Origin of the sequence: Candidatus Propionivibrio aalborgensis, assembly GCF_900089945.1 — a bacterium.
In the GTDB taxonomy this organism is placed as follows: domain Bacteria; phylum Pseudomonadota; class Gammaproteobacteria; order Burkholderiales; family Rhodocyclaceae; genus Propionivibrio; species Propionivibrio aalborgensis.
In genome coordinates, this window is the sequence record NZ_FLQY01000397.1 from 1 (window position 1) to 42,089 (window position 42,089).

At 55.3% G+C, this 42,089-nt stretch carries 30 protein-coding genes; 14 read left to right on the forward strand and 16 right to left on the reverse strand.

Annotated features, from left to right (window positions below):
- The coding region (locus tag PROAA_RS18075) for a spermidine synthase (protein ID WP_186412684.1) at positions 1–1,069 on the forward strand (1,069 nt) is incomplete at its 5' end.
- Positions 1,070–1,120: 51 nt separating this feature from the next.
- Here the strand turns inward: PROAA_RS18075 and PROAA_RS18080 are convergent.
- Positions 1,121–1,552, reverse strand: a complete 432-nt coding sequence (locus PROAA_RS18080; protein WP_186412685.1) for a carboxypeptidase-like regulatory domain-containing protein — start codon at positions 1,550–1,552, stop codon at positions 1,121–1,123.
- Positions 1,553–1,689: 137 nt separating this feature from the next.
- Here PROAA_RS18080 and PROAA_RS18085 point away from each other — a divergent pair, with 137 nt between their 5' ends.
- On the forward strand, positions 1,690–3,270 hold the full coding sequence (locus PROAA_RS18085; RefSeq protein ID WP_186412686.1) for a sensor domain-containing diguanylate cyclase: 1,581 nt from the start codon (positions 1,690–1,692) through the stop codon (positions 3,268–3,270).
- Between the two features lie 32 nt (positions 3,271–3,302).
- On the opposite strand, the gene PROAA_RS18090 is transcribed toward PROAA_RS18085, so the two are convergent.
- From PROAA_RS18090 to PROAA_RS18100, 3 genes are read right to left on the reverse strand one after another with little or no spacing between them, the layout of a single operon-like run.
- Positions 3,303–5,180: an MFS transporter gene (locus PROAA_RS18090; RefSeq protein ID WP_186412687.1), complete on the reverse strand. Its 1,878-nt coding sequence runs from the start codon at positions 5,178–5,180 to the stop codon at positions 3,303–3,305.
- Between the two features lie 56 nt (positions 5,181–5,236).
- Complete coding sequence (gene aas, locus PROAA_RS18095) at positions 5,237–7,381, reverse strand: bifunctional acyl-ACP--phospholipid O-acyltransferase/long-chain-fatty-acid--ACP ligase (protein ID WP_186412688.1); 2,145 nt, start codon at positions 7,379–7,381, stop codon at positions 5,237–5,239.
- A gap of 19 nt (positions 7,382–7,400) precedes the next feature.
- The gene (locus PROAA_RS18100) at positions 7,401–8,231 is read right to left on the reverse strand and encodes an alkaline phytoceramidase (protein WP_186412689.1); all 831 of its coding nucleotides are present in this window, start codon (positions 8,229–8,231) and stop codon (positions 7,401–7,403) included.
- Positions 8,232–8,371: 140 nt separating this feature from the next.
- On the opposite strand from PROAA_RS18100, the gene PROAA_RS18105 reads away from it, so the two are divergent.
- A complete protein-coding gene (locus tag PROAA_RS18105) occupies positions 8,372–9,106 on the forward strand; it encodes a helix-turn-helix domain-containing protein (protein ID WP_186412690.1) in 735 nt (244 codons plus the stop codon).
- A gap of 251 nt (positions 9,107–9,357) precedes the next feature.
- Here PROAA_RS18105 and PROAA_RS18110 read toward each other — a convergent pair whose 3' ends face one another.
- The 6 genes from PROAA_RS18110 to PROAA_RS18135 form a co-directional block, all read right to left on the reverse strand.
- Positions 9,358–10,317, reverse strand: a complete 960-nt coding sequence (locus PROAA_RS18110; RefSeq protein ID WP_186412691.1) for a TniQ family protein — start codon at positions 10,315–10,317, stop codon at positions 9,358–9,360.
- Position 10,318: 1 nt separating this feature from the next.
- Entirely contained in the window at positions 10,319–12,067 is a 1,749-nt protein-coding gene (locus PROAA_RS18115) for a TnsD family Tn7-like transposition protein (RefSeq protein WP_222102359.1), read from the reverse strand.
- Positions 12,068–12,075: 8 nt separating this feature from the next.
- The gene (locus tag PROAA_RS18120; protein ID WP_186412693.1) at positions 12,076–13,608 is read right to left on the reverse strand and encodes an AAA family ATPase; all 1,533 of its coding nucleotides are present in this window, start codon (positions 13,606–13,608) and stop codon (positions 12,076–12,078) included.
- Positions 13,601–16,060, reverse strand: coding sequence for a hypothetical protein (locus PROAA_RS18125; protein WP_186412694.1), 2,460 nt, complete (start codon positions 16,058–16,060; stop codon positions 13,601–13,603). Before PROAA_RS18125 ends, PROAA_RS18120 begins: the two co-directional genes overlap by 8 nt.
- Positions 16,057–16,980 (reverse strand): PDDEXK family nuclease, encoded by a 924-nt coding sequence (locus PROAA_RS18130; protein ID WP_186412695.1) that lies wholly within the window; start codon positions 16,978–16,980, stop codon positions 16,057–16,059. Before PROAA_RS18130 ends, PROAA_RS18125 begins: the two co-directional genes overlap by 4 nt.
- A 342-nt stretch (positions 16,981–17,322) precedes the next feature.
- Positions 17,323–17,622: a DNA-binding protein gene (locus tag PROAA_RS18135; RefSeq protein WP_245664348.1), complete on the reverse strand. Its 300-nt coding sequence runs from the start codon at positions 17,620–17,622 to the stop codon at positions 17,323–17,325.
- A gap of 145 nt (positions 17,623–17,767) precedes the next feature.
- Between PROAA_RS18135 and PROAA_RS18140 the strand changes: the two genes are divergently transcribed.
- From PROAA_RS18140 to PROAA_RS18175, 8 genes are all read left to right on the forward strand, one after another.
- Positions 17,768–18,166 carry a helix-turn-helix domain-containing protein gene (locus PROAA_RS18140; RefSeq protein ID WP_222102360.1) on the forward strand — a complete coding sequence of 133 codons (399 nt, stop codon included), beginning with the start codon at positions 17,768–17,770 and terminating at the stop codon, positions 18,164–18,166.
- 22 nt (positions 18,167–18,188) lie between these two features.
- On the forward strand, positions 18,189–18,818 hold the full coding sequence (locus PROAA_RS18145) for a hypothetical protein (RefSeq protein WP_186412698.1): 630 nt from the start codon (positions 18,189–18,191) through the stop codon (positions 18,816–18,818).
- 297 nt (positions 18,819–19,115) lie between these two features.
- Complete coding sequence (locus PROAA_RS18150) at positions 19,116–19,949, forward strand: hypothetical protein (protein WP_222102361.1); 834 nt, start codon at positions 19,116–19,118, stop codon at positions 19,947–19,949.
- A gap of 816 nt (positions 19,950–20,765) precedes the next feature.
- Complete coding sequence (locus tag PROAA_RS18155; protein ID WP_186412699.1) at positions 20,766–22,961, forward strand: diguanylate cyclase domain-containing protein; 2,196 nt, start codon at positions 20,766–20,768, stop codon at positions 22,959–22,961.
- 178 nt (positions 22,962–23,139) lie between these two features.
- The gene (locus PROAA_RS18160) at positions 23,140–25,773 is read left to right on the forward strand and encodes a chemotaxis protein CheB (protein WP_222102362.1); all 2,634 of its coding nucleotides are present in this window, start codon (positions 23,140–23,142) and stop codon (positions 25,771–25,773) included.
- Positions 25,774–25,795: 22 nt separating this feature from the next.
- The gene (locus PROAA_RS18165; protein WP_186412700.1) at positions 25,796–27,238 is read left to right on the forward strand and encodes a response regulator; all 1,443 of its coding nucleotides are present in this window, start codon (positions 25,796–25,798) and stop codon (positions 27,236–27,238) included.
- A gap of 264 nt (positions 27,239–27,502) precedes the next feature.
- Entirely contained in the window at positions 27,503–27,712 is a 210-nt protein-coding gene (locus PROAA_RS18170) for a hypothetical protein (RefSeq protein ID WP_186412701.1), read from the forward strand.
- 149 nt (positions 27,713–27,861) lie between these two features.
- Entirely contained in the window at positions 27,862–29,649 is a 1,788-nt protein-coding gene (locus PROAA_RS18175) for a hypothetical protein (RefSeq protein ID WP_186412702.1), read from the forward strand.
- Positions 29,650–29,686: 37 nt separating this feature from the next.
- Here PROAA_RS18175 and PROAA_RS18180 read toward each other — a convergent pair whose 3' ends face one another.
- The 4 genes from PROAA_RS18180 to PROAA_RS18195 form a co-directional block, all read right to left on the reverse strand.
- Entirely contained in the window at positions 29,687–30,241 is a 555-nt protein-coding gene (locus PROAA_RS18180) for a hypothetical protein (protein ID WP_186412703.1), read from the reverse strand.
- Positions 30,238–32,118, reverse strand: coding sequence for a DUF2235 domain-containing protein (locus PROAA_RS18185; RefSeq protein ID WP_186412704.1), 1,881 nt, complete (start codon positions 32,116–32,118; stop codon positions 30,238–30,240). The genes PROAA_RS18180 and PROAA_RS18185 overlap by 4 nt, the downstream gene beginning before the upstream one ends.
- 437 nt (positions 32,119–32,555) lie before the next feature.
- The gene (locus PROAA_RS18190) at positions 32,556–33,419 is read right to left on the reverse strand and encodes an SGNH/GDSL hydrolase family protein (protein ID WP_186412705.1); all 864 of its coding nucleotides are present in this window, start codon (positions 33,417–33,419) and stop codon (positions 32,556–32,558) included.
- Between the two features lie 121 nt (positions 33,420–33,540).
- A complete protein-coding gene (locus PROAA_RS18195) occupies positions 33,541–34,455 on the reverse strand; it encodes a DUF4231 domain-containing protein (protein WP_186412706.1) in 915 nt (304 codons plus the stop codon).
- A 325-nt stretch (positions 34,456–34,780) separates the two neighbouring features.
- Here PROAA_RS18195 and PROAA_RS18200 point away from each other — a divergent pair, with 325 nt between their 5' ends.
- Together PROAA_RS18200 and PROAA_RS18205 are read left to right on the forward strand one after the other, a co-directional pair.
- Positions 34,781–36,295 carry a MarR family transcriptional regulator gene (locus tag PROAA_RS18200; protein WP_186412707.1) on the forward strand — a complete coding sequence of 505 codons (1,515 nt, stop codon included), beginning with the start codon at positions 34,781–34,783 and terminating at the stop codon, positions 36,293–36,295.
- Between the two features lie 540 nt (positions 36,296–36,835).
- On the forward strand, positions 36,836–37,957 hold the full coding sequence (locus PROAA_RS18205) for a helix-turn-helix transcriptional regulator (protein ID WP_186412708.1): 1,122 nt from the start codon (positions 36,836–36,838) through the stop codon (positions 37,955–37,957).
- A 49-nt stretch (positions 37,958–38,006) separates the two neighbouring features.
- Here the strand turns inward: PROAA_RS18205 and PROAA_RS18210 are convergent, their stop codons facing one another.
- Complete coding sequence (locus PROAA_RS18210; RefSeq protein ID WP_222102363.1) at positions 38,007–38,570, reverse strand: hypothetical protein; 564 nt, start codon at positions 38,568–38,570, stop codon at positions 38,007–38,009.
- A 75-nt stretch (positions 38,571–38,645) separates the two neighbouring features.
- The gene (locus PROAA_RS18215) at positions 38,646–39,035 is read right to left on the reverse strand and encodes a hypothetical protein (RefSeq protein ID WP_186412709.1); all 390 of its coding nucleotides are present in this window, start codon (positions 39,033–39,035) and stop codon (positions 38,646–38,648) included.
- A 403-nt stretch (positions 39,036–39,438) separates the two neighbouring features.
- Between PROAA_RS18215 and PROAA_RS18220 the strand changes: the two genes are divergently transcribed.
- Entirely contained in the window at positions 39,439–41,994 is a 2,556-nt protein-coding gene (locus tag PROAA_RS18220) for a P-loop NTPase family protein (protein ID WP_186412710.1), read from the forward strand.
- Positions 41,995–42,089: the final 95 nt, after the last annotated feature.

Here is a 42,089-nt window from a genome sequence, read left to right on the forward strand (position 1 = left end):
CGCCCGACTGCAACCGCACCCCAGCCATTTGACCGGGTATTACCTGATGCTGGCGGTCGGCGGCGTCGTGGGCGGATTCTTTGTCGGCATCATCGCGCCTTACTGGTTCAACAGCAATTACGAACTGTCGATCGGCATCTTGCTCACCGGGGTTGTCGCCGCCATCGCGGTCATTCCGAAAGCGAACTTTCCAAGCCCGCTCTGGCGCAACGCCAGCATTGCCTCGACCGTGTTTCTGCTACTGGGGCTGGGCTGGATACAGGTCGAGGAGCATCTCGGCGAGATCAGCGGCTCGGAAGTCACGGTACGCAACTTCTACGGCACATTGCAGGTCTTTGCCAACCCCGAGGGCGACTACCGCAGCATGCTGCACGGGCAGATTATTCACGGCCGTCAGCATCTCGCGAAGGACAAACTGGATTTGCCGACGACCTACTACAGTGCCGAAGGCGGCGCCGGCAGGGCGATGCAGATCAAGGCGGCCAGCGGCCCGTTGCGCGTCGGCGTGGTCGGCCTCGGTGTCGGCACGCTGGTCAGCTACGGTCGCAAGGAGGATTACTTCCGGCTTTACGAAATCGATCCGCTGGTGATCGACATTGCGCGTGACAACTTCAGCTATCTCTCACGCACCGCCGCCAGCACGGAAATCGTCCTGGGCGACGCGCGCCTGCAATTGGAACTGGAGCCAGCGCAGCAGTTCGATATTCTGGTCGTCGACGCCTTTTCGGGCGATTCGGTCCCCGTCCATCTGCTGACCCTTGAGGCATTCGCCCAGTATTTCAGGCATCTGAAGCCGGATGGCGTGCTGGCCGTGCATATCACCAACCGCTTTCTCGATTTGCAACCGGTGGTGAAATCCGCCGCCGACCACTTCGACAAGGACATTCGTCTGGTCAGTTTCGAGGGCGATCGCGAACGCCTCATCTTCCGTTCGCGTTGGGCGCTGATCAGCGCGGATCGCGCCTTTTTCAACAAGCCTCAGCTCATCGATGCGACGCCGATTGCCGCACGGCGCAACTTTCAGCCCTGGAAAGACGATTACAGCAGCATTTTCTCGATCCTGATGTAACGAATTGCCGATGGTCTGTCCGGACGCTGCCTGATCGCTTTCCTTACCCCGCTACCAGCGGAAATGGACGGTGTTCAGTTTTTCCGGGCCGACGGTAACCTGCCGCTTGACCTCCGTGCCAGCGTAGGTCGCAACAATCTGGTACGTGCCAGCAGGCAGCTTCGCCAGGAACCAGGGGCCTTCCGACGTGGTGTCTACCAGCGTCTTGCCCTTGCTGTCGGCGATGGCGACCCTGACATCGCTCAGGTAATCGCCAGTATTCAGCGCAAGCACCAGCTTGAGGTTGAAGTCGGTGACGAGCACCTTCATCCGGTCGAGCGATTCCTCGCCAACGCCTCCCGACACATAACTCAAACCGCCGGCTTCGCGGACGACGGCGTCGCTGTCGGCGCTGGCCAAGGGAACAAGTACGGCATAGCCCAGCATCATGGCCACGAGGCAGCGTGCAGCCCATCCATTTCTCGTTCCAAAAACCTGTTTCATAGCTGGTTCCTCCAATAGGTGGTGAAACAATTGGGCAATCGAGCTCTGGGCTCGTGGCCGAACGATTGCCCCAAACTGGGAATCTTCGGAAATTGTACTATGCTGAAAAGCGGTGCCAAGACGCGCTGAGGGTTTTTATGACCGCCAGAAAGGCAGTGAAGCAAACCAGGCGCCGCTCCATTGCTGCTGCACCTGACGCCGGTGCTTTCGCGCAGCATGCCAGTGACACCCCCTTTTCGAATGGGATGACTGGGGAACTCCGCCTGCGTGCCGAAGCGCTTGCTCTCAAGAAAGCGGCAAAATCGAAAAAGCGCTTTGAAGGGTTGACGCCTGAGGCAATCCGGAAGACGTTGTTCGAATTGTCCGTGCATCAGATCGAGCTGGAAATGCAGAACGAGACGCTGCGCCAGTCGCAGGTGTTGCTGGACACCGCTCGCGCGCGCTATTTCGATTTCTATGATCTGGCGCCGGTGGGCTACTGCACTGTCTGCACGCAGCTGTTGATCACCGAGGCCAACCTTTTTGCCGCCAGCTTGCTGGGTGTGACGCGTAGCGTGCTGGTCAAGCAGCCGTTCTTGCGCTTTATTCACGGCAATGACCAGGGCGTGTTTATGCAGTTCTGCAAACAGATCGCCGAAACCGGTAAGTCGCAGACCTGCACGTTGAGATTGATGAAGCCGGACCAATCGCTATTCTGGGTACAACTGAACGCCATTACCTTACCGGATCGCGACCGGGCACCGGAAATCCATATGGTGCTGAATGACATCGGCGAGCTCAAACGCACTGAAGAAGCCTTGCGTGCACAGGAGGAGTTCTTTCATCTGATCGCGGAAAATATCGGCGATTTCATTGCCGTCCTTGATCTGGACGGGAGGCGCATCTACAACAGCCCCTCGTACAGGCAGTTTTTCGGCTCGCCAAAGAAGTTGCGCGGCACCGATTCCTTCACCGTGATCCATCCGGACGACCGCGAGCGCGTCAAACAGGTTTTCAGGGAGACCGTGCAAACCGGTATCGGCCAACAAATCGTTTATCGCCTGCAGTTGGCCGATGGCAGTAGCCACACCATGGAGTCGAGCGGCAGCGTAATTCGGGACAACGAGGGCCGGATTGCACGGGTGGTCGTCGTGTCGCGCGACATCACCGAGCGCAAGCGGATGGAAGAGCAGGTGCGCCAGCTAGCGTTTTACGATCCGCTCACGCAGTTGCCGAACCGTCGCCTGCTTTCCGACCGCCTGAACCAGGCCATGGCGGCCAGTAAACGCAGCGCCTGCTATGGCGCCGTGATGTTCCTTGATCTGGATAATTTCAAGTTGCTGAATGACACGCAGGGCCATGTCGTTGGTGATTTGCTGCTGGTCGAGGCGGCAAAACGTCTCAAGAGCTGTGTGCGCGAAATGGACACCGTGGCGCGTTTTGGCGGCGATGAATTTGTGTTGATGATCAGTGAGCTGGACGCCGACAAGACCGAGTCTACCGTTCAGGTCGGCGTCATCGCCGAGAAAATATTCTCCGCCCTTTCACAACCCTTTGTGCTGAATACGAGTTCCGAACGGGAGCCCGAAACCACCATCGAGCATCGCTGTTCGGCGAGCGTCGGCGTAGCCCTGTTTGTCAATCAGGAAGCCAGCCAGGACGACATCCTCAAGTGGGCTGACGCCGCGATGTATCGGGCCAAAGAGGCCGGACGCAATCTGGTCCGGTTTCACGAGTAAGGTTTCTGGTCGGGCTGCCAACAGGCACCGGGTCACCTGAGCTCTCCCCGCAGTGCCAGGACATCGGCCCTGAGCGAATCCGGAAGCGCCTGGCTGGCATTGACCGGCTCGCCGGCCGCAATGGCGATTCTTCTGAAGGGTCGTGCCTTCCACAGGGCGCTCATCGCCGGGCCATCGCGTCGGGAGAAAATGCTGCCCCAAAGCCCGGACAGCGCTACGGGAACAACCTGCACCGGATTGCGTTCGAGAATACGGCTGATCCCGGGGCGGAATGGGCAAAGCTCGCCATCGGAAGTGATCTGTCCTTCCGGGAATATTCCCACCAGCTCGCCTGCGGCCAATGCCGCGGAAACCTCGTCGAACGCTTTTTCCAGCAGCACCGGATCGTCCCGGGCCGAAGCAATCGGGATGGCGCGTCCGGCCTTGAAAACGAACGACAGAATGGGCCAGCGAAAGATGTGGTGGTCCATGACGAAGCGAATCGGACGGTGGCATGCGGCCGTGATGACAAGAGCGTCAACATAGCTCACGTGATTGCAGATGATCAGCGCGGGGCCGCTCTCGGGAATGCGATCAAGGTCCTTCTTTTCGAGACGGTACACCGAATGGACCAGCAGCCAGACAATGAATCGCAGGAGGAATTCTGGCACCAGTCCGTAGATGTAGAGCGCCACCGCCGCGTTGCAGATCGCCGCAACGGCAAACAGCATGGGGATGCTCAGACCGCTGGACAGTAGCACGGCAGCGGCACCGGCGCCGACGACCATGAACAACGCATTGACGATATTGTTCGCGGCAATGATTCGCGCCCGGTGGCTTGCCTCCGAGCGAATCTGCATTAGCGCATAAAGCGGGACGATGAAGAAACCGCCAAAAAGACCAATGGCGAAGAGGTCGAACAGAATGCGAATTGTTCCCTCGGCCATCAGGAACGGCATGATCGACAAGGCGCTGGCGGGTGGCGTCGCCGGGGAGGCAAAGGCCAGATCAAGGCCAAATACAGTGAGGCCGATTGAGCCGAAGGGCACCAGACCGATTTCAACCTGTTTCGACGACAGGCGTTCGCACAGCAGCGAGCCGATGCCGATACCCAGCGTGAAGATGCCGAGGAGCAGAGTGACGCACGTTACCGTGCCACCGAGTACGTTCTTGGCATAGGCGGGAAACTGTGCGAGGAGCAACGCGCCGAAGAGCCAGAACCATGAGATTCCGAGGATCGACAAGAAGACCGTGCGGTTTTCGCGGGCGAAACCGATATTGCGCCAGGTTTCGGTAATCGGATTCGGATTGATCTTGAGCGTCGGCTCCGGTGCCGGCGCTTCGGGAATGCCGCGACTGGTCAAGTAACCCAGCACTGCGGTCAGCATGCACCCTGAGGTAATCCACACGGTGCCGCCTTCAACGCCGGCGAGCAGGCCGCCGACCAGTGTGCCGATGAGGATGGCGACGAACGTTCCGGCTTCGACCAGCGCATTGCCGCCGACCAGCTCATCCTCGTGCAGGTGCTGCGGCAGGATGGCGTACTTTACCGGGCCGAACAGGGTTGATTGCAGTCCAAGCAGGAACAGGGCAAAGAGCAGAACGCTCAGGTTATGCAGCCAGAATCCGGCACCGGCGATTACCGTGATTGCGATTTCGAGTACTTTGGTCAGCCGTGCCAGTCGGGCCTTGTCGTACTTGTCTGCCAGTTGCCCGGCGGTTGCCGAAAAGAGAAAGAATGGCAGGATGAAGATGCCTGCGGCAAGGTTGGCCAGAAGCTCCGGTTTCATTGCAGTCCACTGCGTCGCCTGAAAAGTGAGCAGAACGACCAGCGCATTCTTGTACAGGTTGTCATTGAAAGCGCCGAGGAATTGTGTTCCGAAGAACGGGCCGAATCGGCGTGATTTCAGAAGTGCGAATTGCGAACTCATGTCCTGGTCTTCCTGTGCTGTTTGTCGGGCCGATGGAGGCGTTCGAGGCGTTCGCCCTAGCTTGGGCTATCGCTGGCTGTGGCTTCTGACATTTTCTTCAAGGTGACATAGTCGGTCTTGCCGGAGCCGAGCAGGGGAATCGCGTCGATCTGCCTGATGACTCGCGGCACCGCAAGCTCGGGAGAACCCGTGGCTTTCGCGGCGGCCAGCAGTTGTTCCCGCTTGAGTTCGGGGTCGGTCGTGAACAGCACAAGTGCTTCTCCCTTCGCCGCATCGGCACGCGTCGAAGCGGCATGGACGAACTTGGGAGCGGCCTGCACCGCAAGTTTCTCGACGACTTCGAGCGAAACCATTTCGCCGGCGATTTTGGCGAATCGCTTCAGGCGGCCGCGGATATGCAGGAATCCGTCGTCGTCACGTTCGACGATGTCGCCGGTCGAGTACCAGCCCGCGCCCTTCGACTGTGGCTGTTGAATGACACCGGGCTGGTCGAAGAGGAAGTAGCCTTTCATGACATTGGGCCCCTTCACATGCAATGCTCCCCCGTGCTCGATCCCCGGAACCGGTTCGAGTTCGTACTCCATTCCGGGAAGAAGTTGCCCGACACTGCCGATGCGGCAGGCCATGGGTACATTGACCGCCACCACCGGTGCACACTCGGTCACACCGTAGCCTTCCAGTATGCGAATACCGAACTTCTCGATCCACAGTTTGCGGACCTCTTCGGATAGTTTCTCGGCGCCCGCAACGACGTAGCGCAAACGTCCGAAATCGTACTGATGGGCAAATTTGCCGTAGTTGCCGAGAAAGGTCGATGTGCCGAACAGAACGGTGCAGTCTCGGTCGTAGACAATTTCCGGAATGATCCGGTAATGCAGCGGACTGGGGTAAAGGAAAACCTTGCAGCCGGACACCAGCGGCAGCAGGACGCCACAGGTCAGACCAAACGAATGGAACAGCGGCAGGGCCATCATGAATTTGTCGTGTGGCGTGAAATCGGCGACAGCGCGTATCTGTGCGACGTTCGACAGAATCGATGTGTGCGAATGGACAACGCCTTTGGGTTTGCCTTCCGAGCCGGAAGTGAAGAGAACGATCGCCGGGTCGTCCGGAACTTGCGCTAGCGCAGCACCTCCGGGGAAAGCAAGGTGCCAGAGCACCCACAGCCGGTCGTTCAAGCCAATAGTCGACTTGAGGTCCTCAAGGTGCTCGATGCGAATGCCGGACAGTTTCTCGATGACTTGCGTGAGCCGGGCTTTCTCCAGAAAGCCTCTGGAGGAAATGATGGTCTTGATGTTGGCGGCTATGCAGGCGGCTTGCAGGCCGTCCGAACCCGCCGTGTAGTTGAGAAGCGCCGGCACACGCCTGCCTGCGGACAGCGCGAGAACCAGTCCGAGCGTCGGTGCGGCATTGGGCGTCAGCACACCGACGACTTCGCCTGGGGCAGTCAGACGGGACATCAGCCGCATCATGCCGAGCGCCATCTTGAGCAGTGAGCCGTAGGATTCCTCGACCAGGCGAACGTCTTCCACCAGCTTGTAGTTCGCGCCAAAGGTCTCCTTGCCCTCCAGAAAGGCTTCGAACAGGGTCCGTTGCGGACGTGTGGCGACCAGCATGTCGAGCAGGATCTGGCGCAGAAGCTCTCCGGCGCGACGACGGCGCAGCTTGGCGGAGGGCAGGTCGGGCATGGGAATATGTCGACGTGGCTGGATCGAAATCGTTACTTTGGGAAAAAGTTTGCGCGGGTAGACACCGGCCAGCCGGCCGAAATAGCTGCGTGCGGCGCCGTCAATGCGAACCGGTACGATGGTGGCACCGGTCTTGGCGGCGACGAAGGCTGCACCGTCATACACTTTCATCAGCGAGCCGGTTTTGGTAATTCGGCCTTCCGGAAAGATCACCACCGGCTGTCCGGTTTCCACCAGCTTGACGATCTGCTTCATTGCCAGCGGGCTGGTTGAATCGACCGCCAGGTGTGGAACAAAGCGGAGAAGAAAGCGGAACAGGGGCCGATTTGCGATTTGCGTATGCACGACGAAGACGGCTTCGACCGGCATCATCAAGCCAAGGAGCAGCCCGTCGATAAAGGACTCGTGATTGGCTACGATCAGCGTCCTGGTGTTGATGAATGTGCTCGGTTGGCCGCTGAGCTGGACACGAAAGAGTGCCTTGAAGAGGATGCGCGCTAAGGTCTTGAACATGATTATTCCCCGATCATTCTTATTGAGAACTGCTTTTTGCGACTGATCCGTTTGGCGGATCGCTTGCTTCCGGCAAAGGCATCACGTGCGCGAGTGACGACACCCGAGTGCGCTCAATGAGGTTTGCGACGATGAGTGCGGCGGCTCCGGTGGCCAGCAGATGCTTCAGTGTGTGCCCCGTAAATGCTCCTGTTGCTGTCGCAATCTGGTGGTCGCCGATCTCGGCCAGCTTGGCAATGACATATAGTAGCAGCGCTCCGGCAAATACCCGGCGATCATGTCGAGGCATGTCATAGATCCACTGCCAGAGCGGAATGAGCAGGATGGGCAAGCCCTGTAGAAGCAAATACGGACGCAGGTCGCCGTTACCCGCCTGTTCTGTGAAATACCACCAGGCCACACTCAGAATGGCGGAAACCCCAAGGAATGCTGCAAGCATGGTGCTGCTCCTTTGCCGGGTGTCGCCCCAGACGCCGGCAAGCAAACCACCACAAGCCAGCGCGATGGGCAGGCGATCCCAGACCAGGCGTGCGTTATCCGGATCGAGATGGTAGTACGACGATCCGATTGCGGTCAGCAAAAGACCCATCAGAAACAGCCTGTAGCCTGCCCAGCCGTTCTCCATCCGGCTGTGTCGACCGGACGGGGTCAGCTTCACCAGGCCCCACAGGGCAACCAGTGCAAACCCGAGATTCGAGAAGACATCGGCGAAATGTGGAATGCCAAATAGCCGCGTTTGATCGGCGAAGTCGTGATAGTCGGGGAGTTGCGCAATCGGACCATGCACCAGGGCGGCTCCTGAAAGCAACACGGTAACGAGCAGAGGAAGATGCTTGCGCCAAGGTTTCATGTGGTTTCTCTTGAGTGTGCGAGGACTCAGAATGCACATAAGTTTATAAAAAATAAACCATAAATTAAAAAGCATCGCCATATAAAGCAAAAGGCATCAGTATACGATACCGAGTTATATTGCCGAGTGCCTCAAATGCCATGAACGAAATCGATCAGTTGGTGAATACCCTCAAGCGCCGTCTCAAGATTCAGGGCATGACCTACCGCGATCTGGCGTTGGCGTTGGGTGTTTCAGAGCCTAGTGTAAAACGCATGTTCGCTCTGCGCCGATTCAGCGTTGACCGTGTCGTCGCGATCAGCCATTTGCTCGGATTTACCCTGGCGGAACTGTCGAATGAAGCCGCAGTGAGCGAAAGCCGTTTGCATACCCTGACTGAAGAACAGGAGGGGAAGTTGGTGTCCGACACGAAGCTTCTTCTGGTTGCGGTTTGCGTGCTCAATCAGTGGGAAATCCGGGACATTGTAGAAACCTATGCGCTGACGGAAGCGGAATGCATTCAGCATCTCATCAAGCTTGACCGCTTGCGGCTGATCCATCTACTGCCCGGCAACCGGATCAGGCTCAACGTGGCGCGTGATTTCGACTGGCGGCCAAAAGGGCCAATCCGCATGTTTTTTCTGGGACAGGGACTAGGGGATTTTCTGAACAGCGATTTCTCGGAAGGCGACTCGGTCATGGCTTTCTCGCATGCGATGCTGACCGAACCGGCGATGGTGAAAATGCAGAAAGAGATACGCAAGCTGCGACAGAAATTCGCAGAGATTCACGAAGAAAGCCTGGCAGCACCGCTATCGAAACGTCGCGGTACGGGAATGCTGCTGGCGATGCGCGAGTGGGAGATCGGCGCGTTTACGAAGTTACGGCGAAATTGAGCGGAACAATTGAGTGCCAAAAAAAATCTGGAGAGCATTACGCTGTCCAGACTATTTGGAACCTAATTTCTGCAAAGAAACAGTATTCGAGGATAAAAAACTCGTAAGTGGCTACGCCGGTTTTTGGGGCTCCAATCTTGCCAGAAATGCGGTGCTGGACGAGGTGAAGTCGTAAAAATTGGAGAGCTTTCCTTCTCTAGTTAAGAGGCGCAATCAAAAAACTCGTAACAGACTGACTCTCAGCCATGTGGTCAGTTGTCAGCCGTCAAAGTGCTCATTTTCACTGCATCTTGATCGCTAGGCTGAGATTGGTATCTTGATGGCGCTCCTGAGAGGAGCGATATCAGTGAAGCCGCTTCATCCGGATCGCCATACAAAACAGCAAGAGCAAGCACATAGGTAACAGCTTGGTCATCTCGTCCAAGCTCAATTGCATCAATATCGCGGAAATACTTCCCAGCCCCCTTTGTTTGGAAGTCAGGGAATAGATCATGGCACCATTGATTAGGGCATGTCGCCAAAATTGTATCGCTGACAAAGCGCTTCCCGTGGGCAGTTGTCCAGCAGGCATAGTTTTTTCTATTTAACTGTTGTTGCAGTATCCTGATGAGGTGCGGTAAAAATGCCGGGCCTTGAAACGCTAGTAGAGTGCTGACGAGTTTCTGGTAGCGCCTCGGAATCGTATTCTCAGAGGGAAATGGAGTTGAAGTGCATTCACATGAAGCGTCGATCACCTTATGTGGCTGACTCGATAGAACTTCTCCCGTAACCACATTGAGTGGTATCTCGTGCTTTGAGCACCAGGATACTCCAACAATCTGATGGCTACGGCGCCAATAGGAACGCCCCCAAAATTCGAGATCTTCGGAGGCGCATTGGGGGCATAAGTAATATCCGAATCGTCGGTGGTTCAGCATCGGGTTGTTAGGAGATCCTCTTTCGTTTGCGCCGTGGGGATGGCACCAGCGAGAGGTACATTCAAATGCTCCGTAGAAAGGCTTACAGGTGTGTGAGCAGACAAAATCCTGATCCGAGAGCCCTGCAATTTCTGCAATTAAGTGGGCTTTAGATGGGCGCTGCAAACGAGATTTCGCCTTTCGGACTCGCGAAAACAGTTCCTCTGTTGTTAAGGTGTTCCCACTCGCAACGTGTTCAAAATAGGCTGTTCCCAGTTCGTCGGGCAACATCTTCGGAATATTTAAATTGAGCATTTCACAAAACCCTTTCGGAGTGGTGACATATAGGTGCTCGATTTAGCGCAGTCAGCAAGTCAGTAATGGCGGCCTTGCTCTTGGGCAATCGATCAAGCCTTGGCGAAAAAGAAAGCTTCGGCAGCCGACGTAAGATGGCTTGCACCTTTTTCCTTTCCCAGCTTTCCAGGTGGATTCGCTGACCAAGTGAGGCGATTGCTCGGGAGCATTCCTCATCTCTAGCCAGCCAATTGACTCGCTCACGACGATGAGTGGGTTTTCGTCGCAACACGACGGGTGAACTTGATAGGTACGCAGACAACCAAATGCGGTCGTGGCGATATAGCCAGCTATATCCAGCACCTTCCAACTTCTGCGCATCCTTTCGCGTCAGTTGTGTGCGAGAGCCGAGTGCGTTGAGAAAGGCTTGGCGGTACTTCGCACGTTTCCATCGATGATTGGCTGCTTTCCAGCGCTGCAACTGTTCGGGGGCTTCTGAACAAAGCCGATCGATGGTCGATTTCGATAAGCTCAGTTCTCGCTCGATGTGAATCAGTGGCAGACCTTGATCCAACATAGCGCTGACCTTTGAGCGCAGTCCTTGTGTTAATTTTTTGGGTCTCTTGGGCAGGTTCAGCCAACCAAGTTTGCCGAGCCAGCGCGTGGCTGTGCCTATGTCAACGTTCTCGTCTTGGCACGCTTTCGTTAACGAGCAATCGCCCACTGAGACTCGGCACGAGATGCTTGCTAACTGTTTTGACAGAAGTTCCGGCGGACAAGGTTCTGATATGGCGGAGGCGGGATGTATGGTCTCCGGTGGCGGAGGCGCAGAAATTTCTATTTCCCACGAAAGCACATTTCTAAAGAGTTCCCAACTACCAAAGAGGAGGTTGATGAGTAGAAGGTGACTGATCGGATTGGAGGGCCCCCGAGGCTTGCGAACTAGCTTTAGCAATCCCTCAATGGTGTTTGGTGTTGCTATACGGTTGAAGGGGGAAAGGCCGGCGATGGGTCGATATGCTTTCTCCAGTCGATCGATCAATTCGATAGCTCTGATTTTACCCGTCAGGGTCAATAACCCATTTTGCTTCAATCCATGCAAATAGGCATAGCGCAGAGATTGGGGATCGATAGAACTGGCGTCGTCCCGAAGCGCTTGGCTTCCAAGCGTTGCAAGTTGCCGAAGTAAAGGGGGCGGGGCGACTACCAAGGGTGTCGGGCCAGAGCCGTGGTCACGCTCATCAAGTGGCAGATGGAGGCATGACCAACCGGTGCCATCTCTTCTGATCCCTGATTGAAGCAAAGGAACGTTATGGCAAGGGCACACAAGTGAACTGGGTAGCTGATGTTCTCTATGCCAGTAGGCAAAGCCGTTTTCCTTCTGATCAATCAGCGCGCATTCCGGACAATGCCTTAGTGGAAGCAATGCACCGACAGGACTTGCTGGTAACCCGAGAAAGAATTTCAAACGTTCCGCTTCGTTGCTGCTCATCAGGCCTACTGCTTCAGGATTTGATGGCGAGTCTCTAAAACGCAGAAAGTAAGGGAGGATCGTGAAGTTGTTCGCAACAAACGCGACATCTCCATAGCATTGTTCAGTTACTTGGCAAAAGTGGGCTAGGTTAGACGGAAAATCATGGCGTAATCCTGAGAACGGAGAGCCGAAAAGCAACTGACTGGTCGTTCGGGCATTTTCATGGCCGTTGAGCCGAGCGATCAAGCCAACAATCGAATAGAGAGTGATGTCATTACAATGAGGGGGTAGTAACAAGGAGCAACTCATGCCGCCCCCCTTGCTGCAGCCAAGGTGTCCTGAAATCCTTTCAGGTGATGGGCTACCAATCCCGAACTACGTATGTCTCCATCGGGAAGGTTTTTCAAAAGCTCACTGCGTTTTGCATCTTGGTTCTTTTGCCTAGTCTGTTCGGCCTTGAATTTGGCACGTCCAGACTTCGGAGCCTTGGCTGGCGCTTTTTTCTTGCTTTCATCTTCCTTCGACTCCCCCTTTTGCGCTGTTGTTACCTGAGCGGAGGGCAGGGGGGCGATAGTTGGTTCGCGCGTGACAGAACCCCAGTAAGTGTCATAGAGCTTGATATCGACATCCTCGATGTCTTGCAATAAATCACTCTTCCTGAAGTGAAAACCATCGGCCAGATTGCGGTGTTCCTTATAGGTGCCGGATTCGTATACCAAAGTTATATCTTTGGAGCCAAAGCATTCTTGTTCCTGATGCAGCGCATTGCGCTGAGCCATGCACCATAGAAACAATGCTAGACGAGGTATGCCTCCACTGCAGCGGCGGAGTAATTGATTGCATTCTATTGGGTCGTTGATCGGGATAGTGAGGCAGTAATAGCTCATTATTCCTTTGGCAATAGCATCCCACTCCATGTCCGCCACTTCTTGGTCTTCTGCAGTCATGGCGATCGCGCCTGCGGGCATGAAGTGTTCGCTTGGGGTCGTATATAGACGATTGCTGTCCTGACTATAAGTGATCCAATCAAATGCTGTTTCGTTGCCCAGAAATATGATGGGAATACCGGAATTCATCAGCATGAGCAGGAAATCTTGCATGAGATTGGCTTGGCCACTGAGAACAAGATTGCGAAGCTGTCCTTCCTCCAAAAACAGGATCCCCGTGTAATGGGCAACTAGGCGGCAAACTGTAGCCACAGCCAAGCGTTCCACTGTTTTGTGCTTCCGCGGGAGGTCGATCGCATATGAAGTGCCAAGTGCGTTGTCGATCTGTAAAAGGATATTGGTTAGAAACCCGCCTCGCGTGCCGTCATGGCTGATCGACACCTCAAGATAGACGAGTTGAGTGAGTGCTTCCCACCCGGCAACGCTGTTTGCTCCGTGGCGAATCACTTGTGGAAGCAGTTCACAGAACCGTTGTCTGGTCACGCTTTTTCCTGTGCCGGTCGTGCCTTTCACGACTTGGACCGATATGCCTCGTGTCGGGCTCATAAACGGGTGGGTTTTACCATTGGGCTTGTGTAATACGGCTTCCCAGTAAAGCTGGCGTGCCTTTGCTATATTTGGATTCCGCCTGCGCAAACCGGCGTGAAGCATTCCATGCCATGTGAGTGCGGTTCGTATCATCTGCATGGTTGGCTCCAGCGGGGTCTTTTCACCAATGAGCAATTCGTCAATCTCGGTGAATCTGAGACTGGCGAGGTCGAGGCCTTCCAGTGGGTTGAATGCTAAATCGGTAGCTAGCTGTTCCGAATCCGAATAGTAAAGAATTTGTTGAGCTAGTGGATTGGGTGTGGAAAACCAGTGGGTTTCTGTAGGAGAGGGACGTTCATGCATGGGGCACCTCTGTCTGGCGGCTTTGAACAATCCGGGCAAATACAGATTTCTTCGCCGGCAAGGGCGCCGTTGTCGAAGCAATATCCTCTGTTGCCGGTTCCGGGGGCGGTGTAACTTTGACCAAAGGGAGTTTCACGACTCCTGGCTTGTGAACTGGCGCGCTATCAATGGGTGACTGTTCAGGTTCGACTGTCTCGGTCGCGGCGGTTTCAGGTGCGATGATCGGCATGCCATGATCCATCAAGGTTTTTTCAGTCTCTCGGTTTGATTTTTTTCCTTTGCGGATTGAAGATTTCGAGGGGGATTTACCCACTTTCTCTACGGTCGCCTGATACTCCGCCTCGGCGGCATCGTTTGCTTCTTCTTGTTCGGCCTCAAGGTCGCTGATTTGTCGTTCTCGCCCTGATTCCGCGAAAAAAAGTCTGAGTTTGTTGGCGTCATCCAGTTCGTAGATGTCTGGCAGCGAACACTCTTCCAGTAACTGGCTGTCGTGAGTTTTTGCGGCTAAGGGGATTAGCTCCCCGGAATACAGGTCGCGATAGTAGATTTCGCTTGGGCGGTAAGGGTCATACAGAAAATCGTCATCAAAAGCAGTGGGCATGACGCGGGATCGCATCACCTTTGCTTCCAAGCACTTCTTGACGATCTGTTTGTGATGGCTGGCGTATCGGACATGAGATACAAATTCTCGCTTTTGCCCCTTGTCCGTACGTAGTAGTCGGATCCCGTTTTGTGTGAACGTTCCACGGGTGGGAATCAATAATGCTATTCGCGCCTCCGCCTCGCTGATTAGGCTGGTGGCTTGATTTCCGCGCTCGATTTCCCAGCGTGTCAGGTTGGCACGGGTTAGCTTTATTCCTTTGTCAACGAGTTCCCTCTGCATTTCCAGCGTTGGCACTATGTCGAGTTCCATCGTGTTCCAAGCGTAGATTGCGCGCGCTGTCTCACGAATTGCTTCAATGATGGTCATACGGGCCAAGACATCTGCCTTTTCCACGCCTCGTTCGGTTCGTTGACCATAAGTGGTCCCGACCAGATTGTGATCGACCAAACGATGGAGTCCATGATGTGTTGTTTCCACGTCGCTATTCATATCTGAACGTGAAACTGGAACGAACTTGAGACCTGTGTTGACATTCTCAAATGCGTTCATGGCTGCTGCGGCACGGGCATCCGTGTTGTCTGCGAGGAGGGTGGCGAACCTGATGGTTATCCAGTTTTCCAACTCCTGTTCTTCTAGGCCCAGCCACTTCAGCCACTCGCGCTTCTCCGTGAGAGCGTGAAGATAGGCCAGTTGAACGGGAAGACTCCCCGGGGCGTCCAAACCCATATAGAACCCGGGTATGTATTTGTACTTGCTGTCGACGATCAAAACGCGGTGAGCCTGGCCGATCCGGTTTAGTCGATTGATGACTGAAACGAATTCCTGATCGGTTGTAGTTGAGTCTATAGCGCCACGCTGCCCAATCTTTATAACGGTCTCGTTGGCGTAACCAAATAGCACCCGGTCGATCCGCGCCAGTGCGCGAGGCGTAAGTTGCTTCTTCCAGGAGTCATGACCCGGGGAACGGATTTTTCCCCAATACTCGAACTGAGTTTCTGTTGGGCATTGAATATCGGGGTGAACTATTCGTTTAGGATGCCCATCTTCACCAATCACAATGTCTGAGTAGAACTCACGTTTGAGTTTTCGGAATGCTTTTCGGCGTGTCTTTCCTCGCTTGTTGTAATGCCGCCAGGCAAATCCGCATTGATCCTTTTCTTCATCAGACAAGATGTGGCCTTCGAGGCCGATTTCGCCTGATTGTGTTGCCCTGTTGGGCGGCCCCATTTTCTTCTTTCCCTGTTTCTTTTCTTTACCCCTTCCACCGCATCTAGAGGTATAGGGGGTGACAGAGCCTGATACGGAGCCTTCTGCCCAGTATTGGTTGAGGGTGTCGGTGATGCGACGGCGAAGGCGTTTTACATCTGTCGGCGACGTTGCCAGTTCGCGGGCTCGCTGGTTTATTTTTTCGGCTCGAATCTGCGGATCAAGAAGGAGATCTACATCTTCTGGATCTAGCAGTTTGACCAGAGGTTTGATCAATTCGAAACGTTCAGCTCGTTCCTTACGTGGGGTTGATTGTTCTTGCCCGCGACGCAGGTATTTATTGTCCAACTCCTCTGGTGTGGCTTGAACATCCGGGCGCGGCGGAAGGCCTCCAGAGAGAAATACAAATTGCTTGCTAATGTCTTCCGAAAGCAGCCATGACAATTTTTCAACACGAGGGCTTAGGAAATAGAGGCGTCCAGCAGATTGTTTGGGGGTGGCACGTACGAAAGCGATCCTGTCGAGTTGCTTGTTAACCGCCAGAACCCGGAAGAACTCTGCATCGGGAGCATCCTCGTGGTTACTGTGATACGAAGTGATGACTTCGCCTGGAATTGGTGAGCGAGTAATGAACTGGTTCATTGTCCCTCTCCGGCAAATGCATTGCGGAGCGCAGCCTTGAGCGCACGACCGCCAGGTACAGGGGGGAGGCTTCTACGAACTGGGCGACTGAGATCACAGTCGATCATCTGATGCCACAACATGTGATCGAGCAAGAAGGTCGCATGGCTAAGGGGCAGAGCCCAGTCTCGTTGAAGCCGATGGAGCGTCTCTTTCAGCGATTCCTGACAAATGCGGTCACATCGCGCTGCGAGAAAATCATGCAATACTGCTTGCAAAGGATGCGTTGGAGACAAGAAAGCAGCATCGACCATGCTCTCAAGTTGAGCGAATAGTACTGAGGGGTAGAGTGATGCGTCACCGACGGTGTAGTGGACACCAAGTTGCAGCGCATAGCGGCGTTCTCCCTCCAGCTTTTCCGGCCCTCGGTCCAATGGATCGATATGTCGATATCGGTCTGCCTGGAGTGGTTTGATCGAAAGCAGGACAGAGCGGCGTTGGGGCGTCGCGATCCAAGGTAAGGTAAGGCAGAGATCGATCGTCCAAATATATGGGATGCCTGTTCCCACGAAAACGCCGTGCCGAATTCCCGCTTCTAAACAAATCGCCAGCATGCCGACAGAACGGGGAAGCGAGGCATCGTCAGCGAAATTTCTGCCGAATTCAGGGTGGTGGTGGCTCCAAGGCCAGAGCGGGTATTGCTCACGTACCCATGCTCCTGTCCAGGCAGACAATAGCGCAACAAACCATTCGCTTTGACTAAAGAAATGACAACTCCGCTGAAATGGAGGCAATGCTTTACGAACTTGCACGGAGACGGGTGATGGATTCCAGCGCTTAATTTCAAGCATGGACTGGTAATTCTCATCGAACCCGCTGCCATGGCCGCTAGCGATGAAATGGCTTAGATAATCATCTGTGATTTTTGGGGAGCGTCCCATAGGTTACATCCCCCTGAAATCCGGTGGGAATGCTTGATCATTAGGGAGCTCCGGGTATTGCCGCAAGGCGGCAATCTTGTGGCGAGAAAACAGCATACTGAACCTCCATGTCTTGCCTGTATGGTGATGCGTACGAAAAAAATGGACGCACGTATCCCTTGGCTGTCGGTCAATGGGTGAGTGAGCACTGGGTGCCCTTGACTCTTCGCGTGATAGGAGGCAGTATTTGATCAGCGTGTATCCAAATACCCCTGCTTCAACAGGGGCCTCATGCGCGAAAAGCCGACGGTAAAACGTTGGCTTTTTGTCTTTCTAGGGGTACCTCCTTCCTGTGATGCGGGATTACAAATGGAAGTGACTTGGGCGATATCTATCACCAGTTAAGCGACTTGCTCCTCCCCTCTGCTTAGCGCCTTTTTGCCAATGACCAAACGAGATCAGTCTCTCGCGTTGGTCATTGTTCGCCGCTGGCTTTAATTTCAGGGCAACCGCAATTTCATGTGAGGTGCCACGTAGGCACTTGGCTTCTCCTCTGAGAACCCGATAGACCAGGCCAACAGGAAATCCATACTCCCGAGCCCAGGCTGCAACGGACTTTCCGTTAGCCTCGAACAGTGCTTTTGTTTGATTTGCTTCGTTCAATTCGTTCTCCGTAAGTATGTGGAACGAGATAAAAATCTCAACATCAAGATACAATATTACGCATGTTTGTATAAACATCAAGTGATTTATGAGAAGATTTTGGCAACCTATCGTTTGATATTGATATTTTCGAGGTTGCCTTCAGATGTCCGCTGTAGTGTCGTTGCCCAGTTTTCCCGACCGACTTCGTATGGAGAGGCGCCGCCTAGGGCTTACCCAGGAACAGTTCGCAGTGCTGGGCGGGGCGTCAAAAACCGCGCAATACATGTATGAGGCGGGAAAAAATTGGCCGACATGCGAATACCTTGAGGCTCTTCGAAGCAGCGGTGTTGATGTGGCATTCATCGCAACTGGAGCTCGAACGGCCGCCAACGCGATTGATTGGGAACTGCTACGCCAAGCCTTCCTGCTCGTGCAGCACAACTTGGCGTCGAAGCCGGATCGGGCATTCTCACCGGATCAGCTTTTTGACGCTTTTAAGACAGCTGTTCAGATGGCGCAGGGAGTGACGAGGCCAGACCTCGTGACTCAGGCTGAAAACTAAAGAGCCAACCAGGCGACGGCTAATGAGTAAAGAAGAAGAGGATTTGCGCGAGTTTGAGAGAGTTCTGGAAGAACTGGCGCGAGAGGCAAGAAGTCCGTCTGATTTGAGGTCCAAGTTGCTTTGTGATGCCTCCGCTCGATTGGATGATATTTCGGCTCAAAGGACGTTAGTGGACAGGGAAGCTCATTGCCAAGATAGCGGCGGACTCCCGCATAAAGTAGTTCGATACTTGGCAACGAAGTGGGAATCTCTTCGGCGCGGCCCTGCGCTCTCTGATCCATTGGCTAGAGGTGTGGTCGATGGTCTGGTGGAGAGTGGTCGGATTACCGTCAAGCAACGACGTCTGATAAATCTTTACCAGATGATCCGGTTTCAAGAGTCTGGAAGCATGGTCCTCGTCGTGCCGACCCCAAAATCTTATATCCTGGCTGCGTCAGTATTGTCACTGCTGGCTATCTTAATGTTGCTATTAGCAATGACCATTTGGGCGGTCATATCTCAGATAGACGGAGCCTTGCCAATCGCTTATTCCCTTGGTGCATTGATCGGTTTTCTGCTTCGTAGCGCATACGATTCTGCTTGGGGCAGAGACGAGATTGCCTCTTGCATACACGCTCTCGTGCCGTGGCTAAGAGTTTGCAAACAAGAGTGATGAGCATTGCTGCCAAATCGACAATTGCTGTTTTTGCAGCAATGAGCAGCAACGTTAGGTTGGTAGGGGCGTGCAAGCCCCTTTCCAAATCAAGTCGGAAGATTCTTTTGACTTTATATCGGCCTTTGCAGGCCTCGAGCTCGCGTCCCAGGCTGTCAGTCTGCTGATGGCCGCTTTGCACAAAACTCAGACCCGCTCAAACTGCTTGCTTGAGCCCAAGCTCTTGCGTAGGATTTCGCTCAGGCTGTCTGAGCCCAACCTGCCACCGGGTTAAAACAGACGCGCAGCAAGCAATGCATGACCTTTGATCAACAGGTTGATGCGCAATCGGTGGACGTCGACCAGCTATTGATTGAAGGCCACACCATGACTGCAATTGCTCTTGCAGAGCTGTCCCTTGCCGCGCTAAAGAAGTCTCTTCGCAAGGATCTTCCGAATATTCGCTCTTCCCACCTGACTGAAGCCATGGCAGCTGCGTTGGATTTTCGAACGCATGCATCCTTAATTGCCGCGCTTTCTGGTCAAGCCAGCGACCCAAGCATCCTCTTGCTCGACAATGAGCGGTTTGAGGCTAGGCTCGGCGAGTTTGGCTACCAACTGGCGAATGATGATTTCCGCTTCGAATGGTTGGATGATTGCCCAGATCTGATATCGACAATGCCGGATTCTGGGTACGACGTAGAGTATCGCTCGAAACGCGATAAGGCGTGGCGAAACCTCATGGTGCTCACGGTCAACGAGGGTATTCGCCAGAAGCTTTTCTCGCTTCGCGTTGACGACAATCGCTGGCTAGGTGCTGAACCAGGAAGCCAAGGTCATCGTGGCACTGGATACATCTTTGAATTCAAGCTGCCAGACGGCAAACCGGCCAAGGGGTATGTCAGCGATGCTGGGTTTGGTGAGCTGAACATCCATGCAGCAGTTTTTCCCAATGAGGATTGGGTTCGGGCGGTGAACAGCGGATTCCATGCAGGTGATGCGTTTGCCCGTGGCTGGCTTGAGCGCGAGCGCGGCGCTTGGCTTCAGTCTTCGCAAGGGTTCTTTAATTGCCGGAAATGGCTAATTGAAGACCTGGTCAACATGGAAGCGAAACCTATTGGCTTCGGAGACAGAGGCCGGGTAATCGTCTAAATCCCAGTCTTCAGAAGTAATAGTTCAAGCACAAATACGAAGTCCCCGAAGGACGAAAATTGTCGTCCGGAGACTTCGTTGTGAATTGCCCCTGTTCTTTTCTCTGCTGCACCAACAACTTTGTACACTTCGACAGCCGTTCAAGCGGGAGGAGCTGTAGGGCTGCATTTCGGCCTCAGCGGTCATTGGGGTTGTGCTCTACCAACGGCAGCAATGGGCGGGTCAACGGTCGTCTGGTCGAGAACCGGTACGAATGACCGGTTGGCACGCCAGGCTAGCCTCAACTTAACCGCAGACTATATGTCGGCTTCAGACTAAATTCGGGAGCAGGTCAGAGTGGCAGCTAGATGATCAAATTCTGTTGAAAAATCCCAGTTTCTATTTCTGTTGGAGTGGCTAGCGGGTCAGGAATTAATTTATTGGGCGACTTGGTCTTCGAATTATTGCAGAGCAGCGCATTCAACCCGCCATTGTGCGTGTTCCAGATTCACTGCCGGCGCTATTGGCATGAGCCATTTCGCCATTTTTCGCAAATAAGGCATCGCCTGCCTGCAAAGAATGGGATGCCGTTGCATCCCTCCTCATTTGCCTTCGCTATCGATTCATTCCGGGTCTCCGGCCCTGGATGTCACCGCATTGATTTGATAAGGAATATCCATCAACCTCGGATGCCCTATACTTGCGACATGATTTCATATGCTCGTTCTCGAACATATGAAATAACTGTTCGGGCGTAGACTCAAACAAAGGTGGGTGGTGGTGACAACCAACCCTGTCTGGAGAGTTGGCTTTCGACTTCTGTAAGGAGTCACACAAGTGAACACAGTGCTCATTACCCCGAAGCAGAATCGCCTCCTTGCAAAATTGCCCGTGGCCGAGTATCAGCGCCTTGAGCCGGAACTGGAAGCGGTGCTGCTGACTCCGGATCAGCGCCTCTATAAAGCCGGCGATGCGCTCGACTTCCTCTATTTCCCGACCGCGGGCATCTGTTCTCTGATCTACGCCGCCAATGATGGGGCTACGTTGGAACTCGCCGTCACGGGTAATGATGGCGTGGTGGGAACGCCGGCCATTCTCGGCAGCGGCAACATGACACACGATGTCCTTGTCCGAGGTGCGGGCAACGCCTATCGGATACGATCCGATGTCGCGCATTGGTTTCTCGGTCATGGGGGCGAGTTGCAGCGTCTGGTAATCCTCTATACCCAGATTCTGATGACCCAGATTGGCCAGACCGCAGTGTGCAATCGTCACCACAGCGTCGAGCAGCAACTGTGTCGCCGACTTCTCCTCTGTTTGGACCAACTGCCGGGAGCGCAGCTCGATGCGACCCAAGCCAGGATTGCCGATCTGCTCGGTGTGCGCCGGGGCGTGGTCGCCGAGGCCGCAGGAAAACTCCAGTCCGCCGGACTGATCACTTACAGTCGCGGGAAAATCACCATTCTGGACCGTGCCGGTCTGCTCGCGCGAGCCTGCGGCTGTTATGCCGCGATAAAAGGAGAGTCGGACCGCCTTCTGCATTCGACGCCGAAAGTCTTGAGCCCGCCTTGGGTTCGTCCGCAACCGACCAGCCTCCGTGCGCGCGCCGAGAAACAACACAATCGCATTCAAGGAAATCATGCACACTCCCCCGTGAACCGGGAGCGCCTGGTGCATGAACTGGAAGTGCATCAGATCGAACTGGAGATGCAGAACGAGGCGCTTGCCAACGCCTGCGCCGAGGCCGAGGCCGCACACCAGCGCGCTGCCGATATTTATGATTTCGCACCGGTCGCTTACGTGACCATAGATGCGCTGAGCGCCATCTTGCAGATCAATCTCGCCGGGGCAATCCTGCTGGGCATCACCCGATCGGAGATCAATACACATCGATTTGGCGGCTTTGTGTCGCCGGCCTCTTTACCCGTGTTCAAGCAGTTTCTCGCGGACGTCCTTGCCGGGCAGGCCCACAAAAGCTGCGAGCTTGAAATCCATCCAGCACGGCAGAAGGGAGACTCCATCGTCCATGTCGAGGGGATTTCCGACGAAAACGGACAGGAATGCCGAATGGTCATCAGTGACATTACCGTGCAACGGCACGCCGAGTACGCGCTGCGGGAGCAGGAGCAGTACCAGCGCACCTTACTCGACAACTTCCCTTTCCTGGTGTGGCTGAAGGATGACGAGAGCCGCTTTCTCGCCGTCAATCGGCCGTTTGCAGCCCAGTTTGGCTGGCCGTTGACGGAGTCATTGGTCGGAAAAACGGATTTTGATATTACGTCCCCGGATTTGGCCGAGGCCTATCGGGCCGATGACCGCGCGATTCTCGATAGCGGCAGGAGCAAGGTTGTCGAGGAGTGGATTGAAGACCACGGCAGGCGGCGCTGGAGTGAAACCTTCAAGTCGCCGGTGATCCTCAATGGACGCGTCATCGGCACGGTAGGGTTCGCACGCGACATCACCAAGCGCAAGGAGGCGGAACAAGAAATGCGGCACTTGGCGTTTTATGACTCGTTAACAGGCTTGCCCAATCGTCGCCTTCTGATCGATCGGCTGGAGCAGAGCATGATGTTGAGCGCACGCAACGGAAGCTATGGGGCGACGATGTTCCTTGATCTGGACAACTTCAAGCGGCTCAATGATGCGCACGGGCACTCGACCGGGGATGCCTTGCTGGTTTTGGCGGCAGATCGTATCAAGGCGTGCGTACGTGAGATGGATACGGCTTCTCGTTTAGGTGGCGATGAGTTTGTCGTGGTGATCAGTGAATTGGATACGGATCAAGAGGCAGCGACATCACGGGCCATGCTCGTCGCCGAGAAGATACGTGCCAGCTTGTCCAAAACGTACCGTTTGACTGCCAGGCACGAAGGCAAGGCGGATAAAGTCATCAAGTACCACTGCGCGGCGAGCATCGGCGTGGTTCTTTTTTTCAAACACGATACCAGTCCGCACGACATCCTCAAGCGTGCCGATCAGGCAATGTATCAAGCCAAAGAAGCGGGGCGCAATCAAATTCATTTCGGCACTTGATCGGATGCTGCCGGGGGCGATTGGAAGCTCTATTGGTCGGAGCCGGATAAAAGTAACGAATTGGATGACGGCAATGTGAGGGTGGATTCAAGGCAACTACGTGCAAAAAATACCCGGGACCTTGAACCGGCGTACCATGCAAGACATCAAGGTATCCATTTCGCGACGAGGGATTCAAGTGGCAACTAAAAGCCCCCCAAGCAATGCCAACAGCAAGGGTGTGGCACGCCCAGAATCGGGGCGCCCCTCGCTGGCCAGCCCCTCCGCAGAAATGGATAACGAGCAAGAAGCGACGGTTGCTGCATTTCCCATCGTCGGCATCGGTTGCTCGGCCGGTGGCCTGAGTGCCCTGGAAAAGTTCTTCGCCAATTCGCCTGCCGACAGTGGCATGGCCTTCGTCATCGTTCAGCACCTTGCCCCGGCCCATGTCAGTGCCTTGCCAGAACTGTTGCAGCGCACCACCCGGATGCCTGTGCTTGAAGCTGAAGACGGCATGCGCGTCGAACCTGACAACGTCTACGTCATACCGCCCAACCACGACCTTTCGCTGCTGCACGACACGCTGCACCTGCTCGGTCCTTTGGAACAACGAGGCTTGCGCCTACCGATCGACTTCTTCCTCAAAACCCTGGCCGCAGACCGCAAGGACAAAGCGATCGGCGTCATTCTGTCGGGCATGGGGTCGGACGGGATGTTTGGCCTGCGGGCAATCAAGGAACAGGCCGGACTAACCCTGGCGCAAGAACCGGCCAGTGCCAGTGCGGACAGCATGCCGAACGGCGTCATTAACGCTGGACTGGTCGACATCATCGCCATTCCGGAAGAACTTCCCGCGCGCATCATCGGCTTTCTCGGGCATCCGGTGCTGGCACGGCAACCAAAGTCCGCTGCAGAAGCGGCGACCCAGAGCGACATCGAAAAGATCGTCGTTCTGCTGCGCGAGCGCAGCGGCAACGACTTTTCACTTTACAAGACCAACACGCTCCTGCGCCGTATCGAACGGCGCATTGCCCTGCACCAGTTGAGCAACATCGCCAGCTACGTGCACTACCTGCGTGAAAATCCTCAGGAAGTCGACCTGCTCTTCAAGGAACTGCTGATCGGCGTGACCACTTTCTTCCGCGATCCGGTGGTGTGGGAAACCCTGCGCAGCACCGTGCTTCCGGCGTTGCTGGCGCAGCAGCCGACCGGCAAGACCCTGCGCGCCTGGGTGCCGGCCTGTTCCAGCGGCGAGGAAGCCTATACCCTGGCGATGACCTTTAAGGAAACACTGGAACAAGGCGAACAGGACAAACACTTCGAGTTGTTGATCTACGCTACCGATCTCGATCCGGATGCGGTCGAGAAAGCACGCAGCGGTCGCTACCCCACGAATATCGCCGCGGATGTTTCTCCGGAACGGCTGGCCCGTTACTTCGTCGAAGAAGCCAATGGCTACCGTATCAGGAAAGAAATCCGCGAGATGGTGGTGTTTGCCCCGCAGAACATTATCTCAGACCCGCCCTTCACCAAGCTGGACGTCCTGTCGTGTCGCAATCTGCTGATTTACTTTCGGGCACAACTGCAACAGAAACTTCTGCCTTTGTTCCATTACGCACTGAACCCTGACGGGCTGCTGATACTCGGCAGCGCGGAAACGGTCGGCAACCTTAGTCACCGGTTTGAACCCGTCGACAACAAGCTGCGCATCTTCCGGCGGCTCAATCAACCGCTACCGCAGTCGGAGGTGGAGTTCCCTGCCGGGAAGGCCAGAGGCACGCATCAACCGGCCGAGACACCGCTGTCCGTGCATGTCGAGAATATCGGGCAACTGACTGACCAACTGATTCAGCAGAACTATGCGCCGGCCGCCGTGTTGGTCAATGGCGATGGCGACATTCTCTACATCAGCGGGCGCACCGGGCGCTACCTCGAACCGGCGGCCGGCAAGTTCAACATGAACATTCACGCCATGGCCCGTGACGGGCTGCGCGAAGCACTGACGGGGGTAATCCAGAAAGCCCTGAGAACGCCGCAGCCGATTTGCCTCAACGGGCTACAGGTGGGGACCAACGGCGGGACACAGATCGTCAATGTCACCGTCCAGGCACTGGAAAAGCCCGGCCCATTGCGCGGACGGGTAATCATTGTGTTCCGGGACATGGAGCCACCTCCTCCCCGCAGAAAGGGCCGCAGGGCCGTCGTGTCGGACACGCACGAAGCGCTGGTGCAGGAGCTGCAACAAACCCGAGAGGCGCTACAAGTCACTCACGAGGAGATGCAGACCTCGGTAGAGGAAATGAAATCCAGCAACGAGGAACTGCAATCGACCAACGAGGAGTTGCAATCGACCAACGAAGAGCTGACGACCTCAAAGGAAGAGATGCAATCGCTCAACGAGGAACTGCAAACCGTCAATGCCGAACTGCAATCGAAGGTCGCGAATCTGTCGTGGGAGCAGAACGACATGGCGAACCTGCTCAATAGCACGGAAATCGCCACCGTCTTCCTGGACAAGGCGATGAAGCTGCGGCGTTTCACCGCGCATGCCACCCACCTGTTCAAGCTGATCCCCGGCGACGTGGGTCGGCCCCTTTCGGATGTGGTGACCGACCTCGACTATCCGAAGCTGAAGGCAGACGCCCAGGAGGTGCTCAACACGCTGGCGTTTCAGGAGAAGGAGGTTGACACGCACGATGGCCGCTGCTATCGGGTGCGCATCATGCCTTACCGGACACAGGAAGATGTGATCGACGGCGTGGTCATCACGTTTACCGACATCAGCGAGCTGAAGAAGCTGCAAGAAGAGCTCGGCAGGCGCGCCAGGAAATGAGTTCATTCGGAGGGGAAGGCTGATGACCACCAACGACAGGAAACCGACTGATCCCGACTTGCGTCGGCGAGCCGAGAGCAAGCTGGCACAGACGCCCGAGGGGCCGCCACTGGCCGCAGGCGAACAGCAGAGATTGCTCCACGAACTGCAAGTGCACCAGATCGAGTTGGAGATGCAGAACGAAAGCCTGAGAGAGGCGCAGGCCGAAACCAACAAGGCCATGCAACAGCTTGCCAACATCAATGCGCACCTTGAGCAACTCGTCCTGGCCCGCACGGCAGAATTGGCGCAAAGCCGTGATGCCGCCGAAGCCGCGAATCGCGCCAAGAGCGTCTTCCTGGCCAACATGAGCCATGAACTGCGCACGCCGATGAACGGCGTCATGGGCATGATCGACCTGGCGTTGAAGCTCGCCACCGATTCCCGGCAGATCGATTGGCTCAACAAGAGCAAGGGAGCCGCGCAGCATCTCCTATCTGTCATCAACGACATTCTCGACCTCTCGAAGATCGAATCCGGCCGGTTGACCCTGGAAGAGAAGAACTTCTCGCTCGTGCAAGTCATTGACGAAATCTTGCAGATGCACGATGCCGTAGCCCATGCCAAAGGTCTGTCCCTGTCCCGCGACATCTCCCCGATTCTGCCCGATCTGTTGTGCGGAGATTCCTTTCGTCTGAAGCAGATACTGATCAATTTCATCGGCAATGCCATCAAGTTCTCCGGGCACGGGCAGATCGGCGTGCATGCCAGTCTGGTGGAGCAAGAAGCGTCGAGTGTGGTGCTACGCCTCGATGTCAGCGACCAGGGCATCGGCATCGCCCCCGAACAGCGAGCCCGACTGTTCCACGCCTTTACTCAGGCCGACGATTCCATGACCCGCCAGTACGGCGGCACCGGTTTGGGCCTGATCATTTCCAAGCGCATTGCCATGCTGATGGGCGGCGATGTCGGTGTCGAGAGTTCACCCGGAGTCGGCAGCACCTTCTGGGCCGCCGTGAGGCTGAAGAAGGGTGCAGAGGTGATCGCAGCCGCATCGACAGAGAACACCGATGCAGAAGGGCTGATCCAGCAACACTATTTCGCCCACCGCATTCTGATCGCGGACGACGAGCCGATAAATCTGGAAATTGCCAGGATACAACTGGAAGCGGTCGATCTGGTCGTGGATGCGGCCAGGGATGGCGCCGAGGCCGTCGCAAAGGCGCGGAAGGGTGACTACGCGGCGATCTTAATGGACATGCAGATGCCAAACGTAGATGGATTGGAAGCAACGCAGCAGATTCGTATTCTGCCCGGTTGCCGGGATGTGCCGATCATCGCCATGACGGCCAGTGCATTTGCCGAAGATAAGGCAAAGTGCCTTGCCGTAGGGATGACCGATTTCCTGATCAAGCCATTTCTCCCTGACGAGCTGTTTGCAACTTTGCTGCGCGCGCTAAGTCGGCGCGAACGGACTATGCTTTGAAGTGCCGGCCAGCGCCGCCACGGCTGGCCGGTATGGGGAATTCGGTGCGAGCACGCCGTGTTGGCGCTGTCGATGCCGTCTCGGTGGCGGGATGAGTCCCGAGAGCCGGTCGAGTAAGTTGCACCCTCGGTGCCGTGACCGGCACACTCACCCATGCGTCCGAAGTAACCAACTGCCCTTGAGCACTGAGTGGCTGGTTATCTCCACACAACGGGCGTCCTTCGTATGTGGCCTCAATGGCCGCAATGGCCGAGGAGCCGCCTCATGCTGATGACAACAGGCAACAAGTCGGCCACTGCGGCCATTGGGCGCTTGCTGCTTGAGCGGCAGCAGCAATGCGCATTGCCGCCGTCCGTCAATTCACCAGAAAAATTCTGGCGAGACAAATCCGAGCGGCAGCTTCTCGAACTCCCCAACTCACACTCTGTGCCCTCTCCAGTCATTCAACAGTTACGTAAACGGACATTGGAGTGAGAGACAAAATGAAAAGGCCCAAGTGTAGTTCCGCGCAGAACAACACTACAATCCGCCGAGAATGCGAACGCTTTCGCTTAGCATTGACCAGGTGACAGTGCCGGCGTAATGTCGGGCGGCTATGCGCGAACTCTGATGGAGAATCTGATATGAAGCAGGCGGTCGTGTTGATTCACGGCATCGGCGAGCAAAAGCCGATGGACACCGTTCGCGGCTTCGTCGAGTCGGTACTGCCACCATCGGTGAACGACGGTGAGCAGTACTGGAGCAAGCCCGACCCGATGTCTGAATCCTTCGAACTGCGTCGCCTACAGGCAGTGGGGCGTAACAAGATTCACTTCTTCGAATACTACTGGGCGTACCAGATTACCGACACCAAATTCCGGCACCTGACACAGTGGTTGCTGGACCTGCTGCTGCGGCGCTCGTGCAACGTGCCGTCCGGCTTGCGCACGATCTGGTGGCTGTCGTGGATTCTGTTGACCGGCCTCGTGATCGCGATCGCCAGCGGAGCTGTCGCCCATTTCATGGAGGCCAACCAGGATCGCTTGCCCTACACGCCCATCTCAGTACTGCTTGCCCTGCTACTCAGTGGGGTTCAAGGCTTCCTCCTCTATTACGCGGGTGACGCAGCACGTTACCTCAGCCCATCGCCAGAGAACATCGCCATGCGCCAACGCATACGCGCCGATGGCGTGTCCTTGCTGCGGCGATTGCATGAATCAGGAGAATACGACCGAATTGTCGTCGTCGGTCACAGCCTGGGCAGCGTCATTGGCTATGACATCCTCACTGCGCTGTGGCGCGACTTCAACAGCGTTTACGACTTTCAAAGCAAGGAGGCAGTGCTGGATCAGCTGCTTGCCAGCAATCTGCGGCCACAACCTGTCGCACGCGATGCGCTGTCTGCCATCGGCGAAACGCTACAGGATCTCCCGAAAGACGATTCGACCCAGCCATTGCGGCAAGCGCTGCAGCATGCCTACCGTTCAGCCCAATTCGCGTGCTGGAAGGAACAGTGCTACTGGGGCAACGGCTGGCGTGTCACCGATTTCATCACACTCGGCAGCCCACTGGCGCACGGCATGATGCTGCTGGCGCGCAGCGATGCCGAGTTTGCCGCGCGCAAGTGGCAACGTGAATTGCCAACCTGTCCGCCGGTCAAGGACGGCAAACGCTATGTCTATTCCGCAGACCAGGCGATCGATACCGCGGGCAAGCGCAAATTCAATCCGCTGCTGTTACACCACGCCGCCTGCTTCGCCGTGACGCGTTGGACCAATATGTACTTTCCGGCCTACGGTGGCCTTTGCGGCGATCTGGTGGGTGGTCCGCTGGCGACGGTGTTCGGCCCCGGTATCAGCGACGTCCCGGTGAAATCCACCGGCTGGCGTCGGTTCACGCCAGCGGCGCACACCACGTATTGGGACAAGCAGTCCGACGCACCGGCATCGATCGATGCGAAAGCTGCCGAAGAATTCGCCCTGCCATCGCTCAAACAAGCACTGTACTTAGATCACGCTCGCGAGTACAAATTGCCTGACAGCATGACGGAGAATTCTGTGTGGCGAACCGAGCTGATTGCGCTCAACGCTAGGATTGATGATCCCGGCAACATCGGGCCGGGCGTCGCCAATTTTCCGGCCGAAGCCCTGTCTGAGCGGCTTCTGCACTATCGCGCCGGCGAACCGGTACGCGGCAAGCTGGGCACTGACGGAGTGCTGGAACAGTTGAAACAATCCACACCGCCACGGTCGGTCGTCACCAAGAAGATCGCGATAACGCCAATAGGCCGTCATGTCCTTGTTACTCTTGCCAACGCGATGACGCAGTCCGACGACTCCGAACAACATCTGCGTCACCTTCGCGTTTTCTCCAGGCACCATGATCAGTGGCAACTGGAAATATGGCATTGCCATGAATGGCCGGAGCAATAAGCAGACTAGAAACTTGCGTCTGACGCACGGCAGCTCATTACGGTTTGACTTCTTTTCTGTCCGATCTTGGCAACGAAATATGGACTGCCCGCCACTGAAACGGTCTATAAAATGCTCGTTGTGCCAAAACTGCAACCTCGACCGTTGCGGGAAGATGGGAAGGTACCTGATAGACTTCGGCAAGCTGAAGTGATTCCCCTTGCGCCAAAAGGTGCTCGGGCGCAATTGCCTCTGACGCTCTTCCAGCAGTAGGCCAACGCAATCGGTCGCCTTCCGTCGGCAGGCGTTCAAATCCATTGATTCGATCTGAGCGCTCCTTCTCTCCGTCTACAGTGAGACGCAAAGAAACATCTTTTAGATAGACCGAGTCGGTCGTCCCCTTGTCGAGGGTAACGGTGAGAGCAAGGAAATCGTTTCTCTCATCCTTTGCGACGCGCTCCGAAGAAATGGACAAACTAAGATTCGCTGCAAACCAACCAACACATATCTTCCAGGCAATAAACGCAGTACCAAGCAACAAGCCGACGATTTCCAACCAGCTTTTAAGAGTTGCTGGGTTGACATTGGCAAGGAGGCTAGGAACGCAGCTCACGACGGTTCTCCACTATCTATAGAGCACATACGCTCATCACGTGAAAAACACCCGAAGAGCCCCGTCATCAGGCAATAAAACATTATCGCTATCAGCAATCCCAAGAAACAAAATTTGGCGGTAGCAGCAAAGGTCGTCCCCAGTGAATAAGCGCCTTCCAATAAGCTAGGTGCAATCCAGTGTGCGCCGGTGTCGCGTAGGAGGTAAGCATCGAGAGCCTTGAACGTCAACCAGTTTTCTGTAAGGTCGGAAATTGGCAGCCCCAGACCCAGAATGCATGCGAGTTTTCCCAAAGTCGGGCTTGGGTAACCTTTTCTTTCGCTACGCCAGCGCAGAAGCGCGACTAGCAGCAATGTGGAAAATACTGAATAAACGGCGATTAACAGCGTATCAACGAACAAGAGAAACGCCACATTAACGAAAAATTCCGACTGCCATTTGGCCAAGGCTGCGCCGAGTTGGAAAAATAACCCACGCTTGAAGCCAAATTGGAAGTGTGTTGCCAGCGTAAATCCCGCCCCCCGACTGACGACGAGCAGGGTGAAGGTTGCCAGGCCACTGATTACTAAAGTTGGCAGAAACCAGCAGGGATAGGATTGCTTTTTTGGCTGCACATGGGGGGATGATGGGACGGTGGGAACTTCGCGCTCCTCTATCTCGTTTTGCGATCCGTTGGTTCCATAGATTTCGACTGTACGAAGTGTTTCTGCGGGAGTCGCGTCTCGGGGAATTGACTGTCCACAATTCGGTTCTCGACTATCACGCAGATAGACGGATTCGTGAATTTGCATTTCGCCAATAAAGTCGCGGTGGAACATTCCTGCCAGTACCCAAGCTGGCATGGCGACAATCTGATCGTGCATTACGTCGAATGGGTTGGTTATGTGCCGCGCTTCGAGTTGCTTCAGATCGATGTGCAGGCCATGGGCATGGGATTCCCGAACCATCCAGTGCAGGGTGATGTTGGATAAACCGGACTCCCGATAGCCACCACCGATGTCCGAATGGGCGCCGCGAAACCAGACCTGTTTGAAACTCCGGCTTGCATCGGGGGAAGATCCCGCGGGGGGAGTGTAAGGGCGAGGTTTAAAGGGCCAACGTAACTCGTCCAATGCCAGCGCATGACGTAAGTGATGAAAACCTGGCTTGACGGCGGGGTCGCTGGTAATTGTTGCGCCAAGGAATTGCCAAATACCGACCGACTCAACGGTGTCCCAGCAGCCAATGAAGTGAATGGGAACGTGTTGCGTGGAAGCACCATTGCTGGTGGAGAACTGTCGGGCAAAGTTTATCTTGAACTCCTTGGCGGCTCTTGCCCTCTCGGCTTTCGATCGCTCTGACGGTTGCTTGCAACGATAGACGCGGAGGATCGATGGAATCAAATTCTCGTGCGCTTCCCGAAGCAAACCGAACATGTAGACCAGCCCGGATACGGCACGAGCCGTAAAAGCACCCCGAGAGAATCCGAAGAGGAAAATCCGGTCGCCATGCTGATAGTTGCGCAGCAGAAACGTGTAAGTCTCAGCGACATTCGTCCAAACGCCGTCACCCCACGCTAAGCCTCCCAGGCGACGCAGAGTGTCGCGGTAAGGAATGCCGCCACCTTCATCGCCAGCGAGAGCTCCGTCGGGTGTACCCACGCCAGGATCGTAATAGGTGATCTGACCCTTCGATTTTTCAAGCGCTTCGAACAGCTTGGCGATATTGGTCTTGTCCAGGCCGGGTTTCCAGATGTTGCCAGTACCGTCACAGCAGACGACAAGGTTACGGCCGGATTGCTCCCCATTGCGGCGCACCGGGTCTGTAACTTCTTGAAATTGCGCCGGCATGGAACTTTCCTTTACAATTCGTTGCGACCAAGCTTCAACGAGAAGCATTTCGACGTCTGTTGCCGGTATAAGAGGTCGCTCCGTTCCTTAGGACAGAACCACCGCTAGCGAGTAATCCTAGACAGATAACCGCCATACCCTCTGGCACTTTCGCAACCTCAAGCGGCAAAAAGTCACGCGCGAGATACGACGTTACTATTCCCGACAAGATGGCAATTATTTGCAAATATGAACGTCCTCTTCCCTCTACAACCGGATCGTCATTCGCGTGATCAAGCGACGGGACGAAACCTTTGATGATTTCGACCAGTCTTTCAGGTGCGATACTCAACGACAGTATCAAGCTAATAATTACTACAAGCTTCGTGAGTTCCCTGAATCGTCCAGTTAGTTAATGCGAATATATTGTTATACTCAAGGGCATAGACCTCTGCGAAGATAATAGCCATATTTACTGCGACGTTCACCTTGAACGAGATTGGATTTCATTTCAGAATGTGGACGAACTCGGCAGAAATTACATCGGCCAGTTTCTTGTATCCGCTGGCAGTCGCGTGAATTTCATTGAGCCAATCTCCGTCTTCGCCTGTGGTCCCAAGTCTCGCTCTTATGAGAGTTTCACGTGTAGCCGATACAACGTAAAAATTCTCAATCTTGTATGAAAGTTCAATAAGCGCTGATGCCAATGACTCGAAGATGTAATCCGTCAGAGAAATCCAGAATTCCTCCGGCACATCATTTCCTTTGAGCGCAGGGTATAACCACGGACCAGCAATTTTGAGGCCTAGAAACTTGGCTTTTGCATTCCGTGGTGTTGGATAATCATACACATGAGTGACGATTGGCGTCACGGCGTTATCGGTACCATCTCTCATTTCGGCAATCTTGAAGAACCCATGTTGAACCCTAAGTTTCATATTGGCTAACTCAATTGCATTTATGTAATCGAGCATATGCTTACCCGCTCCGTCAGACGGAGTACAAATTATCTGATCTGCAAGGTCGATCAGATCGTTGCCGCCACCGCTGATGAATATGGCATCCCACTTGGTGGAGAAGTTCTTTTCTGCAATAAGTTGATGCAGGGTGGGATTTGAGCATATTGACGACATATTCTTGATTGTGTCGCCAGGTTGCGCCAAGTTTACCAACAGAGTGCCATGCTCAAACCGCAGAGGGAAAAGCAAATTGCTCGACGGTATCGCTCCAATTGAAAACCACGAATCGCCTTCGCAAAGAATTCGCTTCGCGAACGCTGGATCATCTGGCCCTGATGTCCCAGTTCCTATGTAGTTGTCTGGTCCGTATCCATTGAAGGAGATTACTTTTGCAGGGTAGTCAAAATTCATCTACTTCTCCTTTTTGAAAATTGAGCGAGCAGTTGGACTCGTCCAACACCCGGTTCAGATCGTGGCTCGCTTCGCGATCACGATCTAACCTTAATCGTTAGGGCCGCTCCGGTCGGTACTTCTATATAGTCAAAGTAATGGTTGTGCGCGCGGTTGTTGCAGCCTGGACATCAATAACTTTGGTTATCATTTGCGGTGGGTCAGACATGATTTCCACTGTAAGCTTGTGCTGACCAGGCAAGACGTTGAGTTCTGACCATGAATATCCAAGGAATTCCACAGTTGGATTGGAGTCAATAGCAATTCTGACTTTTTTTGGCTCGGCCTTGTAAACAAACGCGACCTCAATCGCACCTGGTTGCTTTGCCTTCTCATTTGCTTGGGCACTAGACGCTTGACTTGTAAGGTTGGTTCGAATTGCGTCAAGTTTTCTATCAGTCTCTTCGCGCTGAGACTTAATCATAGATTCAAGAAGAGAAATGCTGGTATTGAATTCCGCTATCCACTTAGTAGTTTCTTCTGCCTGAAGTTTGGTTAGCTCTGTTTCTAGTGTTCTAGCCAATTCAAAGAGTACTTCCACATCTGCATTTTCCAGCGGCGTGTTCTTAGAAACAATATAGCTAGCCCATTCCAGTTCAAATGCACGCGTCAAATTTTCCATCGTAGTAACAGTGGCGATATATCGCATCCAGCCGCTCGACCATCCGAAGATTCGGTCTGCAAGGGTGAATAGTGCCGCTGCCACTAAGATTGCCGCTCCGACTTGCGTTAACGCAAGTTTATGATCCGCCATTTCAAACAAAGCAGAAAGAACAGGCAAAGTCGTGCCAAGCACGAGAAGTATGAAGGCGATCCCCCTAACTATTAACGATGTATTTCTCTTTGTACCGATGCTCGACCAATACCACGAGCACATCTCCTTGGATTCTTGTTCAATATGCGAATATATTGATAGCAGAGCCTGATCTGGTGTTTTATCTTTGTATTCATCCCATGCCAAGAGCTGCGCAGTTGAGATATCAGGAATCGTAGCCATGTCATCTCCTGTGTTGAGGAAAAGAACGTAAATCGGCAACCAGCCTCGGCAGAGCGGCCTAACTTTGCTATCGGGAAACAGCTTTGCTGCGTAACTCGACGCCACCGATTGCGCTGGAAGCCTCTTCAAAAAAGGCCTTGAGGTGATCAATAGCTGGATTCATACAGTATTAAATAGAACGCGAAAAGCAGCACTTCCAAATATAGACTATCACCGCACCTTCAGAACGCTTGAGTGGCTGCATAAGAGCAATATCCTAAGCCGGACGAGCCGGAACCAAACAGGGGTTACGATTAGCGCCTGACCAATGATGTGGAGATTGGCCATGGCTAAGACGACATTGGAAGAGCGCTATGCGGCGAATCTTCATGGCGTGTTGTCCTGTTTTGATCGAATCATCATCAAGGGGACGCTGCCCGGCGCCTGCTACGCGGACGGAATGACGAGCTTTCTGTACGCACACGATATCCGTCTCTTTGACTGTCCGCGATTTGCCGAACCGCTTCGAGAGCGTATCCGGGAGCGGGCGCGGGAGGCCTGCGCGGCGGCGGGCATTGAGATCGAGCATGTGAGCAAAAGCCACATTCGCAAGGAAGAGTTGGTGGCGCGCGTGCTCGCCGGACGTGGCGATGCGCCTGGACTGGTGCACGTCCTGTCGGCCATGGAAGCGTGCCCGAGCTACAAGCCTTGGCACAACAAGGCCAGCGGCAAGACCTATCTGCGCCACGATCAGGGCAAGTGCATGCACTACTACTTCTATTTCATCGATGAAGAACTCGGCTTGTGCTACCTGCGCGTGCCCACCTGGGCGCCGTTCGGCTTGCAGTTCTACTGCAATGGCCACAGCGCCTTGGCGATAGCGCTCAAACGCGAGGGTGTCGATTACACGCAGGCAGACAATGCTTTCCTGCGTGTCGCCGACATTGAGCGGGCGCAGGCATTGGCCGAAGCGTTCAGCCCGGATGTATTGCATCGGCGACTGGATCGCTACGCGCAGTGGCTGTGCCCCGTACTTGACGTGTTTGGCCAGGCCTACCACTGGAGCATCCGCCAGGCCGAGTACTCCACCGACCTGATGTTTCGCAGCGAGCACATCTTGGTGCAGCTGTATGACGCCATCTCGCGCCAAGCCGTGCTCGCGGCCAACGCCGACCGAGTGTCTGGTTTCCTGGGCAAGAAGGTCACGCCGCAGTTGGCCCAGGAGATCGGTTCGCGACTGTCCACCCGCATCGAGGGGCGCTGCATCAAGCATTACATGGGCGCGGCCGGCATCAAAGTGTATGACAAGTTCTCCCGTGTGCTGCGGGTGGAGACCACCATCAATGACCTGAGCTTTTTCAAGCACCACCGAAAGGTGGAACACAAGGATCGGCACGTCACGTGCAAGCTGGCGCCGCTGAAGAAGACCATCTATAGCCTGATCGATCTGCGTGAAATCCTGCTCGGCTGCAATCAGCGCTACCTGGCGTTCCTGTCCAGTCTCGACGACCCCAGCGCGGGCGAACGCGATTTGCAGCGATTGAGTCAGCCGCGCGTCGGTACCGATCCCAGCGTCAAGGGCTTGAACTTCTTCGATGCCGCCGAGCAAACCCTGCTGCGAACCTTGCAACTCGGCAAGTTCAACATCCACGGCTGGCGTCGCGCCGATCTGCTGACGCACTTGCAAATAACCCCGTCGGCCATGTCGCGACAACTCAAACGCCTTCATGTGCTTGGAATGATCAAGAAAGTCGCGCATACCTATCGCTATTACCTCACCAGTATGGGCCGTGCCGCCATCGCCGCCGCTTGCTCGCTGACCCGCTTCAATATCGTTCCCGCCATGGCCGCTACCCATTGAATTCTTCGCATAATCCGTCAAGACTGAACTTGTTAGTGATTAAAGGACCGCTTCTGGCCGACTGCGGAAGCACTCCCCTTAGCCGAGAATAAGCAATATACAAACAGCGTGGGTCAAACTTAAGTTGATGGAAATGGCCCAAGTGAGGCACTTCTTGAGCGTTGTTACCAATGCATGAACTCCCCGACCTCGACCGGCCGAGCATTGCTGAGCAAGATGAACAGATCCTTGACCTGTAGTCTCTGGTACGTAATCTGACGCTCAAGTGGCGACTCTCCAAGAAAAGCACTGGAACTAAACGCTCGCCTCGCCCAGAGCAGCCGCAACGCAAACAAACCGCGGCTTTTGGACGGGCTACATAGGCCGAAGCTCACCAAATCGCTAGACTGCTTCCTATCGCGATTCGTGCAAGCCCTATCTCCTGCTTGCTGGACTTTGAGGGAACTCGGGGAAGAAATCATCATCCAAACGAATGATGCTATTCAATTTGTGCTTGCCTGGATTCTGCTTATCCCGTCAAAAGACATAGGAGTTTCCGCCATGGATCGAGAGGCTGCATACGACCGTGCACTGGGATTGATCTATGAATCTGCCGTTGCACCGGCACAAACGCAGGATGCGCTTGCGGCCATGACGGCCTTGCTCGATGGAGACACCTGCCATTTGGTGGGTTGGAGTCGGAGCACCGGCATTCCTTTGCTTAGCATCTCCACTGGATTGCCGGATGATGTCGGGCCCGATTATGCAGCCCACTACGCGCAGATTGACCCGCGACGGCAACTTGCCCTGACGCAGGCACCTGGTCAGTTGCTTAACTGCAATGAGTATTTCGACACCCGTTTTGTCAGTCGTGATGAGTTTTTTCAGGACTATCTGTTACCACAGGTTGGGCTTCGCTATTTGCTCGGTTCCGGCGATCTTGTCGAGGAAAGCGAGCAAATGATCATGATCGGCTTTCAGCGCTACAAGGGACACAGTGCATTCCAGAACCAAGAGGCTGAAAGCCTGGAGCGTCTGCTGCCTCATTTGCGACGGTCACTACGCCTGATGCTTTATTTCCAGAAATTGAGGGATGAAATCGGATTTGGAGAAACGATATTTGAGGTATCCCACCTTGCGACACTTGCCCTTTCATCGTCCGGACAGGTGTTATGGGCGAATCGGCGCGGCATGGCCCTTCTACGCGCGGGAACGTGGTTTCATGAAGCACAAGGTCGGCTACGCGCCAACGATGCCGACAGAAATGCTTGCTTGCAGTCAGCAATTCGCCGAGCTGTGGCCGAGGCCAAGCCAAGCAATGTAAATCTTGGGGTAAGCGGCGGGCCGGAGCATTGCTGCCTTACGTTGATAGCCTTGGAGGGCGAGCAAGCCATTCCGATACCAACCAACCGCGCAGCACTGCTCGCCGTTGTCACCGCGAATAGCGGTCAACGAATCGCGACCGTCCAGCAACTCATGGATTTTTTTCGGCTGACTCCTGCGGAGGCGCGTTTAGTCCGCGCCTTGTCGCATGGTGAAACTATCGACGGATATGCTGCTCACGAAGGCTTGAAGAGGACTACTGTAAAAACCCAACTGCAAGCGGCGTTATCGAAAACAGGAACGCGATCTCAGAAAGATTTGGTGCGCCTGGTTGTAACGCTACCGGCAACTCGGGGATGATACTTTCAACGAAGTGAAAGTGAGTCGTGGCCGAATGAATTTGGGAAAACTACCGTCGAACGAAGGGCCCGCTTCGATGCCGCCTTTGGTCAGTAAGTGTCTCCACCACACTTCGCGCTCCAGGTTTGCCTTGGAACTGGAAATCTCGATCAATGCGAACGATGAGCAACTGCTCGAAGTTTCCTTGGCTCTTAACCAGTACACGGTCGCTGGTTTTCTCTGGCGAGATAGTCTTTACCTCAACAAGCTTTCCGGAAATTGTGCCATCAGAGCCGGCTTCATGCGTACCATGACGGCGAAGCCCGAAATTGATTTCAGCGTAGATCTCTCCGAGTTCTCCCCATATTTGTAAGTACCTGCCCGTGTTCTCGAAGTGGCGTGTAGCGCAATCAACTAGATCGTAGAAAATCTCTGTTTGCTTGAGAGTGCTAAAGGGAAATCCATCTCTGCTCTGGAAGCGCGTGCCTGACTCAACAGGGAGAGCATCATCTTCTGGGGCATCTTCAAGCTGAGAATCGACCCACTCTCTGTCTATGTATTCCCATTCCCAAGGCGCAGCGCCGGAGCTAGCAGTATCGGCTATTTCCTCCGCGCTGTAGCCGCGCTCGTTCATCTCGTAAAGAAAATCCCACTCAGGAGCACGTGCTCGCGGCCGCGCTCCTTCTCGAGAGCCTTCCGGTAGGCTTGGTCAAGGAAGCCGTTGTAGCGAACAAACCTTCGCACGTCGGCCTCGATCCGATTCAAGTCGACAAGGTTGAACGAGCGTGCGCATCAGCCGCTGTGCTACCAAACGGGAGAAGCGGAACTCCAAGCCTGTTTTGATGGATGGCAATGCCTGGAGCACGGCACCCATTTCAAGTAGGGCCAAACCCACAATCTCTTCGAGGAGCGGCTCCCCACGCAGTTCTCCCGGCAGGTTGATTAGCTCTTCGATGCCGCGGAAGGTCGAGAACCAGACCTCGAATGTGCTTTTTGGCTCAAAGGGCGCCAGAGACGATTCGATGCCAGCTCGCGAATGGGCCAGCGCTCTCATGGCCTCGGCTTGCGCGGCTGCGCCCGTCAATCGTTGTCCTGCCATCCGTCGGCCCCCTGGGTAAGGCGCTGAATCGTTGCCCCGCGCCATTTTGGATTTGAAACCGTCTAATATAGACTAGAGCCGCCCCAGGAAGGCGGCCTTCTAGCGCATCGGTCCGTTGTCTGTTGACGTGCGCCGGCCGGTGAGCCCCAGAATTACTTGTAGGCTCGCTCCACCGTTAGCAGAGGGCAGGGTGGGTATTGCATCCCAGACGGGGCGATCAGCTACCGCTGGCGAATGCACCCTGCGAGGCCCGAAACCAAGTCGTCTTGCTCATATGACCCATACCCCGACGCTCGATCCAGCCCAAGAGATTCGCATTGAGGCGGTGCACCGCGGCTTCCTATATCAGCATTTATATGCCGCCTCGTGTCTTCTTACTTCAGGGCAGATCGGCGTGACTTCCGTGGTGGTCGAGCGCGACGAGGATATCGAGCTCCTCACACCGGCGGGGCGCATCTACATCCAAGTCAAGACGCGCAGCCGGCCGATTATGCCGGCCGACATCAGAGCGACGATAGATCGATTCAATGCCCTGCGAGATGAGCACCAGCAGGGCCGCCGCCGGGGCCGCGCAACATTCGTGGTGGTCGTCAACCGCGCCTTGGGGCCATCCTTGGTTGAACAGGTCGAGACTGGAAAGCTGGCGGACGACGTTGAGATCTTCTGGCCAGGTTGCGTGCGTTCTGGCGACTTTGGTCAACTTCCGCCGGCTTGGGCGGACATCGATGAGGCAGTCGCATGGTGCGTCGATCGAGCCGCGACAGTGCCACTCGCCATGCTGGCGCCTGATTCCCTTGTGTGGAAACTGGCTGGCCGCGTCCAGGCTGCGGCTGCCGGGGAAGCGCCCCACGCGGATCACACCTTTGTGATTGCGGATTTGCCGTCAATGCTCGACCAGATTCTGATCCAGCTGCAGGACTTCCCTGCGCCGCCCGAACAGTACCGCCCGCAGGAGAACGAACCTCAACTCGACTCGAGTTCCCGGGTCCGGATCGTTTCCGGCTTCTCGGGCGCAGGGAAGACCGCGTGGGCGTCACAAGCGGCCACCTTCAGCAGCAGTAACTGCGCCTACTTCGACTGCTCGGGGACGCCGGGAGAAGCCCTCGCCATTTCGCTTGTGCGTGAGCTGGCCGCCAAGTTGGCCGGCGCCGACCCAGATGCGGTGCGCAAAATATTGCTGCCGGGCGCCACTGGCGTCGAGTCACTGCGCCAGCTGGACATCTATCTCAATCACGAGGGACTCTCGTCGATCGTTGTGCTGGACAACGTGCATCGTGTTTCGGCCGAGAGCATTAAGCGCATGGTCGATGTCACGTCGGCGCTGAGGTTCGTGCTTCTGGCGCAACCGCTGGGGACGTTGTCGGAGATAGAAGCCCTTCTGGGATTGGCGCGAGAGCCGCTGAATGGGTGGGGTGTCGACGATGTTGCGGCGGCGGCTGTCGGCTGGGGATGTCGAGGGGATGCCGCCACGATGGGGCGTCTGAAGACGCTGACGGCTGGCATGCCTTTGTTCGTCAGGAGTGCCGCCACGATTGCTCGTGAAGACTACGAAGGGCGTATCGAACAGATGTGCGACGCCGTCGACGCATTGACCAACCTGACCCAGACCACGCAAGAGATCATATTGGCAAAGGTTTTTGGCGCGTTCCCCATCAGCGCGCAGCAGACGATCGCAGTGCTGAGCCTGTCCGATATCGGCCTGCTTCCAGCCGAAATCAACAAGCTTCTGGACGCGGCCCTTGAGATGGACGAGCGAGTGGTTGCTGGCGTGATCCGGGTATTGCGAGCCGCCGGGGTCGTGGAGATCTATGGCAACAAGGAGATCCGACTGCATGACGCCATCCGTGTTATCGGGAGCCAGCACCTTTCAGGCATGCCTTCAGAGGTCGCGTCACGGGCTCGCATTGCCCTCAAGGACCTGATGGTTGAGGCGTTCGAGCGTGATCGCAACACGGCGCGCTTCTCGCTCTACACACGGCTGCTGCTGGCCACTGGAGACGTCAAGACGCTGGTAGACCTCATCGGCGAAGAGATGTTCCACGAGATGGGCGTTGCAATAGAGGTCTGGCACGGCCTAGAGGCGCTGATAGCCAAGGACGGATCAGATCCGGAACAGCGGTATTGGGCGCTCGATGGTCTTGTCTTTTCGGACATGAAGCTCGGGCACCTGGATCGTCTGGCGCCTAGGTTGGCGGCGATGGAGCAATTGATCAACAGCGGCGTGCTCGGTGAGGACGAAGTTCTGTCCTTCTTGATGAAGCGCATGCTTCACCACTCGAATCAAGGTGACGAGGAGGGGGTTCGCCGCGCGATTCGCGAGTTGGACAGCCGATTGCCGGACAAACCTGTCCACCGCCGCATCTTCCTCTACAACGCGGCAGCGGCGCTCTTTCGCCTTCAGCGTTACGAAAGCGCGATGGGGATGGTCGAGCAGGTGATCGACCAGACGTTTGCGGTTCTCGGCATTCGCCCCGAGCAGGTCGTTGGCGCAAAGAATGCCGCGCTCTGGGCGCTCATCAACAAGCCGGGACTTGATCACGCAGACATCAAGCGACTCGCGGATGCGCTCGAACTCAAGGCGATGGTGGCCGACAAGCTCCACGTGCTCGCGCCTTTCGCGCGAATCCATGCCATGAAGTTCTACAGCATGGCCGGCGCCATCGACTCGCTCATACGGGTCGGGCAAGACCTTGCCGACGAGTTCGTCGGTCGACATGATTTCGTGGGCGCGCGTGAAATTCTTGAGCAGCACGTCATGCCGGTGGTCGTGGAGAACCGACTGCTGAATCGGAACTTGGATGTACGCGCGCAATACGCCGTTGTTCTGGCCTACTGCGGCTTGTACTCAGAGGCCGAGCGGGAGATTGAACGGCTTCAGCCTTACATGGCGGGTCTGACGCTCCAAGCCCGCATGACCCTCGCGAACCAACGCCAGCTGATCGCGAAAATTACTCACTAGTCGCCAAATAAGGCGACAAACATTGAACTTTAGTCGGTCATGACAATCTCAAAATGTATGAAGAGAGATGGACGAACATTGGACAGGCAAACGCT

Bases quoted from the DNA above. Each gene is read 5' to 3' on its own strand.
- PROAA_RS18080 (WP_186412685.1), bottom strand. From the start codon at position 1,552: ATGAAACAGGTTTTTGGAACGAGAAATGGATGGGCTGCACGCTGCCTC.
- PROAA_RS18085 (WP_186412686.1), top strand. From the start codon at position 1,690: ATGACCGCCAGAAAGGCAGTGAAGCAAACCAGGCGCCGCTCCATTGCT.
- PROAA_RS18090 (WP_186412687.1), bottom strand. From the start codon at position 5,180: ATGAGTTCGCAATTCGCACTTCTGAAATCACGCCGATTCGGCCCGTTC.
- aas (WP_186412688.1), bottom strand. From the start codon at position 7,381: ATGTTCAAGACCTTAGCGCGCATCCTCTTCAAGGCACTCTTTCGTGTC.
- PROAA_RS18100 (WP_186412689.1), bottom strand. From the start codon at position 8,231: ATGAAACCTTGGCGCAAGCATCTTCCTCTGCTCGTTACCGTGTTGCTT.
- PROAA_RS18105 (WP_186412690.1), top strand. From the start codon at position 8,372: ATGAACGAAATCGATCAGTTGGTGAATACCCTCAAGCGCCGTCTCAAG.
- PROAA_RS18110 (WP_186412691.1), bottom strand. From the start codon at position 10,317: ATGCTCAATTTAAATATTCCGAAGATGTTGCCCGACGAACTGGGAACA.
- PROAA_RS18120 (WP_186412693.1), bottom strand. From the start codon at position 13,608: ATGCATGAACGTCCCTCTCCTACAGAAACCCACTGGTTTTCCACACCC.
- PROAA_RS18125 (WP_186412694.1), bottom strand. From the start codon at position 16,060: ATGAACCAGTTCATTACTCGCTCACCAATTCCAGGCGAAGTCATCACT.
- PROAA_RS18130 (WP_186412695.1), bottom strand. From the start codon at position 16,980: ATGGGACGCTCCCCAAAAATCACAGATGATTATCTAAGCCATTTCATC.
- PROAA_RS18140 (WP_222102360.1), top strand. From the start codon at position 17,768: ATGTCCGCTGTAGTGTCGTTGCCCAGTTTTCCCGACCGACTTCGTATG.
- PROAA_RS18145 (WP_186412698.1), top strand. From the start codon at position 18,189: ATGAGTAAAGAAGAAGAGGATTTGCGCGAGTTTGAGAGAGTTCTGGAA.
- PROAA_RS18150 (WP_222102361.1), top strand. From the start codon at position 19,116: ATGACCTTTGATCAACAGGTTGATGCGCAATCGGTGGACGTCGACCAG.
- PROAA_RS18165 (WP_186412700.1), top strand. From the start codon at position 25,796: ATGACCACCAACGACAGGAAACCGACTGATCCCGACTTGCGTCGGCGA.
- PROAA_RS18170 (WP_186412701.1), top strand. From the start codon at position 27,503: ATGCTGATGACAACAGGCAACAAGTCGGCCACTGCGGCCATTGGGCGC.
- PROAA_RS18175 (WP_186412702.1), top strand. From the start codon at position 27,862: ATGAAGCAGGCGGTCGTGTTGATTCACGGCATCGGCGAGCAAAAGCCG.
- PROAA_RS18185 (WP_186412704.1), bottom strand. From the start codon at position 32,118: ATGCTTCTCGTTGAAGCTTGGTCGCAACGAATTGTAAAGGAAAGTTCC.
- PROAA_RS18190 (WP_186412705.1), bottom strand. From the start codon at position 33,419: ATGAATTTTGACTACCCTGCAAAAGTAATCTCCTTCAATGGATACGGA.
- PROAA_RS18195 (WP_186412706.1), bottom strand. From the start codon at position 34,455: ATGGCTACGATTCCTGATATCTCAACTGCGCAGCTCTTGGCATGGGAT.
- PROAA_RS18200 (WP_186412707.1), top strand. From the start codon at position 34,781: ATGGCTAAGACGACATTGGAAGAGCGCTATGCGGCGAATCTTCATGGC.
- PROAA_RS18205 (WP_186412708.1), top strand. From the start codon at position 36,836: ATGGATCGAGAGGCTGCATACGACCGTGCACTGGGATTGATCTATGAA.
- PROAA_RS18210 (WP_222102363.1), bottom strand. From the start codon at position 38,570: ATGAACGAGCGCGGCTACAGCGCGGAGGAAATAGCCGATACTGCTAGC.
- PROAA_RS18215 (WP_186412709.1), bottom strand. From the start codon at position 39,035: ATGGCAGGACAACGATTGACGGGCGCAGCCGCGCAAGCCGAGGCCATG.